This window comes from Kiloniella litopenaei (genome assembly GCF_000982415.1).
Lineage (GTDB): Bacteria > Pseudomonadota > Alphaproteobacteria > Kiloniellales > Kiloniellaceae > Kiloniella > Kiloniella litopenaei.
This window is the reverse complement of sequence record NZ_LANI01000033.1, coordinates 1-54,550: the sequence shown is the minus strand read 5'-3', so window position 1 is coordinate 54,550 and position 54,550 is coordinate 1. Positions and strand designations below refer to the sequence as shown.

Sequence of the window (54,550 nt, the reverse complement as noted above, 5' to 3'; positions counted from 1 at the left end):
CAAAGCCGCTTATCAGCGGCTTTTTTGATTCTTACACCGTCTTTCTGAAACCGAAAAGCTATGTATAGTCGTAAGCTTGTCCAACAATTACTGTATCAATTGTAATGTGAAGTAATTTTGCGTGTCCTGGCTACTTTCATAGATATAGAACTATGATCCGTATTTAGCAGATGATATTTCCTCTATATAGCTTGCTCGTATATTTGCAATGGTTCCGTCTTGTTCCATTTCTTTCAAAATTTCTGTCAATTCCAGAACCAGTTTTTTGTTTTTCTTATGTAAATAATGAAACAAAGGATAGGTTTGTAAGACATGGTAATAAACAGGTTTCTTCATTTCCTTTTCGAAATCCTGTGCAAGCTTGATACTTGTAAGACGTGCCAAAACAATGATGTCACATCTGTCGAGGCCCAAATTATGAAAAAGATGTTCGTTTGTGTTGCTCACATCAACCTGTATCTTCTTGGTCCCAGCTTCGGCAAATTTCACGCCGTTCCGAATACAAACACGATAGGGGGCCAAGCTCTCCCAGTCCTGCAAAGATATTTGTGGATTTGTTGTTATCGCAACGCCTTCCATAATTCCAATCGGAACGGGAAGCATAATAAGGTTCTTGTACTTTAAATGAATATTTTTAATACGGTATAATTCACCGTCAACTCGGCCTGAATTTGCAACAGCTAACGATCTTGCTGCGGGTAAATCTGAGAACTTTACGTTAATATTCAGCCGTCTGTAGGCTTCGCGCATCACACGCTTGCTAATCGTGGCATAAGAGGAATTTTCAATGCCTGTAAAGACAAGCTGTTCTTGCGCAGCAATAGAAAAGGGGCAAAGAAAAAAGAGTATCGCAATAAACCCAAGCAGCCCTTTTTTCATTCCTACTCCTCATCTAAATCAGACGTACAAGCAAGCTACCATAACATATATTGTTATTATCAGAAACACCGGGGCTTTGTATCATGACCAGGTCAGTTTTGGTCAGACAGGGTCTGTTCTCCAATAAAAAAGCACCGTGTTCAAAAATAAACACGGTGCTTTATAAAATAGTCGCCCTAACCCAACGAAGCCAAAGACAGATTAGAGACAAGGTCTCCCAAAGCCTGTGCCTTTGCCAGCACATTGGAATGGGTATCGATTGCACAATACCAATCCGACACCTTGCCGAATGCGCATAGTAAATTGCTATTATCAGGGGTCAGGACAGCAACAACCTGTTCGCCCTCTTGCGTTGCCAGTGGCAAGACCTCGCCAATATGGCCGCTTTCTACATTATCTCTATAGAAAGCCTGAATTAATTCAATATCTTGAGATGATAAACTGTCACCAGAAACCAAAACTTTAGACATACTTTGCCTCTTTCCTCTATTACTACCTGTAATACGAAAAAGATAATGGCACGGGATTTATGACCAAAACCTTTACAAGAGGCAAAATCTGATAATTTTATCTCTTACGACAGGCCATTGAGATGATGTCTCAGGTGATCTTCGATAAAGGTCGCCATAAAGAAATAGCTGTGATCATAACCTTCTTGCATTCTTAATGTCAGTTTTTGGCCTGATGTCTCACAAGCTTTCTTCAATAGTTCTGGTTTTAGTTGTTCCACGAGGAAGGTATCAGCACTTCCCTGATCGACAAGAAGCGTAGCACTTGATGGTGATTTTTTTACAAGTTCGGTCGCATCGTAATTTTCCCAGAGAGCTTTGTCAGAACCGAGATAGCCACTAAATGCTTTCTCTCCCCACGGACAGCTCATCGGCGCACAAATCGGTGCGAAAGCAGAACAGGTTTTAAAGAGATCCGGATTTTTCAGATGAATTGTCAAAGCACCATGTCCGCCCATGGAATGCCCTGTGATCCCCTGTCGGTTCATATCAGCCGCTGAGAAGTTTGCCGAAAGAACATCCTGTAGTTCCCGCGTTATATAGCTATACATATTATAAGAGCCAGCCCAGGGCTCTTCTGTTGCATCCAGATAAAATCCTGCTGCTGATCCGAAATCATAGCTGTCATCTTCACCAGGTATGTTCTGATTACGGGGGGAGGTATCAGGAGCAACAAAAATAAGACCGAGTTCGCTGGCAATTCGTTGAGCACCAGCCTTCACCGTCACATTATCTTCGGTACAGGTCAAACCAGACAGATAGGTTACAACGGGCACTTTGTTTCCATTCAATGCCGCCGGTGGCAAATAGATCGCAAAACGCATTGGCCCGTTACAAACCCTTGACGGATGGCTGTAGACGCGCTGTAGACCACCAAACATCTTGTTTTCGCTGATGAGTTCCAGATCGGTAATGTTAAGCTCTGTCATTGAAAAGAAACCTGATTTTTAAAAGAGTGCTATGAAATTAAAAAAGAAGAGGGGCTCTTTGTAAAAAGAGCCCCTCAAGTGTGCATGTAAATTAATACAGCACGACAGATCTGATTGATTCGCCACTGTGCATGAGATCAAACGCAGAGTTGATATCGTCCAATGGCATTGTATGGGTGATCAGGTCATCAATATTGATCTTGCCATCCATGTACCAGTCAACAATTTGTGGCACATCGGTACGACCACGCGCGCCACCAAAGGCTGTGCCTTTCCATACACGTCCCGTAACCAATTGGAACGGACGGGTAGAGATTTCCTGACCTGCACCGGCAACACCGACAATGACGGAAACACCCCAACCTTTGTGACAGCATTCAAGCGCCTGACGCATGGTGTTTACATTACCGATACATTCAAAAGAATAATCCGCGCCACCATTTGTCAAATCAACAAGAGCTTCGACAATGTCACCATCAATATCTTTAGGATTGACGAAATCGGTCATCCCGAATTTTTCACCCAGTGCCTTGCGATCATCATTAAGGTCAACACCAATGATCTTGTTGGCACCAACCATCCGGGCACCCTGGATAACATTTAAACCAATACCACCAAGACCAAAAACAACAACATTTGATCCCGGTTCAACCTTGGCTGTGTTGATAACAGCACCGACACCGGTCGTAACACCGCAACCGATATAACAAACCTTGTCAAAAGGCGCATCTTCACGAATTTTTGCCAAGGCGATTTCCGGAAGAACACTGTAATTTGCAAAAGTCGAACAGCCCATATAGTGATGCAGCATTTTCCCATCCATGGAAAAACGACTTGTGCCATCAGGCATCAGCCCCTGACCCTGTGTAGAACGGATTGCCTGACAAAGATTGGTCTTTGGATTTAAACAGTAATCACACTCACGACATTCCGGTGTATAGAGTGGGATAACATGATCGCCTTTTTTCAGTGATGTCACACCCGGGCCAACATCAACAACAACCCCGGCACCTTCGTGGCCCAAAATTGTTGGGAAAAGTCCTTCGGGATCGGCCCCGGAAAGAGTGAAATAGTCAGTATGGCAAACACCGGTTGCTTTCATTTCAACCAGAACTTCCCCGTGACGGGGACCTTCCAGTTGAACGGTTTCAATTGTCATGGGCTTGCCAGCACCCCAAGCGACCGCAGCACGAACATCCATAATCTATCACTCCCTGATGAATTAGGTAAATTAAGCTTTTATCTCGGTTTATTCATTAACACGACTGCCATAGATGGCAATAAGGAATTAATCAATATAGAGTATGACGTTATAGTCACAATTATGTCATGTCATTTCCCGACAACATTTGTCGTTCAGACACTATATAAAAATTTGTGAATATGACGTACTGATCTAAAGGTATTTTAAACAAGGTATTGGTATGCGCCTCAGGAGCCTGTTAATGAACTTTATTATTTTTGCAGCGACCTTCTACACACTGGTACTGGTTGGAATGTATTTGTTGCAAACAAAGCTGGTTTATCCAGGATCGGAAATACGCGCAAAACCAGAATTGTACGGCGGGGCAGGGGTACAGGAAATTACCCTGACTTCATCTGATGGCATAGAATTAACCCATTGGTATCAACCAGCCACAAAACCCGATTATCCAGTGATTGTTGCCTTCCATGGTAACGCAGGGCATACAGGCGACAGATTGGCAAAGCTCTCTTATTTGACGGAACTTGGGTACGGCTTGTTTCAAGTAGAATACCGGGGATACGCCGGCCATGCCGGAACCCCTTCGGAGCAAGCTTTTAAAAGCGACGGTATGGATGTGATGAATTGGTTAAAGGGCCAAGGCTATACCGACGAACAACTAATAATGTACGGAGAATCTTTGGGAACAGGAATGGCCGTATGGCTTGCCTCTAAGCATGAAGTCAAGGCTGTTATACTGGAAGCTCCCTATAGTTCTATTGCCGATGTGGCCCAATCAAAATACTGGTTTTTACCCGCAAGATTTCTCTTGAAAGACAAATGGCAATCCCACGAAGCAATTAAAAATGTCAAAGCGCCCGTTTTTATTTTCCATGGTGAAAAAGACGGTGTTATTCCTGTTCAATTTTCACGCAAACTTTTAGATGCAATTCAGAGTGAAAAACAGGCCGCATTCTTTGAAAAGGGGTTCCATATGGACCTTTATGATCATGGTGCAGCAAAAGACGTTATGGCTTTCCTGGATAAATACGTAATGCCCCCAGAGAACCAGAAAGCTAAGAACCAGAAAGCAGATAACAAAATGGAAACGCAATAATAAGAAAACAATACTAGGCTTCTTTGCTTACGACTTCGTCAAACCGTGTAAAAAAGTCATCTGCAAGTTTTTGTGCTGTTTTCGTGACTAACTTGGAAGCCATCTCTGCAATTGTTCCCTGCATATCTCCACTGGCATGAAACTCCAACAGGGTTTTATTATTTTCTTGCGCATGAAGCGTGACATCAGCCCGCCCCTTGGCCAATCCAGCCAGTTTACCTTTTCCTTCTGCCGTCATGACATACGAGTTGGGCGCATTAATATCTGATAGTGAAATCAGGCTTTCAAGGCGGGGCTTGATAAAACCCAGCTTAAAAGAAAACACGGCTGTGAATTCTGTATCGGTATGCCGAATGGCTTCATCGCAACGCGGGATAGCCTGCTTTAAGACTTGGGGATCATTCATTGCCGTCCACACCTTGTCTTTTGGTGCGTTAATTATGTAGCGGCCAGTCATTTCCATGAATTTATCATCCCTGAAGATACAGATTAGGAAGGTTCATAAAAAAGGAGAGCAGTTACGCTCTCCTTTCTACATGCTACTTCTGAGCGCCGTATACAAGATCCGGCAAGAAAGTAGAGATGATAGGTACATAGGTAATCAATATCAGGAAGACCAGCAAAATCATCAACCAAGGCAGGGCTGCCTTTACGACCTTGAGAATTGGCATTCCCGTGATACCCGCCGTCACAAAAAGGTTGAGGCCAACGGGTGGCGTAATCATACCGATTTCCATATTAACAACCATAATGATCCCCAGATGAATAGGATCAATACCAAGCTGCATGGCAATCGGGAACAAGATAGGGGCCATAATCAACAAGATAGCTGATGGCTCCATAAAGTTCCCGGCAATAAGCAAAAGAATATTCACAACAATCAGGAACATCCATGGCTCTAGGCCAGCTTCGAGAATCGCATTGGTAATGGTTTGAGGAATACGCTCGGTTGTCAGCACATGAGCAAACAGCATTGCGTTGGCCACAATGAATAGCAACATGATTGTTACTTTAGATGCTTCCAGAATTGTCTTGCGAACATCTGCGTCAAACACACTTTTGGGAATAGCGATCAAATAATCACTCACGCCGAGATCAGAAGCATCACGCCCTTTAAGCGGTCCCATATCGCGATAGACAAAAACCGCGATTACGAAGGCATAGACAGAGGCAACAGCCGCCGCTTCGGTCGGGGTGAAGATACCTCCGTAGATACCGCCCATAATAATCACGATAAGCATCAATCCCCAAATCGCATCCCCAAAGGCAGCAAAGACTTCTGCACCAGATGCTTTTGGAAGACGTGGGAGCTTCTTGACCCGGGCTGCCACGTAAATGCCAATCATCAGCATTAAGCCAGCAATCAACCCGGGAATAACACCAGCCATGAACATGCGCCCAACAGATACATCAGTTGCAGCAGCATAAACCACCATCACAATAGAGGGGGGGATCAGGATACCAAGAGTGCCTGCATTACAGATAACACCCGCAGCAAATTCTTTCGAGTACCCGGCCTTTTGCATACCCGCAATCACAATAGAACCGATAGCAACAACAGTAGCCGGAGAAGAACCTGAAACAGCAGCAAACAACATACAGGCCAAGACCGACGCCATTGCCATACCACCTTGCAGGTGCCCCACACAGTCCATCGCAAAACGGATCAATCGACGGGCCACACCCCCGGTTGAAAGAAAGGCCGATGACAGAATAAAGAAAGGTATCGCCAAGAAGGTGTAATGTTCCATGGTCTCAAAGAACTTGAGCGAGATGGAACCAAGGGAGTCATTCGAGAAGAAAATGATTGTCGTCAGACTTGCCAACCCAAGAGAAAATGCAATAGGTGTCCCCACCAAAAGCAAAAGGAACAACAGCGTAAAGAGAACAAGAATAGCCATTATTTCTGTTCCTCATTCTTATCTTCGTCCATAAACTGTTCTATTGCATCCTTACTTTCATCCCCAAGAATAGAAAAATCATCTTTCGCGGTGAGGATCGCCCAAAAAGCCTGAAGCAGGCGAAAGATCGCAAGCCCCATTCCAATGACCAAAATAGATAGGAAAAGCCATTTTTGAATTGGCATATCATGGGTTTCAATACCAACTCTTTTTAACTTGCCAACATAGATCCATCCCCCATAGAACATAATACCTGCGTAAATGACGGATGCCGTTACGGCTAACAAGCCAAAAATCCGTTGAATTGGGGTCTTGAATAACTTTACGAAGGCATCGACACCAATATGGATATGGGTTTTCACACCATACGAAATACCAAAGATAACAAGCCATGCGAATAAATAGGTTGTTAGCTCCAACGCCCACAAAGCCCCACTGTTAAAAACATATCGGGCTACGACTTGCGAAAAGGTGACCAGAACCATCGCTGCCATAAGTAGGGAGATAAAGCTTTCCTCAATTTGCGTAATAAATTTGCTCATGGGATTTTGCTTCCAGATAATAAAAGGGGCTTAACTGATGCCAGTAAGCCCCTATATTTGAGAAATCAAACGATTTTCAGATCAAACTTGGATTAGTTTGAAGCAAGGGCAGCATCGATCATATCTTGACCGATATCACCAGAAAACTCTTCCCAGACAGGAGCCAGTTTCTTACGCCATTCAGCTTTCTGCTCAGCTGTTAGTGTCCGGACAACACCACCAGCATCAATTACTTTTTGTTTATTGGCTTGGTTGATCTCGGCAGAAATAGAATTACGTTCCTGAGATACTTCGGCAAGAATACGCTCTAGATCAGCACGGATATCAGCAGGAAGACCATCCCAAAACTCTGATGAAGTCACAATTAGGTAATCAAGGATACCGTGGTTACTTTCGGTAATTCCGTCCTGAACTTCATAGAATTTTTTGGTATAGATGTTTGACCAAGTATTCTCTTGCCCATCAACAACGCCCTGTTGCAAAGCACCGTATACTTCACTAAAAGCCATTTTCTGTGGGTTTGCGCCAAGTGTTTTAAAGTTCGCAACCAGAACATCAGATGTCTGAACACGGAACTTTAGACCTTCGGCATCTTCAGGCTTGATCAAAGGCTTGTTTGCTGAAATTTGCTTCATGCCATTATGCCAATAGCCAAGGGCACGCAGACCACGATCTTCCATTGCGCCAAGAAGTTCGCGCCCCTTATCACTATTCTGGAAGCGATCTACAGCCTGAATGTTATCAAACAGGAATGGTAGATCAAAAATACGATATTTCTTTGTATATTTTTCAAACTTTGAAAGTGAAGGTGCAGCCATTTGCAAATCACCAAGTAGTAGCGCTTCCAAAGCTTTATCATCGTTATAAAGTGTCGAATTTGGATAAACCTGTACTTCCACTTTACCGGCAAGCTCTTCATTAACCCGCTTGGCAAAAAGTGCCGCAGCTTCCCCTTTTGGATGACCTGTTTCTTTTGTTACGTGACTTAACTTAATGATGATAGGTTCTGCCTGTGCAGCAAAAGCCGTCAAAGCAACACCTGCAGCTGCCATAAGAAGAGTAAGTTTACGCATGAGTATCCTCCCATAGGATAAAATTATTATTTTTATACACTGAAACTACAAAGAACTTTGTAGATAACGATCACTTCATTACCGGTAAGTATATCAGCAAAGTATATGCCAGTTTAATATTTTTGTAACCAATTGATATATATTAAATAATTTTAATGCGTATAAAAAGGCTAGCAAATACCCGCCGAGCAACAAATAATACATCGGCAAAAATCCGCCGACCAATTATGTTTTAGCGGCATGAGCTCAAAGCCTACTCATGATCGCTTCGTTTCAAATTATATTTAGCCATTTTTTCATTCAGGGTACGTCTGGGAATAGAAAGCTCCTCAATCACCGCTGATACATTTCCTTTATGTCGTCCCAAAGAAGCAAAAATAACATTGCGCTCAAACAGGCGAACTTGCTCTGTAAGGGGTAGAGATGTCTTTGTCTGACTTTCCTTTTCGCTATTTAAAATGATTGAAAGCTTTTCTTCTGGTGGCCGTGTAGAAAGGGCGTAACGTTCCGCTGCATTTCGCAATTCGCGAACGTTCCCTGGCCAATTGTGGGCCATAAGACTTGCTATTCCCTCCGGACCTGGCATTTCAATTTCACGTCCAAATGTTTCAGCAGCACGTTTTGCCAGAAGCCTGAATAAAATAGGCAAATCATCCTTGCGCGCCCGAAGAGGCGGGATCGCCATTACAAAAGTCGCGATACGATAGTAAAGGTCTTCACGTAAACGACCAGAGGCGATTGCTTCTTCCGGTGGCTCCTGAAGGGCCGCGATTAACCGAAACTGAACTGGCTTTGCAACATTCCCACCCAAGGGTGTAACTTTACGTTCCTCTAATGCTCTTAATAATTTTGCCTGTAAGTCCATAGGCATGGAAGATAATTCATCAAGAAACAACGTACCGCCATTTGCCGCTTCCAATTTCCCCATTCGTCTGGATTGTGCCCCGGTAAAAGCCCCTTTTTCATGGCCAAAAAACTCGCTTTCGGCCATTTGTTCGGGAATGGCAGCACAGTTAACAGCAACAAAATTTCCGCTTGGGTTTTCACCAAATTCATGAAGGCAACTGGCAACAACCTCTTTACCACTGCCAGTTTCTCCCTGAATAAGGATAGATGCACTTGTCGGTGCAATGTCAATAATATCCCGTTTAAGAGCTCGCATGATTGGATTGGCCCCGACCAGGCGTGCATCCAAGCCCTCAGCCGCCACAAGATCGCGTTTTAGCGCGCGGTTATCCAGTACCAGAGCACGCTTTTCCAAGGCCCTTCTGACAATGTCCAATAGATGTTCAGGTTCAAATGGCTTTTCAATAAAATCATACGCGCCATTCCTCATGGCCTCTACAGCCATAGAAACATCCCCGTGTCCTGTCACCAGAACCACAGGAATATTTGCATCAATATTTTTTACCTCCCGTAGCAAGGAAAGACCATCCATTCCCGGCATCTTAACATCAGAAATTACAATCCCCTGATAATGCCAATTTAAGTTTTCGAGGGCAGATCGTGCATCTTGGAAATCTTCAATTTCAGAGTGGCCAGCTAATTCAAGCCATTGTTTCGTCGATACTCTTATTGCTCTTTCATCATCAATCAGCATGACTGGCCCATCAATGATGGCTTGATCGTTTTGCTCTTCAACTTGTGCCATTTATAAGATCTACTTTTCAATAAAACGGGGGAAAGACAGAACAAAACATGCTCCACCCTCTGCACGATTAGACGCCTGTATCTCGCCCTTTAAGTCTTTTATAATGCCATAGGTAATCGACAGGCCAAGCCCCAGGCTTTCTTTATTCGATTTTGTCGTAAAAAAAGGATCATAAAGTTTGCTTAGAACATGTTCTTCAAATCCTGTACCCGTATCTGAAACAACCACTTTTACATAATCCCCGATAATAGAGGCATCAACACTTATAACTTTCTTGCCCTCAATAGCTTGCATTGCATCAATGGCATTTCTATACAGATTAACAAAGACTTGTTCTAACCTTATCTCATCACCAGAAATCAACATTCTTTCCGCAGCAGTACTGATCAAGACCTGAATACCCTCAGTCTTCAAAACAGGTTGCACCAAATGAGATGCCTTTCTTATTGCTTTTTCGATATCAACTGATTGTACTTTTAAAGAAGATTTGCGAGCGAAATTTTTTAATTGGCCTGTAATCATTCCCATTTTTTCAGTCAAAGACGAGATTTCTGTTAACGATCGATCCAAACCCTGATCATCATTCTTATTAAGGAATGTGCCACAATTTAAAACATTATCCTGTATCGCAGCAATCGGTTGATTTATTTCATAGGTAATTGCAGCTGACATTTGCCCTAATGCAGCCAGTTTTCCTGCCTGTACCAACCCATCTTGAGCAGCCCTTAGTTCTTTTTCAGTTCTTCTTCTTTCTTCAATTTCCATTTCAAGCTGACGGTTCATAACTTCCATTTTTTCAGCTTCCAAAGCCCTGCGGGTGGATAAAACTTTCTGACCTCGTTCTCTTATAAACAGAGCAAGAACAAGTAATGAAATGATCACACCAATACCAATAGCAATTATTGTTCTTTGATTTTCAGTAACCGGACTGATTGAGACAAGATAGTGAATTTTCCAATTCGTGTTTTCAATATCCTGAATAGTTTCCAGATATTTTTTACCTTCAATCTCCGTTGCAATATCCCCAACTAAACTCGATTTACTCGTATCAAGGATTTCAAAGGTTGAATCTCCGTACTGTTTAATACGTCTCAGCTTTTCTATCTGATCATCAGGAATATGGCGTAAGCTTTTGTATAACCAATCTTTTTTACTAGCCAAAAAAATGATTCCGTTTTCATCGGTAATCAAGAGATTCTCACCACCATCATTCCATTGTTGTTGTAAAGGGGTCAGGTTAACTTTTACAACTGTCACCCCGATAATACTGTTATCTTCGTATACGGGATGAGACATAAAAAAACCGGGAATACCGGATATTGTACCGATTGCAAAAAAACGGCCTTCACGACCTTCTATGGCATCCTGAAAGTATGGCCTAAAGGAATAATTATGTCCGACAAAACTGGTTTTATCCTGCCAATTTGATGACGCCAGTGTATTTCCCTGTTTGTCCATAATATACAGAACATTGGCCTCAGCTTTATTATTCGTTTCCGCAAGATATCTACTAACTTTGTTTGCAAAGAAAGTATCACTCGAAAAGGTCGTCAAAAGATCTTTTACATCTTCATTTCCCGACAACACAAAGGGAAGGTATCTATATTTATCTAATTCCCCCAGAAGGTTAGACTCATAAAGGCTTAATCGTTCCTTGGAAGTGCCGCGAAGCTCCAAAACTGTCGACGCCCCCAGCCAATAGCTTGCCAAACCAACGGCTAAACCACTACTGGAAAGAACAAAGATCCACCCCCAGAAAACTTGCCGGGAAAATTTATAAGCAAACGAAAACATAGACCTTATCTGACTTTTTGAATGGGTCACGGTTACTTCTTGTATAAAAGTATTGTAAGAAACCATCTTACTTGCGCCATTCGGTAAATTAAAAGCTATATATCTGCGAATGCAAAGTATTAAGAAGTAAGACACTTCCAGACGGCACATTTTCAACACATTTGTTTACCAAATTAGCTACACGACTTCCCGGCCTCTTATCTTTATAAGCAATTCCTATCTATTAAATCTGATGGGTGGGTTATGACAAAAATAAAACAGCAATTCGTGATCATTACAGCAGCAACACTATTTCTAGGTGCTTGTAGTGGTCTATCAAATACACAACAACGGGTTCTAAGCGGTGGTGCCATTGGTACTGGTGTTGGCGTCGTTGGAACTGCTGTCACTGGTGGTTGTGTAACCTGTGGCGCTGTCATTGGCGGGGCTGTTGGGGCAGGGGCCGGATACCTGGTGGATCAACACGAAAAGGGAAAATTACCTTAAAGAATAAAGTTGTGTCGCTCATTTTCAAAAAGAGTGTTAACCCATTCCCATACGGCACGAACCCTTGAATGTTCCAGTGCTTCGCTGTGCGCCACAAGCCAGTAATCACGTTGCTGGCTTGTGATTTCGTCCGATACACGAACTAATCCCGGCTGGTCCCTGGCATAGCCACTTGTCCATAAAATTAAACCTGCCCCGGCCAGAGCCAGATCCATCATCACATGAAAAGATGCACATTTATATGCAATTCGAGATGCTGGAATTTTCTGTTTGTACCATTCGCTAGCTTGTTTAGAAGAACATCCATCAACAGGAATAATCCAATCACATCGCTGATATCTGTCCTTGGTTAATGCTGCCGGGTTTTTGCTAAGATATTGGTGGCTTGCAAATACCGCAGCCTGTGTTCGAAACGCAAGTTTTGTTCTTAAGTCGCCCTGTTGAGGTAACTCCGTCCTCAAAGCAATATCAGCCTCTCGCCTTGATAAATTCACGAACTGGTTTGATGTCGCTATTTCCAGTTTGATATCAGGATATAATTTCTGTAGAGGCAGTAAACGTTTTCCAAAATAACGACTTGTTATTTCAGGCAAAGCGAGCCTGACAACACCAGAGACCTCGTCTTGATCCTGTTCTTCTATTGCACGACAAGCTCGTACCATTGCCTCGATATGGGGCAATAGTTCAAGCCCTTGTTCTGTAATCTGATACCCTTTGGCGCCTCGATCAAAAAGTCTCTTGTTGAGGGCCTTTTCCAAATTATCAATATGGCGACCAACAGTTGGTTGACTAAGCCCCAATTGCCGCCCAGCAGCAGAGAGAGACCCCTTTTGAACAACTGCAGCAAATACCTTTAAATCATTCCAGTACATTTTAATCTATTCATTTTTGTATATACAGTTACATAATTAGTCAATTTTATGAAAAGAAATAATAAAGTCAAATACGAGAGATACATTACAAGAACAGTACGGAGATGTTACAGATGTTATCTCGTATCAAAGCGCTATTCACACCTTCAAGAACCAGCACATTACCAATTGGAAATGCCAGAATATTAAAAGATATTGGTCTAAGTGAAGATCAATTGCCAGTATCCGATTATATGGAATTTGATAGGGAAAGAGATCTTAGTCAAAAAAACCAACCGAGATGCTGGTATTAGAAAAGGCGTAAGAAACTAAAATATTTTACGGGATAACCTTTTCATTTATTGACCACGGGCTCTTGTTGTGCGACAGCCTTTTAAAGGACAAAATTGACTTCCGGTAATATTTCATGGCCTTGACATCACACACCTTTTCTACGGACAACCACGGTTGGGCTGAACTTCTTCCGCAAAGAAAACCGTCAAAATCATTACATGGCACACACCGTGTTCCTTGGGTTGTAATTGGTGCCGGAGTAACGGGGTTATCTGCGGCAAGAAGGTTAGCCGAACACAACCCGGATGATCATATTCTTTTGCTTGATGCAAGACGGTTGGGGCAGGGGGCTTCTGGTCGAAATTCAGGTTATGCTGTTGCCATTAGTCAATTTTCAGGCGAATTCGATCCCGAACAGGAAAAAAACTATCGCCGGGTTGAAAGAATTAATGCCCAAGGGCTTAATCTTTTACGTCAACAGGTCAATGACCATAAGATAAATTGTCATTGGCATGAACAAGGTTATTACCACACAGCAGCAGATACAAAATCACTACAAGAGTACGAAAATTTTAAAGATCACCTGAACAGACTGGGGTATGATCATACGCTGCTTGGCAAAGATGAACTGACTGAAAGGCTCGGCACTTCGCTTTATCAAGCGGGCATTCACATACCCCAAGGTGTTTTACTGCAACCAGCCGCTCTTGTTTATGGTCTTGGGGATACTTTACCAGCAAATGTTACACTCCACGAGAACACCCCTGTATTGAAAATCAATCACGGAGAACCTTGCGTCCTAGAGCTTACAGATGGACAAATCACTGCTGACAACGTTATTGTCGCGACAAATTACGAGGCACCTAAACTCGGTTTCATCAAACGCTACATTATGGGAAGCACCCTATCCGGCAGCTTCACACGCCAACTAACTAAAGACGAACTTGAAAGCTTGGGCTCGTTAAAGGAGTGGGGTGTTCTTTCTCTACACAGCGGAGGCGCGACCGTTCGCTTGACGAATGACAAGCGTATATCCCTAAGAAACACGGCTGAATATCATGGTGCCGTTTTAATGTCAGATGCGTTTCTAGCCAAACGACGCGAAATCCACCGTTCAGCTTTTGACAAACGTTTTCCTCAACTTGCACAGGTTCCTTTTGAGTTTTCCTGGTCAGGTGTAGAAGGAATAAGTCAGAACTTTACAAATTTCTTTGGTCGCCAAACTTCAAATATTTTCTTGGCTGGTGGGTATAATGGTTCTGGCGTAAGTAGAGGAACTGCCTTTGGTGCAGCCTTGGCCGACTATGCCTGTAACATGCCCTCTGATCTGGTAAGTGACTGTTTGGCCTCTGCCCCTGCGAAATGGATACCGCCACGGCCTTTCCTTGATATCGGCGCTTTCTTCAAAGTAAAATCCCGCTTTATCGGCGTTGGCTTAGACAGATAATTGTGTCTGAATTTCAGAACTGACCCCTGACACGAGGTATTAATTCTATAGCAATTCGAGCTATAGTAATTCGTAATCAACTCTGAATGTATTCGAATGATGACTATTTTATTCTGAAATAAATTTGCTTTGCACTTCAACTTCCTGTTGGCGCATTAGTGCCCAAGCCATTTTCATATGATCTAACATAATTGAACGCGCCTGATCTGCATCACCATCACGCAATGCTGTTATAAGCCTTTCTTGATGATCGCGTCCTTGTTTCCAAAGTTCTACATTTGGTGGCGAGTAAAGCCGACGATATACGGTTAAATCTGAAAGAAGATTAACCATGAAATCAATAGCAAAACCAAGTAAAGGATTTTTAGCCTGCTCAGCAAGAATGGCATGAAACCGAAGAGAAGCGATATGCTGTTCCCGCTCTTCTTCAATTGTCGATGCTGGTGACGAATATTCAGAGATATTATCTTCTAAAAGCGACAAAACATCTTCTGGCATATTGCCAGCCAAAGAAGCAACTAACTCTGGCTCTAATGTAACTCGTAGCTGATAGATATCGTCTATCGTAAGTCCTTTAAAATAAAAATAATTTCCTAAAAGTGCTTTTGCACGCTGTCTGCTAACCTCGTGAACAAAAGTTCCTCCGCCCGGGCCGGTTCGAGTTTTAACCAAGCCTTGCGCCTCTAAAACACGCATCGCTTCTCGGATAGTGCCTTTTGACATGCCAAAAAGCTTAATAAGTTCAGCTTCACCAAGCAAACGGTCACCCGCTTGCAACCCCTGTTCTACCACCCAGTCTTTTATTGCCTCGGCAACCTGAACAGGTCTGCTAAGTTTGGGTTCATTCTTCGAGCGGATGGTGGCAGGCGGCAAGTTGGTCTTCTCCCATATTATTTAAATCCGGCACATCTGTGCGGCACAAATCAGTTGCTCTGGGGCAACGCCCGGCAAAAGCACAACCCGACGGCGGATTAAGCGGATCGGGTAGCTCTGCCCCTTTCTGCTCTGGCGCGGTAAGGGGACGCCCAACAACAGGTGCGCTTTCCGCCAGCAATTTTGTATAGGGATGGCGAGGGGTTGTAAAGATGCTCTCGGCCTTGCCAATTTCAACGACAGCACCAAAATAGAGCACAACAATCCGATCACTAACGGCTTCGACAACAGCCAAATCATGCGTGATAAACAGGTAGGTTAATCCGAATTGTCTTTTTAGATCGTTTAGCAAGTTCAAAACCTGTGCCTGAACAGACACATCAAGGGCGGAAACAGGCTCATCCAGAATAATGATCCGCGGGTTCGCGGCCAAAGCACGCGCAATACCAATCCTTTGAGCTTGCCCACCTGAAAATTCGTGCGGATAGCGATCAAGAAATTCTTCTCTTAAATTAACAGAAGCAAAAATCTCTGCAATTCGGTCATCACGCTCTTTTTTAGGCATTTTATGAAGCCTCTTGAGCGGCGCTTCCATCACCTGTCTAATCGTTTTTCTTGGGTTAAGAGAACTATTAGGATCCTGAAAAACATACTGGATCAATTTGCCAAATTCTGCCGGATCAGCATTATTCAATGCCTGCCCTTCGATTTCAATCTTTCCTTCTGTTGGCTCTAGCAATCCAACAAGCATCCGCGCCAATGTGGATTTTCCACAGCCAGATTCACCAACGACCCCCAATGTTTCACCGGGCTCAACAATAAAATTCGTGGGGCGAACAGCATGTACTTTCGCAGGTGGTGGACCGAACAGTGATTTACCTTGCAAGAAAGTCTTTGAAAGATTGGTAACTTTAAGGGCAGACATCTAGATAACCTCCTCGGGGTAGAGGCAACGCACAGCGCGTGGGGCTGCGCCCTCAAGCTCAATATTTTTTGCCCGGCATTCTGTAGCGGCCTTGTCACAGCGCGGCGCAAATGCACAGCCCGGCGGTAAATCATCTACAACAGGGGGCAAACCCGGAATAGCTGCCATTTCCCTTCGTCCGCCCCCCAATTCCGGTACGCATGCTATTAAGCGTTTTGTATATGGATGTGCCGGGGTATCAAGAACTTCAGCTGTTGGGCCTTCCTCTACAATCCGTCCAGCATACATTACAGCTATCCGATCACAGAGCTGGGCTACAACACCAAAATCGTGCGTAATAAAGATAATAGCCAATCCACGTTCACGTCTAAGATCATCCAGCAGAGACAATATCTGCGCCTGTACAGTTACATCCAGAGCTGTTGTCGGTTCATCAGCAATTATAACGTCTGGCTCATTCGCAAGTGCCATGGCTATACCAACACGTTGGCGCATACCACCTGACATTTCATGTGGATAATTATCAATACGGGATTCAGCATTAGGAATCCTCACGTCCTTGAGAAGCTGTATAGCACGCTCACGACTTTTGTTATTCCCTATCTTGTGGTGGGATTTAATCGCTTCGACCAATTGCTGCCCGATCGTATAGAGTGGATGCAAAGTGGAAAGCGGGTCCTGAAAAATATAGGCAACTCTGTCGCCACGTTTCTGACGCAAACTTTCATAATCCGCATCAATCAGATCTTCCCCTTGAAAACGAACAGCCCCCCCCGTAATAACCCCGGGTGGAGAGGCCACCAACCCCATAACACTCAACGCCGTGACGGATTTTCCTGAACCAGATTCTCCGATAACACCCAAACATTCCCCCGGTTTAACGGCAAGGCTAACACCGCCAACGGCACGGTAAATGCGTTTCCCTATATGAAACTGGGTTTCAAGCTCTTGAATAGCCAATAAATCATCCGTCGGCTCTGGAATATTACCCTGTCTCTGTACAAGTGTTGTTGCCAATGGACGCGACAATGCTCCGGAGCGAAGGCGAGGGTCCAAAGCATCCCGGACACCATCACCAAGCAAGTTGATCGACATAACAATCAGAAAAATCATGATACCCGGAATAATAGAGGTATGCGGATGGGATATCAGGGCCGAACGGGCTTCGCCCAGCATTGAACCAAGATCAGCCTGGGGCGGTTGCGATCCAAGCCCCAGAAAGGAAAGGCCCGCGGTTTCCAAGATCATCCAGCCCACTGTTGTTGACATGGCAATAATGATCACAGGCAGAACATTGGGTAAAAGTTCAGTAAGAATTATTCGGGTATGCCCCATACCAGCCAAACGTGCAGCATCAATAAATTCACGCCCGGCAAGGCCAACGGTTATTCCCCTGATATTACGGGCAAAGAACGGTACATTGACAGCAGCAACGGCGATAAGCGCATTCATTAGTCCCGGACCAAGAGCCGCAACAATGGCAAGAGCCAGCAGGATATAAGGAAACGCCATAAGCATATCCACACCCCGCATGATAATATTATCGGTACGTCCCCCAAAATAACCAGCAATAATCCCTATTGCAGAGCCAAGAGTTGCTGCGATAAGAGCAGCTGAAACACCGACAGCAAGGGACAACCTTGTTCCGTGTAACAAACGACTGAGAAGATCTCTGCCCAAATGATCGGTTCCAACCAAATGACCATCGGATAAAGGCTTTTGAAAACGATCCGCTGTTGCCGTGATATCCGGGTTTTGCAAGGGCAGGAAAGGTATGATCAAGACAAGAATAATAATCGCCGTCAGGACAATGCCCCCCACCGCTGCAAGCCGGTTGCGAAACAAGAGTTTCAAAAAAGTCATCATGTTTTTATCCTTGGATCCAGCAGGCTTTGCGCCACATCCACAGCAATGTTAAAAAGAACATAGCAGGCTGCAACAATTACAACGCCGCCCTGAACCAGTAACAAATCACGCTTAAGGATTGCATCCACCAGCATTCGACCAACCCCAGGCCACTGAAAGACAATTTCGATATAAACGGCGCCAGACAATACAAAACCTGCCTGAATACCCAAGATCGGAATGATATTTACCATTGCAGCCCGCAAAGCATGGCCTGCGATCACACGCCTTTCGGGCACCCCTTTGGCCCGGGCTGTGCGTATATAATCTTGCCTAAGAACTTCGAGCATTGCGGATCTGGATAACCGCGCGATAACGCCTGTGGCAACAGCAGCCAAAGCGAGAGCAGGCATGATAAGATGGCTAATCAGATCGGGAAGGTCCCCGCCACCATAAATTGCAAACATACCCGAAACAGGCAGCCACCGCAGATTAACGGCGAAAAGAAGAATCATCATCATCCCGAGAAAAAAGGATGGTATTGAGATGCCAATCAGTACGATAAAGGTAATTATTTTATCAGCAACACCATACTGACGGGCCGCCGATACAACGCCAGCAAGAATACCTAGAATTGAGCACAAAACAAATGCCGTCCCGGCAAGGATCAAAGTTGCATTAAAGCGTTCAAATATTTCATCAATTACAGGACGATTGAGTGAATAAGAACGCCCAAAATCACCTGTAAGCATATTAAAAAGCCAAATAAAATAACGATTAACCAACGGCTTATCGAGGCCCAAATCGCTATTGATTTTTGCCACATTTTCCGGTGTTGCATAGGCACCCAGAATTGCCGTCGCTGGATCCCCTGGAATCAGGGACATGATCAGAAAAACAATAATTGTTATTCCAAGTAAAACAGGAATAGCCGATATTAACCGCTTCAGGATATAGCTGCCCATTTTCCACTCCCGTCCCTGGAAAGGGGTATTTTGTTCGTAATGCTGCGTTTAAATACCCTCGGATAAAGTTATCCGAGGGTATTGGTTTTAAGGAAAACCTTGAAGGTTATTTTTTAACAACGCCCTGCAAATGAAGCAGGAACGAAGGTTCCAGGCCAAAGTTCTTTACCCGGTCGCTGGTAACAGCATTCTGTTTCCAGTTCGCAACAAACACCCAAGGGGCATCTTCTTGAACAATTGTCTGCATCTCGCGATATAGACGGGCACGCTCTTCAAGGTCAGTCGCAGTACGAGCAGATTCAAGCAGTTCATCGACCTTCTCATTTGCGTAATACCCCGAATTAAAACCACCTTCTGAAGGCCAGGCTTTTGAGCGAAGGGCAAGATAGGGAAGAGTATCCGGATCATTAGTCATCCAGGCCATTTCTGCCATATCTGCCTTTCCTTCAAGACCGGGATTTACTTCACCCAAGAAGGTGTTCCATTCATAGGTTTCAATTTTCACATCAAACCCCACAGCTTCAAGATCAGCCTGGATTGCGGTTCCCATTGGAACTGGCTCCAGCATGCCTGAACCACCTTCGGTAACATAAAAGGTCAATTCGGCACCTTCGACACCAGCTTCGGCAATCAGCGCCTTGGCTTTTTCAGGGTCATAAGGGTAGGGATCCAATGCTTCATTATACGCCCATGCGAAGGCAGGGGGGGTAGGTCCTGCAGCTACAGTTGCCGTTCCTTCAAGCACATCATTAACAATGGCTTCTTTATTAATTGCATAGTTGGCAGCCTGCCGAACTTTTTTATCTGCAAAGGGGCCTTCCTTTGCGTTAAGGATCAAAAACCAGACGTGCGGTCCAGCTTGCTCAGTCACCGTAAAGTTATCTCCTGCAAATTGTCCCAAAGATGTTGGCGGAACTTCAACCATCAAATCGATGCCCCCGGCCAACATTTCGGCCACACGGGTATTTGCATCTGTAATCGGTCGAAAAACAACAGCATCAGAGCCTGCTTTTTCTCCCCAGTATTCGTTATTGCGTTCAACAACAACGGCCTCATTAGAACGCCATTCCGCAAATTTGAAAGGGCCGGTTCCCACAGGACTACGACCAAATTCCTTTTTTTGCGCCTTTACAGCAGCAGGGGAAACAATAAGACCCGTCGGATAAGCCAAATTAGACAAGAATGGAGCATAAGGAGCATTTAATTTGAACTTAACTGTCATTTCATCAACAACATCTGTTGATTCAACGGCGCCAAAAAAGAACGCAAGCGGGAAAGGTCCGGTGTCATGATAAGGATGCTTTTCATCCAGCATTCTATCAAAGTTAAACTTCACAGCTTCGGCATTGAATGGCGTGCCATCATGAAAAGTAACGCCTTCACGTAAAGTAAAAGTGTATTCGGTACCGTCATCACTAATCGTCCATTTGGTTGCCAGTGAAGGTTCCACTTCCAACGTACCAGATTTATATCTGGTCAAACCCTCGTACAAATTAACAAGAATTCTAAAATCATTCACTGCAGTCACTGCTGCAGGGTCAAGAGATTTTGGCTCGGCAATTTGGCCAACAATTAATACGCCGGGTGGCGTTTCAGCAACTGCAGAGGAAGTGACAGAACCAAAAACAAGCATCGTGCTTGCGGCGGCTGCCAAAAATCCCCGGCGAGTCCAGGTCGTAAACGTCATTGTATTTCTCCCTGTTGGGTTCATTTCCCTGTTGTTATGACGCTCATTATTTATCATGATAAATTGCACTGGTCAATTTATCATGATAAATAACATAATGAAGCAAGATACTTTACGATCTATGATTGATGGAATGACATGACCTTTTCAATACTCGCACTCGATCCTGAAACAGGGGCAATTGGCGGTGCAGCAGCTACGGGTTCACTATGTGTCGGTGGGTGGGTTTTACGCGGTGATTTACATGCTGGAATGTCGGCAAGCCAAGGTGCTGCACCATCCACATTTTGGGGGGAAGATGTTCTTATTGAAATGCTCCGTGGCACTGGCGCAACACAAGCTGTCAAACAAATAACGTCAACAGATTCAGGACGCGATTATCGACAATTGACTGCACTTGATCTATCGGGGCAAACAGGCGCTTTTACTGGTGATTTAAACGAACAGGGAAAAGGGAGCCTTGTGTTTGGAAATGGTATTGTATCCGGCAACATGTTGGCCAATATTAACGTCCTTGACGCAATGGCACTAAGTTTTGAGCAATCAGATAAACCATTTGATCAGCGTTTACTAAATACCTTACACGCAGCAGTGAAAGAGGGGGGAGACTATCGCGGGCTTTTATCTGCCGCTTTACTGGTTCTGCACCCCAATAATCCTCCCTTAACATTACGTATAGATTATCACCCGAATGATCCTGTTACCGCCTTGATAGAGCTACACAAAAAAGCAACAACAGGAGACTATGCAAACTGGGCAAAACAAGTACCCATACTAAATGACAAGGAACGTACTCTTGATTGATTGGGGCCGTCGTGCCGAAAAGCTATTAAAAGAATTATCAACATATACAGAAAAAGGTCCCGGGGTGACCCGTCTTCCTTTCTCGCCTGAACACAAACAGGCACTGGCGCTTTTGCAAAAGGTTATGTTGAATGCAGGTTTGTCGGTATCTCTTGATAATGCAGGCACGTTAATTGGAAGATTAGAGGGACCACCAGATTCAAAAACATTTATGATGGGATCGCATCAAGATTCTGTCCGCCAAGGTGGGGGGTATGATGGAATTATGGGGGTTATATTACCCATCATGGCCCTGGAAAAGCTCAAAGAAGAAAGTTACAAGCTCCCCTTCAGCGTAGAAATTCTTGCCTTTGCTGATGAAGAAGGAGTTCGGTTTCCAACAGCCCTGATCGGTTCAAGAGCATTAGCAGGCACTTATGATTCATCCGTTTTATCAATGGTGGATTCCGATGGAATATCTTTAAAACAAGCTCTGACACAATTTGGCCTCCGGCCAGATCAGATTAGCCATATCAAACGCTCCCCCAATGACATAATTGGTTTTTTGGAAACCCATATAGAGCAGGGCCCAATTCTGGAAGAATCAGATGAAGCCGTCGGTGTCGTTACAGCTATTTGCGGTATTGAACGGCATCAAATCGTTATAAAGGGAGAAACCGGACACGCAGGAACCTTGCCTATGTCTGGTCGTCGAGATGCCTTGGTCGGAGCAGCATCAATAATTACCGAAGTCAATAGGATGGGACAGGAAGAAACAGATTTACGTTCCACTGTGGGTTCACTCTCTCTCGAACCGAATGTGGTTAATGCTGTACCGCGTGAAGTCCGTATGACCGCTGAATTTAGATCGCCAAATGACGACAAGCGACAAAGTGCAGGAGAACACCTGCATGATTTTGCCAAGAAAATTGCTGCCGGAACAGGTTTGAACATTTCTTGTTCATTAACCTACGAACAGATGGCACAACCATGTGATAAAACCATGTCAGTCATCCTTGAAAAATCAATTCTTTCTTTTGGCGGGCGGGCAATATCTTTGCCTTCGGGAGCAACACACGATGCTTCGGCAATAGCAGATTTATGCCCCATATCCATGCTTTTTGTGCGCTGCCGCGATGGCGTCAGTCACAAACCAGAAGAGTTTGCTTCGTCAGATGATATGGGCATGGCGATATCTGTTCTTGCGACTTTCCTGAAGCAGGTTCAAAATCTTTCTTAACATACACTTCAATATCTCGATCCTTGCGAGATTAACAATTATACCCGTGTATTCATTTTGAATTTCTGTTCAAAAAAATCGATCCAGGCTCTGGCTTTTTTAGTCAGGCCTTTTCGGCTGGGATAAAGAATATAATAGCTGATAACCTTACTCTGCCAATCAGGTAAAACCTGTACAAGACGGCCATTCTGAATAGCGTCACGGATAATATATTCAGGCATAAGTGAAATCCCGCAACCATCTTCGACCATAGAACGCAATGCTGTGAAATCATTAACGGTATCATTTGGCATGACATCCACAGAACGCAATTCACCCGATTTGTTCTCAAAAATAAATTGTTTCAGGTCAAAACTGTCGCTCATCATCAATAGTTTATGACGAGACAGTTCTTCCAAAGAGCTGAGAGAACCATACTTTTCCAAATAATCGGGTGCTGCACATAGCTTGGCCCTCGCTTGACCGATGCGTTTTGTCATCAAGCTTGAATCCTCTTGCTCGCCAACCCGGATCACCAAATCATAACCTTCTGTAATCAAATCAACGTGACGATTACTTAGATCAAGGTTAATTTTTATATCAGGATATAGTTTTGCAAATTCACCAAGATATGGCGCAACAAGATACTGCCCAATCGCAAAAGAAACACTTACTCTCAGATTTCCCCGGGGTGTTTCCCGCATATTATTCATGCTCTCGACAGCACTTTCAGATTCCTCGACGATACGCCGACAGTGATGCAGAAAAATAGTCCCCATTTCAGTGAGTTGAATGGCACGGGTTGTACGTTCAATTAATCGAACACCCAAATCATTTTCCAAGGTCGATATACGGCGACTAACGCGTGATTTGGGTATGTTCAATATACGGGCTGCAGCAGAGATACCTTCCAGTTCAGCAACTTTTGCAAACAATACCATATCGTTCAAATTAATCACGTTAGAGCCCCTCATTATCACCATTGTCCTATTTATAGAACAATATATCTCAAATTCAAGGCTAAAAAACTTATTTTAGAACACATATTTTTTGAACAGAACCGAATAACCCAAGTAACAAGAGTAGGACGTTACAATGAAAATACTCGCATTTGCAGCCAGTAGCAGTAGAAAATCAATTAATAAGACACTCGTTACCTACGCAGGAGAGCAACTGAAAGAGTTACGAGACGATGTAACCGTCGAAGTTATTGATATTAATGATTACGAACTGCCCTTGTTCAGCACGGATAGAGAAGAAGAACTTGGTCAACCACAGCTTGCGCATGATTTTTATAACAAGATCAAAGAGTCAGACGGCCTGATTATCTCTTTTGCTGAACATAACGGTTCCTATACAGCCGCATACAAGAACCTGTTTGATTGGGCTTCAAGGATAGACGTTAAGGTTTTTCAAAACAAACCGTCATTATTTCTATCAACGTCAACCGGACAAGGCGGAGCGGGCAGTGTTCTAAAGTCAGCAGAAACATCTGCACCTTTCTTTGGCGCAGATTTAAAAGCGGCTCTTTCAATTCCAAGTTTTGAAGATAATTTTGACAGAACCAACAATCAGCTTACAAATGTTGAGCTAAAACAAAAGTTAAATGATGCACTCTTTAAACTTGCTCTTTAAACAAGATCTCTTAATGAACATCAGCAATTGAGACACATATAAAAAAATAGTGAGCCGGATATTCATCAACGGCTCACTATTTGAATAATGGCGGAAGGACAGGGATTCGAACCCTGGAAGGGCTTGCACCCTTGCTGGTTTTCAAGACCAGTGCATTCAACCGCTCTGCCATCCTTCCATATTACCGATCAGAGAATTAAAATCTGCATTCTTGTTCGGACGGGCTTTGAAATATCTCCATTTGAACGTAGTGTCAAATGCTTAGAGCAGAAAAAATGACATTTTTTGTTTTTTCTTTTAAAAATGAAAAAAGGAGCCACACAGCTCCTTCACATTTCTCAGCACAAAACATATGCAATTATCGGTTAATCACCTGTTCTTTTAATCATTTCTATGATTTCGACACACAATCGGTCTTCTTTGATCATAACTTCGCCGCGTGCAATCATTTGATCATTGATAGAGATATCAATTGTATCCCCAATATATTTATCCAGCTCAACGACCGCGCCACGCCCCATCTTCAACAGTTGACTTACGGGCATCTGTGCAGTTCCCAGTATCGCGGATACCTCTAAACCGACCCCATGAACCGCAGGAATGTTTTCATCTATTTCAGATGAATCCACCGCTGGACTTTCCGGTTCGTCCGGAGGAGAATCGAACATGTCATCAACATCATCGTTGTTCATAACTTCTTCATCAGACATGAAGTGACCTTTTTATATAATTTACCTGCAACTTAGATTTGCTCTTAATAAGAATACGCTGGCTCGTGTATCTTAGCTATCAAAATAATTAGCAATAAGAATTCGTGTCTCGGGGGCCATTTCCACAAAAACACCAGCAAGTGTTTCTTTGTCAGGTTCAATTCTGACAATAATAGATTTACAGTTAAATTCGAGCTTACCGCCATCAAGTTCCAGAGAAAAGAAGATATCGATATGATCTCCGCGTAATAATGGTCCATCATAACCTGTGACCGCAAACCCACTAGAGCTCCAGTTATCCAAGGAATATCCAACATCGTGGATGGTAACCGTCCCCACGGCTCCAAATTCACGTCCCTCACGACGCACTTCTTTCTTGCCAAAAAGCTTATCTAACAAATTTTTGATCATGCCCAAGCGAGATCCTTAAATAAATCAATAATATAATTAACCCGTAAGATCTCATAAAAATCAAAACAAGATGTTAACCCTACGTTTTCTTTTAACAGTTATATTGATTTTTATAAATTAAAAATGCCTGATTAAGTAATGTAAAGTAGCGGTATGCCGGGAAAAGCAAAAAAACTGTTCGTAACAGCAATCTTTTCGATAGCCTTTGTTCAACCTATTTACAGTAGTGTTGCACAGAATGGTTACCTGACCCCGAATAATATTACACGTAAACCTCTGCTTAAGCCTGGATTGCCAAGCCAGCAGTTAAAAAAAGAACGCTATTTGGGCAGCAGGTTAATATACAGCACCAAAGATCCTCTATCAGAAATATTCACAAAGGATCCTGGCTTGAGTAAAGCTTGTCGACGAGGCCGCTTTAAACAGGTCAAATCAATGCAATATATAGCTGTCGTTGATGGTAGAAAATACGGAGCAGCTTTATACCAAAGCAACATGCTCCATGATCCTAAAAAGCTAGCAGAGAAGAATAGAATTTATCTGTTCAAAGGTCAGGGGACGTCCAATTGCCGTGTCTTTCACAAACAAATATAACCCCCAAATAAATCCCAAAACAAATATTGAGAGAAATATAATTGTAAACAAGGTGGCCTTCATCGCGATATTTCGGATAATGTTCTCTTAAATTTATTTGAGACTATCTTTCGCGATTCGGAGCTTATCTTGTTTTTTTCATTGCGCAGAACCAGTAAATTACAGACAAATGATAAATCAAAAAAAAATGGTAAAATTAGTCCACAAATTAAGTTCTGTAGTTACCTTTTTTCAGCAGTAATTTCTACTTCATTCATAATCTCGTCAGTACATGCCCAGACTGCCGAAGGCACACCGGAACAGGCCGTATCACAAATACCTTTTGAACAGTGGCTTAACGAATTCAAAATTGAAGCAAGAAGCAAAGGAATCTCAGAACAAACCCTGACCCGAAGCTTTAAAAATATTCAACCGATCCCCAAGATTATTGAATATGACCGCAGACAACCTGAATTTACCCGCACTTTCTGGAGCTATCTTGATCGGGCTGTAAACAGCCAACGTATCAAAAAAGCACAACAACTTCAGCAAACTCATAAAGAATTACTGGATAACATCAGCAAGAAATATGGTGTTCAAAGCCGGTTCCTGCTCGCGTTCTGGGGACTGGAAAGTAATTTTGGCCAACACACGGGTGGATTTTCGGTCATTGCTGCAGATGCAACACTAGCCTACGACACCCGACGCAGTGATTTCTTCAGAACCCAGCTCCTTGAAGCCTTACGTATTATAGATGATGGTCATATCACACCGGAAAAAATGCAGGGGTCGTGGGCAGGGGCCATGGGGCACCTTCAATTTATTCCCTCAACGTACAACCTTTATGCCGTTGATGAAAATGGTGATGGCCGCAAGGATATCTGGCACAGCCTTCCAGATGTTTTTGGATCAGCAGCCAACTATCTGGGGCAAATTGGTTGGGATGACGAATATACCTGGGGCAGAGAAGTTCAGCTTCCACAGGATTTCGACTGGGATTTGGTCGGGCTTGATACCAGGAAAACCCTGATCGAGTGGCAACAGGCCGGGGTTAGAAAAATAACCGGCAATAAGTTACCTGCGCTTGATCTGGAAGCATCCTTAATCCTTCCCTCTGGACATAAAGGGCCAGCATTTCTGGTTTACAATAACTTCCGTAAAATCCTGAACTGGAACAGATCCATTCTTTATGCCCTTGCGGTCGGCCATCTATCAGATCGCATTGCTGGGAAATCTCCGCTCATGTCACCACGCCCGGTAAATGAACGTCCCTTGCATCGAACGGAAATTGAAGAAATCCAAACTCTTCTTGCAAACCTTGGCTACGATGTAGGCAAAGCCGATGGAATAATCGGCAGGAAAACACGTGAGGGCATCCGTAACTTTCAAAAGAAAGTCGGCTTACCCGGCGATGGATACCCCGATGAAGCACTTCTTTTGAAGTTAAGAAAATCCTGAAACGATTAAAATAAGATGAAACCCAAAGCGTTGAATAAATTAATCACAGGGATCACACTAGATAAGATTGATAAGACTTCGATAGAAGCATACAATCTTTTTCAGTATTTGTATGGGGGTCTTAATGAGTTTGAATAAATTTCCAAAAATTGCAGCATGTCTTACTGTAATCGGCCTGGGCTTAAGCGGGTGTGCAGAAATAGAACTTGCTTCCCATGCCACCAAAACAATCACACGTAGTGATACCCCAAAAACTATTGGCCGTTATAAAGTGGGATCCCCCTATCAGGTCAAAAAAATTTGGTACTATCCGGCTGTAGATTACGGTTACAGCGAAACGGGAATAGCATCTTGGTATGGCCCCGGTTTTGATGGCAAACAAACTGCGAATGGCGAAATTTACGATCAATATGCGCTTACCGCAGCTCATAGAACACTCCCCATGCCATCACTTGTTCGCGTTACAAATCTTGGAAACGGACGTTCTATTAAGTTACGCATTAATGATCGTGGACCGTTCTCGAACAACCGCATTATTGATGTCTCTCGCCGTGCAGCACAGCTTTTGGGTTTCGAACTTCAAGGGACAGCAAAAGTAAAAGTTGAGATACTAGAGGAAGAGAGTAGGCAACTGGCTGCTCAGGCACAGGGGAAAGACTATACGCCACAGGTCGCTTCAAACGAAAACACAACACTCGCGGCCCCGACAGAGACTGTAACAGCGGAACCGCTGGATGCGCCAGCGACGTCTTCTGCGGCAACGGAACCCTCACAACCAATTCAGACAGCAAAGGTTGAACCTGTTGCAAATTTTACCGATGGCGTCGTGTCCCAGACGCCTGTTGCACCAACTAGTATCTATGTACAGGCTGGCTCTTTTTTACAGGTTCATAATGCAAACCGACTTCGTGCTCGTTTATCCCCGCTTGGGACAGCTCAGGTAGCCGATGCAGCTGTAGGGGAACGAACCTTTTATCGCGTACGACTTGGCCCGTTAACCAACGTTCAAGAAGCTGATGAACTCTTAAAAATACTTCACGACAATGGTTATAATGATGCACGTGTTGTGGTTGATTGACTTTACAGCCGTATCTATTGGCAGAATGACATACTTTCTCCACAAAGCCCCAGTACTCATCTAACTAAGCGTAACAGTTTACATAAATAGAAAACTCTAAGACACTCAGGTCAGATCATTGCAAAACAAAATGAATTCAAAAATTGGATCTTCTCTAAAATCAATTTTATTTGGTGGCGCATGCCTCATGGCGATTACTCAATCCGCGTTTGCTATTGAGACATCCGCACGAGAAGCCTACCTGATCGACTATACGACAAAAACGGTCCTGATTAACAAAGACGCCGAAGTGTCTATGCCTCCGGCTTCCATGAGTAAGATCATGACGGCATATATGGTGTTTGAACGCCTAAAGGATGGTCGACTTTCACTGGATGATAAATTGCCTGTCAGCGAAAAAGCCTGGCGCAAAGGTGGATCAAAAATGTTTGTCGAAGTCGGCAAAGAAGTTTCTATTCATGACTTGTTGCGCGGCATTATTGTTCAATCAGGAAATGATGCCTGTATTGTAGTCGCAGAAGGTCTCGGCGGTTCCGAAGAAAACTTCGCGCTGGAGATGACGGCAAAGGCGCGCGAGCTTGGCATGGAAAACAGTACCTTTGCCAATGCAACAGGATGGCCCGATCCAGGGCAAAGAATGACGGCAAAAGATCTGGCAATCCTGGCTGATCGTATTATCACAGACTTCCCTGAATTTTATGATGTCTATTCAGAAAAATCCTTTACCTGGTCCGGTATTACACAAGGCAACAGAAACCCGTTACTCTATAAAAACCTTGGGGCCGACGGCCTTAAAACCGGTCACACAGAAGAGGCCGGCTATGGTTTGACTGCATCCGCCAAGCAAGGTGATCGCCGTATTATTATGGTTTTGAATGGTATGGGAAGCGCCAAGGAACGTGCAGAAGAGTCTGCACGGCTGGTTTCCTGGGCCTTTAGGGAGTTTGATAATTTTGAACTCTTCAAAGCTGGTGAAACAGTAGATACAGCCGATGTCTGGCTCGGCACAGAAAAGACCATTGATCTGGTTCCCGAAGAGGATCTTCTCTTAACTCTACCGCGAAACGCAAAAAATAAAATGACGGCCACAGTCAATTATGTTGGTCCGATCCAGACCCCTATCGAAAAAGGGGAAAGACTTGGAACATTGACGATCGAGGCACCGGATATTGATACAGTTGAAATTCCGCTTGTTGCCGCAAATTCAGTAGAGAGAGAAGGCGGCTTTAGTCGTATTGTTTCTGCCCTCAATTATCTGATTTTTGGAAAATCATAACCCCCATGCCCAAAGGTTTTTTTATATCCCTTGAAGGTGGAGAAGGGGCAGGGAAAAGCACGCAAATCAAACGCTTATCCCAACGTCTTGATATATACGGTTACAAAAACACCTGTACCAGAGAACCCGGAGGAACGCCGGGTGCCGAACTTATTCGTGACTTGCTGGTTCGTGGTGATGCATCGCGGTGGACACCAAAAACAGAAGCTCTTTTAATGTTTGCGGCCCGACAGGAACATGTTGAAAAGGTGATTAAGCCTGCCCTTGAAAAAGGGGAATGGGTAATCTGTGACCGTTTTGCAGATTCCTCTGTCGCCTATCAAGGGATAGGGCACGGCTTGGGAGCAAAAAAAGTTACCGATCTTCACGATTGGGTTTTGGGCGATTTTCAACCTGATCTGACATTGATACTGGATCTGCCTGTTTCTGTTGGTCTTGGCCGCACACGCGGGCATGATCTCGGCGAAAATCGCTTTGAGGGAATGGAAACATCTTTTCACGAGCGTATGCGTGAAGGATTTTTGTCAATTGCAAAAGAAGCCCCTGATCGCTGCGTCGTCATAGATGCCACACAATCACTGGATGACGTAGAAAGATCCATATGGGAAGCTGTCACCAATAAATTTACCGGATCTTTTGATGGCTAAAGCAACCCGGAAGAAAGCACAACCAGAACCCGACCTCATTGATCATCCCAGATTAACGCAAAACCTGGTTGGTCACACAAATGCTGAAGAAACTCTTCTAAGGGGATTTAATTCCGGTAAACTTCCGCATGCATGGATGCTGACAGGTCCCAAAGGTATTGGCAAAGCAACACTCGCTTATCGTTTTGCCCGCTTCTTGATGAATCAAATCAACGAAGGTGAAGGCAGCAGCCTGTTTGGGGATAGCACTCCACCAACAACACTGGATATTGGTATTGATAATCCTGTCGCAAAAAGAATTGCGGCCGGGGCCCATGGTGATCTCGTCACACTGGAATTAAGTCCGGATGAAAAGGGCAAGATGCGAACGACAATCCCAGTCGATGAGGTTCGCAAAATTGTTAATTTTTCACACAAGACATCAATCGAAGGTGGCTGGCGTATTGTCATTGTAGATGCTGTTGAAGAAATGAATACCAATGCAGCAAATGCACTTCTCAAGGTTCTGGAAGAACCGCCGGAAAAAACTGTACTGTTGCTCATATCCCATCTTCCCGGACAAATTCTACAAACGATCCATTCCAGGTGCTGTCATCTTCCGCTTACGGCGTTGAACGAAGATACAGTTATAACGTTACTCAAAAACAAAGTTCCTGAACTATCGGACGGTGACGTCACCCAGCTCGCCAAACTGTCAGAAGGCTCGATCGGAAAAGCACTGGATCTCTGGAAAAGTGGCGGCCTTGACCTTTACAGAGAAATGATCTCGTTGCTTTCTACCTTACCAAATTTGGATATGGTAAAGCTCTATTCCTTTGCGGATAAACTTTCCAGCTCTGATCCGCTCGCGTTCAAAACGGGTATGGAACTTTATCTTTGGTGGCTTGCACGTTTAACCAAGACAGCTGGGCAAGGTATACTGCCAGACTTGGTTATTCCCGAAGAACAAACACTAATCTCTGCATTAATTGAACGACATGGTCTTGCGCAATGGCTCGGCCTGTGGGAGAAGTGCTCGAAGAATTATGCCCGTGCTACCCGTGCTAATCTGGATAAAAAGCAGGTCGTTGTGACAACCTTAACGGAACTCCAATCCCTGGCCTCCTGATTGACACAGGGTATCCCGGCAGTGCTTGTTGATCAGGAGTTTCCTATGACTGGATCAGAAAACGGATCCTATTATATCACGACGCCCATATATTATGTGAATGATAAACCACATATCGGGCATGCCTATACCACACTGGCCTGCGATGTACTTGCGCGCTTTAAGCGGCTGGATGGCTATGATGTAAAGTTTCTGACCGGGACAGATGAACATGGTCAGAAAGTCGAAACTTCTGCTGAAAAATCAGGAATTGACCCGCAAACCTTTACGGATCAAGTATCTCAGAATTTCAGGGATCTAACACAAGCCTGCAACTTTTCAAATGATGACTTTATCAGAACAACTGAAGATCGTCATAAAAAGGCATGCCAAAATTTATGGCGAGTGCTGGAAGATAAAGGCTTTATCTATTTGGGAAGCTACGCGGGATGGTACGCCGTTCGCGATGAGGCTTTCTATACAGAGACAGAACTCACAAAAAATGCAGACGGTAAGCGTATTGCACCAACAGGCGCAGAAGTCGAATGGGTGGAAGAGCCGTCTTATTTTTTCAAGCTCTCTGCTTTTGAAGATAAATTACTTGCTCTCTACGAAAACGATCCATCTTTTGTCGGGCCTGACAGCCGTCGTAATGAAGTGATCAGCTTTGTCAAAGGAGGCTTGAGGGATCTGTCAGTCAGCCGTACAACATTCAAGTGGGGTGTTCAGGTTCCCGGTAACAATGATCACATTATGTATGTGTGGCTGGATGCACTAACAAATTATCTAACCGCAGTAGGTTACCCGGATGAAAGTGCAACAGAATATCAGAGCTTCTGGCCTGCGGATCTTCATATGGTCGGTAAAGATATCTTGCGTTTTCATGCAGTATATTGGCCTGCTTTCCTTATGGCAGCTGACTTGCCTTTGCCAAAACGCATTTTTGCGCACGGATGGTGGACAAACGAAGGCCAAAAAATATCCAAGTCAATCGGGAATGTGATTGATCCGAATGCTCTGATAGAAGAATACGGCCTTGATCAGGTTCGTTATTTCATGATGCGTGAGGTTCCCTTTGGGAAAGACGGAGACTATTCAAAACAGGCGATGATTTCCAGAATGAACGGGGATTTGGCCAATGACATTGGAAATCTAGCCCAACGCGTTCTTTCCATGGTTTTCAAAAACTGCGAAGGCAAGATCCCTGAACACGGCGATTTCACAGATGCCGACAGGGAGCTTCTCGATAGTGTAGCCGCTCTGCATGACAAGCTCAGAAGTGATTTTGACAAACAGAGCTTTCACCGTGGTCTGGAAGCCGTTTGGAACGTTATTTCTGCGGCGAATAAATATGTTGATGAACAAGCGCCCTGGACATTAAAGAAAACGGATCTCGCCCGTATGGGAACTGTTTTGTATGTCCTGGCTGAAACTATTCGCCAGATAGCAATTCTTCTTCAGCCCGTTATGCCTGAATCGATGGAAAAGATGCTAAATCAGCTGAGCTTACCAGCAGATACACGGACTTTCGTTGATCTGAAGACACCACTCAAGAGCGGTGTAGAAATTGAAAAACCGCAAGGTGTATTCCCGCGTTATGTCGAGGAAGAGGGGGCATAATGATTGTCGACTCTCATTGTCATCTTGATTACTTTCTAAAAGATGGTGATCTGGAAGATGCCTTAACACGCGCCCGAGACGTCGGCATTGGTTGCATGGTTACCATTGGGACCAAGCTATCGACTTTCGATACTGTTTTGGGCATTGCAAAAGCCAACGATGACATCTATTGCACCGTCGGCATCCACCCCCATGAAGCAGGAACAGAGGGCTTATCATCCCCGGATGTCCTTATTGAAAAAGCCAGAGATCCAAAAGTGATTGGTTTGGGGGAAAGTGGTCTTGATTACTATTACGACCATGCCCCCAGAGAGCGTCAGCAAGAAAGTTTCCGCGCACATATCGAAGCAGCACGGGAAACAGGTCTTCCACTTGTTGTTCATACCCGTGATGCAGATGACGATACTGTGGCCATCATGCGTGATGAATTCAACAAAGGGGCGTATCCGGCGTTAATTCATTGTTTTACGGCTGGTCCTGAGTTGGCAAAAGCCTCCTTGGATATGGGCTTTTACATTTCTCTATCCGGTATCATTACCTATAAATCCGCCGAAGACATTCGCACAACAATTTCCGATGCACCTTTGGATCGCTTGCTGATTGAAACCGACAGTCCTTATTTGGCCCCGGTTCCAATGCGGGGCAAAAAGAATGAACCGTCTTTTGTTCGCCATACAGCAGAAGCGCTCGCAAATGTAAAAAAAGTAAGCTTGCAGGAAATTCATACTGCAACGACCGATAATTTTTATCGTCTCTTTACAAAAGCTCAAAGACCTACGGCAGCATAATCATGAAAATTACGATGCTAGGATGTGGTGGTTCCGGAGGAGTTCCGATTTGCTCGGGTACTCCCGGGGGTAATTGGGGAAACTGCAACCCCGAAAACCCGAAAAACCGACGCCGTAGAGTTTCTATCCTTGTCGAGCATGAAGACACCACAATTTTGGTTGATACTGGTCCTGACCTGAGGGTTCAACTTTTAGACGCAGGGGTAGAATATATTGATGCCGTTCTCTATACGCATGAACATGCTGATCATATTCATGGTCTAGACGAACTACGGTACCTCGCTTACAAGGCCGGGGGACCTATCGAAGCGTATATGGATGAGGAAGATCGCGAAATAATTACGAACCGTTTTGCCTATGCCTTTACATCATCCTGCAACCCGGAAAGTACCTATACCCCCATGATGGACGACAAAACCATCGATGGTCCTTTTCAGGTTGGATCTATAGAAATTACACCGTTTTATCAAAATCACGGTACAGCAACTTCTCTCGGGTTTCGCTTTGGTGACTTCGCTTATTCGACAGATGTTTTTGATCTTGATGAGCGGGCCTTTGAAATATTGGCAGGCGTAAGATACTGGATCGTTGATTGTTTACGGTATGAACCCCACCCATCTCATGCACACTTTGAAAAAACCCTTAGCTGGGTAGAACGCCTGAAACCTGAAAGAACAATCCTGACCCACATGAACCAACAAGTGGACTATGATGATCTCAAATCAAAATGTCCCGAAGGTGTAGAACCAGGGTATGATGGATTGACTTTTGAAGTTAAATAACAAGCACATAGAAAAGGCGGTAAAAATTTAATTACCGCCTTTTTACTTAATATCTATTCGTCAAACCAAAACCCATCGGGCTTATAAACACCCAATAGAGCACCCGGTTCCCAATTATAGAAACCATTTTCCGGGACGTTCATTAATTTGTTCGACAAGGCAATCGGTTGAGGAATTTCAGCCACTAATCCTATTGTATAAGTTTCCTCTGCATTGATCTCTAAAATACGTTCCCAAATATCTTTCTTCTCTGCCGTGGACTGTGCCCGGAACCAGAGAATGTAAAGATTGTTAAGCTCTTGTGCTTGAATGATATCAACTTCTTCTCCTGCATTGCCTTTCGTTTCGACATACTGTCCCCACTTTGGCCACTGAAAAGATTGTTGTTGTCGCGGCACCAACTCTGCAGGCGACGAATGCGGAGATAACATACCGTTTAGATTGCCATACCAAAGCGACATATTGGTTTCCCCAGAAAAAATTCTATTCCGAAGAACTTCTCTCTGGGAAGGTTTGGGATAGAGTTTAATCCCAATTTTTAACCAGGAATCTGCGATCAGTTCAAGAATATCGGTTTCTTCGCTACTTTCACCGGCCGTTTCAATAATAATCTTCATCGGCCGACCATCGCTCAATAGACGAAGGCCATCTTCATCTCTCTGCGTCAGGCCAATTTCATCCAAAAGCGCATTGGCTTTTTTCAGATCAAATTCAGTCCATTTCTTGAAGTACTCTTCTTTATACAGACTACTACTCTGTAAAACGGTGTTATTTCCTTCAAGTCCAAGCCCGTAATAAAGAACCTGATTTAATTCATATCGGTTTGTCGCAAGGGATAGAGCATGACGGAATCTCTTATCACGGTTCAGTTTTCGCCATTCCGGGTCTTTTGCATTCAAGTTTGGATAGAGCGCAAATTGTGATCCACGCACAGTCTTCCAAAGACGAACAGAATACCCGTTTTGATCGTCATTCCCTTTTAGAAATGTATAGTCAGAAAAATTTAACCCTCTGGATTGCAGATCAGAATCTCCGGACCCGACCTTTGCAGGGATTAATCCTCCCCCGGCAACAGATAAGATCAATTCGTCTGCATAAGGAAGCTGGTGACCGAATTCATCAACCCTGTGGTAAAAGGGATTTCTTTTACCAACAAAACGGGTTGAAGGCGGCTTAACCGTGTTCACCCAGGGCTGCAAGGTTGGCAGTTTCGGGTTGGTAAACTTGTATTGCCTTGCCATACGATTGTGTAACTGTACCCAGTTACGTGCACCTGATTTTGTGACACGTTGCTCCAGTTCATCAGCATCGACATATTTAGCATGAAATTGCTTCATATAATGCGATGGCTGGAAAATATAGAGCGGACGCGTCGCAGCCAAACTGGGGAGGAAAAAAGGGTTTGGCACAGACCAACTATAGCGAACAGTTAACTCGTCAATAATTTCAACCGTTGGCAGTTCTCCATCAACCAATAACTCGGCAGGGGGCCCAAAGGGTCTTAAATTACTATCATTGGCGACATCGTCCCAAAAGTACTTAAAGTCAGCTGATGTAAAGGGGTGACCATCAGACCATCTATGTCCCTTGCGTAAAGTCAGTGTAAAAATACGACCTTCTTGAACTTCCAGTTTATCCAAAATGTCCGTGGTAAAACTAAGGTCTGGTGTATAGCCAATAAGACGGGCATATCCATAAACGGAAAACAGCCGAACATCTTTGGACTTTGCGATTAAGCTTCGGATTGAGCCGCCATATTTTCCGGCTTGCCAGTGGTGACTTTGTTTCACAACAAATGGTGTTTCGGGTACACGTTTTGCGATGGCGGGCATTTCACCATTAATAACCCTTCCTTCAAAAACGGGGACTTCCCGAAGTAATTCTGGTTTAAAATCAAAATCAGGAGAGAGATAGGTTTCAGCAAAGCCAGAGGATATTCCGGTCACGATACTTAACAGTGCCAAAGATCGGACTGACGTTTTTAAAAGTTTTCCAGCGATTATGTTCATTTTTCTCTCAACAATACCGAAACCCAAGATCTCTATCTTACCTAAAGATTTTATCGGAGGTCATCAATTATCCGGTAAATAGGATCCAAGCTGCTGGCGCCTAGCTTTTCAGATCTATCCGGGGACCATCCTTCAAACTCGTTTGGTGCATCTGCCGTATCCTTGAACGGCATTTCCAGTGTCATTGACAAACAATCATGTGTTTCAGCCGTGTTGTTACTACAGATTGTAAGGTTGGCTTTGCCTGGTTCGTTCTGCGGATACCCATGAGTCATTTGAAAATCGGGGTTGGCTTCCATGTAATAACTTTGGAAACGATCCAGCAAATTCAACAATCGATCATCAAAGGATGGAATACCATGAGTTCCTGCAATGAAATTATGTGGAATAGCTTCATCACCGTGAATATCAAACATAAGATCCACCCCGGTTTCCATCATTTTTTGACGGACATAATAAACCTCGGGGCTTTTTTCTAACGAAGGAGCCTGCCATTCACGATTCAGATTGGACCCAACTGCATTAACCCGAAGGTTCCCCCGTCTACTGCCATCGGGGTTCATATTGGGAACCACATAAAATACAGCTTTTTTTAACAACTCACGTGCGATGGCATCATTTTCATCCAGCAGACGTCCCAAAAAACCCTCCATCCAGAATTCCGTCATGCTTTCACCAGGATGCTGACGCCCTATAACCCAGCATGATTTTTTGTTCTTGTCCGCTTCGCCAATTGTTAAAAGATCAATATCCTGGCCGTCAATCGTCTGTCCCAAAACATCAAGATTAACACCTTGGCCATGCTGGGCTTCAGCAATAAGATCTGCGTGACGTTCCATAGAGTAGGGGGCAAAATAAGCGAAATAGACAGAGTTATACCCCGGTGTAAATTCAATCGTTAACGTTTCGCCATCATACGAGGTAGTGGGCACGCGGAACCAGGTTTCGCGATCATAAGAAGCAACAGCCTGATAATCTTCCCATCCACCAGGATAGGCCGCACCACCGGCGTTCAGAATTTTAAGCGTACAAGCCTGATCTTGTGCACCGCTAAGACGAAAGTAAAACCACTGATAAAAATGGGAGTTCGTGTCTGCTTCAATCTCTAACTGAATATCAGAAGGATTATCAGAAGATAGACAACGAATGTTACCTGCATCAAAGTTGCTTGAAATACGGATCATTAGAATATTACTCGCTAAATTACGCTTATAGATTTGATCATCAGAATACCTGATCAGAAACAAGCAGCAAGCTTTGTGTCATTCTAGCCAAGAAATCTTTTCCCAATGAAGAATTGAGAAAAAGCCAGCGTAACAAAAATTTATTTTCTTTATTTCTGACCTTATTAACGTACCTATAGATAAAGAACCTATTACCGAGTTACAGATCTGAAATAGATACAAAAACAAGAGTTTTTGAACTATTTTTTTTGCTTTGGAGTTCTTGAAAATGACTATCTTCAATCCAATATACCTGTGGCAAAATTGCGCACCGGATTGAAATTTGTTTCAACAACAGGTAGTGTAGCAATCCAAACTACAGAGAAAGGTAGTTGTATCATGCGTAAAAAGCCCACCTATTTACCAGTGATACTCAAGTCTTCTGGTTGGGTGTTAAGCCGAATTGGAACACTGCTGGCTACGATTTTTGCTGCTAGTGCATTTGCAACACTTCTTCCCATTCTTGGAAGAAATAGTCAGTTATTACTGGAACCACTTATAATGTCAGCCCTGATTGCTGCTACGATAGCGGTCGGTGGTTTTTTAATCGTCAAGTGGACTGAACACAAGTTTGGCGATCCTCTCAAGGATTTTCCAGCAACACTGTGAACAAGTGTTACTCACAAATAATTTATGACTTTAGCAACAGGAAGTAACATATTGTTACTTCCTGTTTTTTTACAATTTACGAAATCTAATCTCAATGAAATACCATACCCAGAAAATACTCTTTTAGATGCCATGATTTCCTATAGGTAATGGCCTAAACAGGTGCTCTGAATTAAAAGCTATAGAGTTGACAATGCTTGGACTGGCAACCTAACATCCAATCTATAATCTATAACGGATAGGCCGCCGCTTTATCCAACTTCATAAACAAACATCTAATAGGAAGTTCTGATGAAACACCTAAAAAAAATCAGTCTTGCTGTCATCACCTCTATGGCCATAGCAATGCCGTCAATGGCAGAGACACGCATTACATATAAATCAGCGAAAACAACATCTTCCTATTATCAGATGGCTGTTCAAATAGCCGAAGCAATGAAATCTGGTTCATCTGGCGACATTATCGTTACCGTTGAGGAAAGCCAGGGATCTGTCCAAAACGTAATGGAAGTGCGGGCCAGAGGAGGGGACTACGTCTTTACCACGCCTCCCGCGCTGGTACGTCTGGCCAAGGCCGGAAAGGCAATGTTTGAAGGCAAGGGCGACCCAAAATTCAACGAAATCAGAGCTTTATTCCCTATTCCTTCACTAACAATGCACTTTGTTGTATCCGAGAACAGCGGGATTAAAGATTTTGCAGGTTTGGAAGGAAAGAAAATCCTCTTGGGTAAAGGATCATTTGGCGCCAAAGAAGGGGCAAAGTATCTGAAATTATTCGGCTTGGAAGGCAAAGTAGATCTGGCGAATGTAGAATTGTCAAACGCAGTTCCGGCCCTGAAGAATGGTCAAATTGATGGCTTTGTAACCGCAGGGTCCTATCCTGCGCCAAACGTAATTGAAGCAGCGGCCTCTACTGGTGTAAAGGTGTTATCCCTAACCTCAGATCAAATCAAAGCTTCCAAACGCAAAGAGCTGACGATTCCTGCGGGCACCTACAGTGGGCAAGATGCCGATATCACAACAACCTCACTGCCTGTTGTCGCCTATACGACAACGGCTATGGACGAAGATACGGCTTATCAGCTCACCAAAACCTATTGGGAGCAAAAAGAGACAATGGGTCAGGCTGCAGCATGGTGGAATGGCGTTACCAACGACTTGCTGTCGAATATTGAAGGAAAAATTCATCCCGGTGCTATTCGGTATTACACCGAAAAAGGGATTACCCTAAACAAGGCACAACAATAATCTGAGTTTATTTTAACCCTGCAAAAATCCCGATTGTCCCGATTGTATTGACCAATCGGGATTTTTGTTATTTATACGCACAAGTTCCTCTGACCCTGTAATATTATGCCTAATCAATCATCCAATTTCGTTCGTTTAGTATGCTTTGGCTTTGCGGTCTTGCTTGTTGTGTTTCACATTGGTTTGATTTTTTCAGGCCTGGTTCCCAATCTTGTTAGCCGCCCCCTGCATCTTGCTCTCATTCTTCCTTGGGTTTTGATAATTGGGTGCCAAGACAATATCATATCAAGAGGCTCTGGGATTTTACTTGCCACGGCTGGTATCGGGGCTGCCTTTTGGATAGCAATTAACCACGACATGCTTGGGGAGCAGTATGGATTTCTGGAAAATAACCTTCAAATAGCCATTGCTGTCATCCTTCTTGTCGTCGTACTGGAATCGGCAAGACGCGCTATTGGTTGGCCTTTACCTATTGTAGCGGCACTTGCGCTTCTCTATGGATTATTGGGTCAGTATATCCCTGGCGAATTTGGCCATGCAGGCACCCCACTCAAAAGTTTCCTTGGCACGCTAACCATCGCCGAAGGAGGAATATGGGGAAGCTTGACAGGGGTTTCCGTCAGTGTTGTTTCTATTTTTGTTATCTTTGGCGCAGTTTTAAATTCAGGCGAAGCAGGCCAAGGCTTTATGAATGTTGCAGCTGCGGCTGCTGGCAGATTAAAGGGTGGAGCAGCAAAGGTTTCCGTAATTTCCTCGGCTTTGTTTGGCTCTATATCCGGTTCTGCCTCAGCAAACGTTGCGTCAACGGGCGCAATAACCTTGCCAGCTATGACACGCCTTGGTTATCCCAAACGTCTTGCCGCAGCGGTTGAGGCTGTCGCATCTTCCGGCGGGCAGATCATGCCACCTTTAATGGGGGCAGGGGCCTTTGTTATGGTGGAGCTTACCGGTATTCCCTATACCAGCATCATGAGTGCCGCAATATTGCCCGCCATCCTCTTCTTTCTGGCAGTCTGGGTTGGTATCAACGCCTACGCGCGCAATCAAAACCTCAGGGGAATAGAAGACAAAGACCAGCCAGAAACCAAAGAGGTCCTCATAACGTCTGCCTTCTTTCTGGTGCCTTTTAGTATTCTTCTCATAGGTATGTTTTATGTTGGATACACACCTCAATACGCCGCATGTATGGCTATTATCGCTGGTTTCTTTTTATTATTTTTCACCAAAAATCTAAAGTTAAACTTCAAAGAAGCCATTTATCGAATTGAAAATGCTGTTATTAATTCAGCCAAACAGGTGTCAATGATTGCTTCAATCATCCTCTGTGCTTCAATTATAATTGGTGTGCTTTCCATCACTGGTTTGGGTGTCAAAATCACCTCTCTTATTTTATCAGGATCGGGGGGATTGCTGTGGCCTTCGCTCTTTCTCACAGCTTTGGCCTGCCTAATCCTGGGCATGGAAGTGCCAACCACCGCAGCCTATGTGATATGTATCTCCGTAGCAGGTCCGGCGCTCACACAGCTTGGTCTCGCCCCCCTTCAGGCACATCTGTTTGTTTTCTGGTTTGCACTGCTTTCGACAATTACCCCGCCAGTCTGTGGCGCTGTCTTTATCGCCGCAGGCATGATCGGGGAAAACTGGCTTAAAGTTGCTCTAACAGCTATGGCTCTGGGCGTTGGCCTCTATATTATCCCACTGGGCATGATCGCAAACCCGGATATCCTCAGCCTTTCCGAAACACCCCTTATGGCTCTGGTTGCCTTTATACAGATTGCACTTGGGCTGACCTGCATTTCTTACGGCCTTATTGCAGTAAAATCTGTTATCAGAAAATTAGGCCTTATCTTATCAGGCATCCTGGTGATCTTTATACCTAACATACTTTAAAGCTGATAAAACATCGCAAATCCTTATGTGATTTAGACTGGATATTAACAGGAATCTCTTTTCAGTAATTTATCATTATTGACAGGATCAAGTGTGCTGAAGTACTGGTAACTTCTTATTCTACAGGAGTTACGGTTTATGGATTGGGAAAAAGTATTTGCCACGCGGTCTTCGCGGATGAAGGCATCCGAAATTCGAGAGCTACTCAAGCTTTTGGACCAACCGGATATTATATCCTTTGCTGGCGGCATTCCTGATCCAGCGCTTTTTCCGACACAGGAATTCCAGCAAGCCTTTGCCAATACTCTTACAGGGGATAAACAGACAACTGCATTACAGTATTCCGTCAGTGAAGGCTATGTCCCGCTGCGCCAATGGATTGCCAAACAGATGGAAGGCCTTGGTATTCCCTGTAGCATTGAAAACATTCTGATCACATCCGGATCACAACAGGCACTGGATTATCTGGGCAAATTATTACTCTCACCAAATGATACAGCGCTTGTAACCTGGCCAACCTATATGGGGGCGCTCGGGGCTTTTAATGCTTATGAACCTAACTATGATCGCCTGATTGCAAATGGCAATCGTTCAGCTAAAGAGTATCAGGAAACCGCTGCAGAAAAGAACAGCGAAGTAAAGTTCGCCTATATGTCTGTGGATTTTGCAAATCCAACCGGGGAAACGTTGGACCGTGCCGGTCGTGAAAAACTGCTGGATCTGGCAGAAGAGCTAGATATTCCCGTTATTGAAGACGCCGCCTATCAATCACTCCGCTATGATGGCGAAGCAATCCCGCCAATTTTGGCCCTCGATATTCAGCGCAAGGGTCACATTGATGAAACCCGGACGCTCTATTGCGGCAGCTTCTCGAAAACACTGGCTCCCGGTTTGAGGGTAGGGTGGGTCTGTGCGGCTCAGTCCGTTATCAGCAAACTGGTTTTAATGAAACAGGCCGCAGATCTGCATAGCTCAACCATTAACCAGATCGCCATTCACGAAGTTGCGTCCAAAGGTTTTGATAAACAGGTTGCTAAAATCTTCACCGCCTATTCAACCAGACGTGACTGTATGCTTGCGGCACTGGAAGAACATATGCCAGAGGGCGTGAGCTGGACAAAACCCGAAGGCGGTATGTTTATCTGGCTAACGCTCCCCAAACATCTGGACGGCGCCGAATTGTTAGCAAAATCAATTGAAAATCAAAGGGTTGCTTTTGTTCCCGGACACGCTTTTTATGCCGATGGATCAAACCGAAACACAATGCGCTTAAGTTTCTCACAAGCTAACGAAGAAACTATTCACGAAGGTATCCGGAGATTAGGTCTGTTATTAAAATCTGCCTGATAATTAAGGTCGGAAGCGAAAACACAGCAAGGTGAGCTTAATAACTCACCTTGTAAATGCGTGTATATGGATATAATTTTAAAACAGATTGAGGATATTTTCAGGAAATATAATCGCCCTCAAATTTTTCCAGATTATCGTCAATCTGATACCAATCAGGTTTTGATTCGGTATGAATATGAACAGTAGGCCGAATACCGGGATCATCGTCTAAGGCAGACGCTGCGACAACGTAAATATCACCAACAACCAAATCCCCCAGGGACGTTCCGCAATCCTTGCAAAAACATCGTTCCAGTTTCCATTCGGCTCCAGTAGGGGCCTTGGCTATTTTGTCATGACCAGTAGTAATTTTTAAATCGTCAGCTTTACCAATTAGGACGGCAGAAAAAACACCTGCTGCTTTACGACATCTTGAGCAATGACAATAGCTTAACGAAGAAGGCTCACCGGAAATTTCAAATTTTATTGCGCCACAAAGGCAACTACCATTAATCATTAGCTTCTCTTCCCATGTAAAAATATAGCAAATACAACAAACAAGAACATATCATGAACATTTGATATGTAAAGAGTCACGAAATCCCTTTTATTATCCAATCATCGCGTCCTGAACCCCGAACCATGCCCTTGCAAGTAAGTAATTAATTGACAGCACTAATTAACGAGAGCACCTTGTTCCCAACGAACGAGATGACCAGATAGATTTCTATGCTTGATTTCAGACCAATCCTGACCACGTTGGGTGTTTTACTGTGCAGTCTTTCAGCATTAATGTTAATTCCGGCAGTAGTCGATATTTCAAAACAAAACCCTGATTGGATTATTTTCTCGATTTGTGCAAGCTTTACAATGGCTTGCGGAGGCACACTTTATCTAAGCAATCGTACCAATAAAATTTACGAAATAAATTTAAGGCAAGCTTATTTACTGACTCTTTTATGCTGGATTATTGTACCTGCATTTTCTGCAATTCCCTTAATTGGCCTCAAGATAAGTTATACAGATGCTTTTTTTGAGACGATGTCAGCAATGACGACCACGGGATCTACTGTTTTAACTAATCTGGATACTTTACCCCCGGGTATCCTTATGTGGCGATCTCTATTACAGTGGATTGGTGGTATTGGCATTATCGCCATGGCGATTTTTATTCTACCATTTATAAGAAGTGGCGGGATGCAACTTTTTGCAACGGAAAGCTCTGATAATTCAGTGAAAGTATTACCAAGAGCTTACCTTCTTGCAGCTTGGTTACTCAGTATATACATCTCCTTGACGATTATATGCATGGTATTGTTTTATTGGTCAGGCATGACAATCTTTGATGCTGTCAATCATGCCATGACAACGATATCCACGGGTGGATTTTCAACTCATGACACATCTTTTGGCTATTTTAAAAACGCCACGACCCAATGGATATGCATTCTATTCATGATACTGGGTGCTCTACCTTTTACACTTTATATTCAATCCCTAAGAAAAGGCAGCAAACCACTTCTGAGTGATCCTCAGGTAAAAGGATTTCTTTTGGTTGTGACGTCAATATCAGTTGCTTTGGCCATATGGCTTAAATCATCCCAACACATTAATTTTTTTGACGCTTTAACTTTAAGTACTTTTAATGTCGTATCAATAGTAACAACAACAGGTTACGCCAGCGATAACTATTTAACCTGGGGTGCTGCCGCAGGAAGTATTTTCCTTGTTATAACATTAGTAGGGGGCTGCACAGGATCAACCAGTGGTGCCATCAAGATATATCGATTTCAAATATTATGGCTTATCGTCAAGAACCATACACATAGCTTGATCAGTCCTAACCGAATTTTATCTCCGACCTACAATGGGCGAAATATAACTGAAGATGTCCAACGTTCTGTTCTCGCTTTTTTAGCCGTATTCTTTACAACAACATTTATTGCAACGGTAATTTTAGGCGTTGTTGGATTGGATCCTTTAACATCCTTCACAGCCAGTGTCACAGCGATCACAAATGTTGGTCCAGGCTTGGGAACAATAATCGGTCCTGATGGAAACTTTGCCAGCCTCCCGGATATTGCGAAATGGGTTCTATCAATTGTAATGCTGATAGGACGTTTGGAGATATTTACAGTACTGGTCGTTCTTATGCCATCATTTTGGGTATAAATCTTGTAAATCTAATATACTAACCTTCGTCCCAGACACCACATAGATTTTCTAACTCCTTAATAAAACGAAGGTCAGTAGCATATTCGCATAATTTATATTATGGAAAATGTTGCATAAATAATTATAAATAATATGATCTGAGATGCTTTAATCTGTTGGGAAATATTTATTGTACAAAGCTTCATAGGCTTCGGTCGCTTTAAATTCCAGCATCTTCTCGGCAAAAAAGACACTGATATTATCCTTCTCGGCCTTTTTGGAAAAACCAATATACATTGGGCGTTCCAGCACTGGTGGATCGATGATCGTAAATTTGTCCAGAATATCTGTATCTTTATAGGCAGAATAAAAATCGCTGAGATAGACAATACCCAGATCACCGCGACCATTAAGCAGTAGATCTTTTAATCCATTGAGTGTCGGCGCTGCATACTTTTTGAGGTAATCAGCATTGTCAAATTCATATCCGTAAGAAAAACCCGCCTGGGTCACAATGCGGTAATCCCTGAGTAATTCGAGATTACCTGTAAAAGCTATTTCATTTTCCCGTGATTTAGGAACCACATAAACAATTTTAGCTATGTGAAGTATGTTACCAAACAAATAGCGCGTATCTTTTTCACGTTCAGCCGTCCACCCGTAATAGGTAAAGGCATCGATTTTTCCGGTTCTCAGCATTTGCTGGGCGCGCTTAAAGGGATAACGTTCGAAAGTTATTATCAAATTATTTTTTTGGGCAACAGCCTGAATGAGTTCAATATGAAAGCCTGTTAACTCTCCGTTTTCAATGAACTCATAGGGCGGATAATCTTCGGCACCAATAGCAAAAACGTAGTTTCCGGACAGTGAAAACCGTTCCTCTGCAGTCACGATCCTTGCAAAAGCACTACAAAACCAAACAATACAGAAGATACCGGGCAATAGACTTCTTATACGACAAACTCCACTGATAAGACGTTTTTTAAATAATATCCGGCAACATAGACATATACACATGTTACGCGAGAGATATTAATGAATTTTTATCGAAAGCGACAAATACTATAACTAAATCAGATTAGTTATGCGTAAGTCCGCTATATAAAATCTAAGAGCTTGCGGTTTCTATCAACTGCGTCAATTTCCCACGTTTATTTAGACCTACTGTAAAAGGTAAAGTGCTACTACTTTCTTCCCCCTCCCCAAGCAAAGGTTTTATTATGAAAGTAATTATTGCCGGTTCACGCACCATTAATGATTATGATGCTCTTGAAAGCTTTGTGGAAAGTGTCAATTGGCCCATTGACGAGGTCGTATCCGGTGGCTGTCGCGGGGTCGATACCTTGGGCGAGCAATGGGCAGAACAAAACGATATCCCTAAAAAAGTACTTCATGCCGACTGGGTAAAATATGGCCGGGAAGCCGGAGAACTTAGAAACCGGCAAATGGCAAACTATGCCGACGGACTGATACTTTTGTGGGATGGTAAAAGCCCCGGTGCGAGCTGTATGCTCAGAGAATCAGCCAAAGCCGGCATAAAAATCCACCACCAGATATATGGCTTTGACTGGCAAGAGATGGAACAGGCTGAAAAAGCCATTCTGGATTACTATTGGTCAGGTAAAGGCCGCCTGATTTTTCAACATAACCATTGGGAATGGGAATCTGTTGATGCTGAAGCTCCTGCAATTCCACAAGAAGCCATTAATGGCCTAATAGAACAAGGCTTTCTAGAGGAAGACACCATTACAGTGTTGAAGCCAGTTCGGGAAGATTACCATAGCAAATTTGCTTAAAACCCTGATCGACCGTGTCGCACACCTTATCGGGAACGAAGAATAAGCTTATCGCCACGAAACTCAAAACTGGGGAACCGCTCTAAAAACGCCATACCAAGCAGAGATATGGACATTGGTGCCTGGTTAATAGAAACCCGCACGTCCTGAAACTCTCGCTCGCCCAATGTCATTCGAGAAACCCGGGTCGAGGCCCCTCTCCCGGTGCCGTTTGCTGTCTCAAAAATCCGATTAAAAGTCAGTTTGTCAAAATCAAATCCCAACTGTTGTGCATCCGCTGGACTTAAAACAATTGAACTAGCACCTGTATCAACAAGAAACTTAACACGCTCATTATTAACAGAGACTTCTATATAAAAATGCCCATCACTGGCACGGGTAAATTCAAGATCTCCAACATGGTTCGTATAAGCTTGACCGGGAACAAGATTGTTGGACACTCGGTTCCATACATTTTCGAAAATGTCGCGATAGCTATAGCCCACAAAGAGAACAGCAAAAATGACGGCCCACAGCCCGATATCGCGCAAATATTTTGGTAAATCAGATTTCCTAAGGCGTCCAACACCAAGTATGGAAGACATAATCATCAGTAAAATGGCAAGACTTCGCACGAAATCTATCTGATCATCGTCATTACTAAGGGATCCGGGAAAGCGATCTGCCAGAAAAAATATCCCCAAACCCGTCAGCACGATGAGAATGATAAAGAGCCAAAAGCCAGAAATCCCCCCTCTCGGTGGTTTGCCCCCTTCCCCATTATTTGCATTTTTTTCAAACGGGTCAGGTTTTCGTTCAACCATGTCTCTTTTCGCCCTGTATCAATCTATACTTAAAGCTTAGCATTACACACATAGGTATTTTCACAAATACATTAAAGTCTTTCTTTAAGCATTTGATGTAAGAAGTTTTATTCCCAACGCCCCCATCAAACCACCTGCGATACGATCGATCCAGCTTTTTGATTTAAGATATACTTGGCGTGACGCTTTGGCTGAAAGAGCACAGGCCACCAGCGCATACCATCCCGTCTCGACAATAAGCAAAGACGGCAATAAAACCGCGGAAAACCAAGAAGAGGTGTCGGCCGGCATGAACACAGCAAACACCCCGCTATAGATAAGGGCCGCTTTCGGATTGCTGATCTGGGTCATAAAGGCAGTATAAAAGGAACGCGTAAGACTTTGGCCAGTTTGTGGTTTGGCTATCCCCTCTTCCTCGGGAATTAATTTATTTTTGGCTCCTCGCCAAATTTTTACGCCGAGATAAAGCAGGTAAATCCCACCAAAGATTTTAAAGGTAACATACAACCAAACAACCTGCATGAAAACGAGATGCAATCCAAGAAGAGCCAGGCTGGCAAAAACAAGAGCCCCAAGCCCCATTCCAATAGACGCTGCTATTCCATGAGAGCGTGAATTTACCAAAGAGATCTGGGCCACAACAATAAAGCTTGGTCCAGGTGTCATTGCCCCAATAATGACAACACCGACAATACTCGCGATGGCTAGTAATTCATCCATAGGATCCCCTCCGGAAATATCAAATCCGACTTATCTTTTAACTCAAACACCCTGTTTTATTGAATAGATATTTTACATTTTTTCTCATAGAAAAAGGGACAGCCACAAAGCTGTCCCTAAGTTATATATACGCTGGCTTTTAGTGTTTTTAAATTGCCAGATATTCCTGTCGAAGTTCTTCGTTGTCCAGAACCTCTTGGGCTGTACCATCAAACACAACCTGTCCCATATCCAAAATAATAGCACGATCAGCCAGATGTAGTGCTGCGATCGCATTCTGCTCCACGATAATTGTCGTAATACCGTGTGTTTTGATTTCCTGCAAAATTGATTCAATTTCATGAACAATCACAGGGGCAAGTCCCTCATATGGCTCGTCAAGCAACAACAGTTTTACATCCCGAGCAAGCGCCCGCGCGACAGCAAGCATCTGTTGCTCTCCACCGGACATTGTAATCCCCTCTTGATCGCGGCGCTCTGCTAAACGAGGAAAATGCTGATAAAGTCGCTCTATCGACCAACCAATAGGTTCTGCAATTTGCGCAAGTTCAAGATTTTCCTGGACGGTAAGCCCCGGGATAATGCGACGATCTTCAGGTACAAGTGCAACACCATTTTGAGCCGCTTCAAAATCCTTCATCCGGTGCAATGGCTTATGGTCAAGCCACACTTCCCCTTGTGTCAGAACGGGATCAACAGCCCGTGCAATCGCCCGAAGAGTGGATGTTTTACCCGCACCATTTCGACCTAACAGGGCGAGGATTTCACCTTCACGAATATCAAAGCTTACGCCCTGAACAATATAACTTTCACCATAATAAGCGTGAAGATCATGTGCCGAAAAATAGGCCGGAGCCGTTCCTTCACTTTTAATCGGTTGCATACGGCTCATAAATGCGCCCCCCCAAGATAAGCTTCTTGAACACGAGGATCTCCCTTAATACCCTCTGGTGTTCCTTCAGCAATAACAGTTCCCTGTGCCATGACACTCACCTTGTCAGCGAGGGAAAAGACCACGTGCATATCGTGTTCGATAATCACTTTGGTGATTCCTCTTTCTCCAATACGTTTGAGAAGATCAATTGTATTATTTGTATCAGCGCGTGACATACCGGCCGTAGGCTCATCCAGCAAAAGTAACTTAGGGTTTTGGACCAGACACATTGCAAGTTCCAATCGGCGCTTGTCACCACGAGAAAGGCTACCAGCATGCATATTGCGTTTATCGATCAAGCCTACATCTTCGAGCATATGTTCTGCACGCCCGATGGTTTCACTGTCCTGATCTGCACGCTTCCAACCATTAAACTTGAAGGCTCCATCCCGAGAAGCCAAAGTTGGAATGACCACGTTATCCAACAAAGTCAGGTCACCAAAGATTTCTGGCGTCTGAAAAACACGGGAAACACCAGCTTGATTAATTTCGTGTGGTTTAATCCCCAATAGTGAGTTTCCATTGAAACTTACGCTACCACTATCTGGAATGAGCAACCCAACCAAACAGTTTAGAAAGGTCGATTTTCCGGCTCCGTTTGGACCAATGATGGCATGCACAGAGCCTTCCTCTACGTCCAGTTCTACTTTATTGAGGGCCTTCAGGCCACCAAAGCTCTTGTTCACATCGCGAACTTCAAGAATACCCATAATATTATCTCTCTATTCACCAGGTTGAACATGAGTAGAGCCAACAGGATCGGCTGTACCATTGTTTTTATTGTTACGGTTTCGTATCCGCTGATAAATACGGCTGAAACCTTCGACCATACCACCCGGCAGGAAGATCACAATTAACATAAAGAGCATACCCAGTGTCAGATGCCAGCCTTCGCCAACAAATAGGCTCAGCACAGCAACAACACCGTCTTGAAGGAATTCAGGCAGAAAGCTGAAAATACCATGCAGAACGTTTTCGTTAATTGCTGAAAAGATGTTTTCAAAATATTTGATCACACCAGCACCGATAACAGGACCGATCAGCGTACCTACACCACCCAAGATGGTCATAAGCACCACCTCACCAGAGGCAGTCCATTGCATGCGTTCAGCACCTGCAAGCGGATCTGTTACAGCCATAAGAGACCCGGCAAGACCCGCATACATACCAGAAATAACAAAGGCAGTAAGCGTATAAGGACGCATATTCAGGCCAGTATAGCTCATACGGTTAGAGTTCGATTTCACCGCTTTTAGCATCATGCCAAAAGGAGAACGGAAAATCCGCATTGAGATATAAAATCCTATGATCATCAGAACGGCACAGAAGTAAAAGCCGGGATAACCACTCATCTCCATACCAAAGAAGTTGGTCGGCGGAATACCTTGTGTTGCAGCAACACCAACCAGGTTGTCGAGTGAACGAGGATCGTCCAGAGCCAACTGTAGGCCCGTTTCACCATTGGTAATCGGGGTCAGAACGGAATAAGCCAGATTGTAGGACATTTGGGCAAAAGCAAGTGTCAGGATAGAGAAATAAATTCCTGAACGACGCAAGCTGATGTAACCAATAACCACTGCAAACAATCCAGAGGTAATCACTCCAAAAATGATCGCCGGGACCACACTCATACTTAGCAACTTGAAGGACCAAACCGCAGTGTAAGAACCCACGCCCAAGAAAGCGGCGTGTCCAAACGAGAGATAGCCCGTTAAGCCAAAGAGAATGTTAAAACCAATTGCAAAAATACCAAAGATTGCAAAACGTTGTAGCAAATCCGGATAGCTTGCCCCAATAGGTGCTAACCAAATTGGCATAGTGAGAACTGCGAGGGTAAAAATACCCATAAGCAATAAATCTTTACGAGGCGTAGCAGTAATCATTGTATTAGGACTCCATCACGCCTTTGCGCCCCATCAATCCTCTTGGACGAACCAGAAGAATGACAACCGCAACAAGGAATATTATTATTTGATCAATACCAGGAAGAATTTCTTTCACTTCGTTCATAGAAGCAAATGATTGTAAAATCCCCAACAGGAAGCCAGCTGTTACGGCACCTCCAAGAGATCCCATGCCACCAACAACAACAACAACAAAGGAAAGTACAAGAAAATCCATACCAAGATGATAGTCGGGTGGGACAATCGGGGTGTACATTACACCCGCCAAGCCAGACACAACAGCCGCAATACCAAAGACAATTGTGAATCTGCGTTCAATATTGATCCCTAATAAACCAACAGTTTCACGGTCCTGCATTCCGGCTCGTACGACCATGCCAAAGGTTGTAAATTGCAAGAAACAGAACACTGCAGCAATAACGATTCCAGCAAATAAAAGATACGTCAAACGCCACCAAGGATAGATGACAGAATCTCCTAACCCCAACATAGCCCCTATATCGGCAGAGCCGGTAAGTAATTCTGGTGGTGGCATTGGAACAGGGTTGGCGCCAAAAAAGGCTTTAACAATTTCCTGCAGAACAATAGCCAAACCAAAGGTGACCAGGATTTGTTCTGCATGGGTGCGTTTATAGAAAAATCTGATTAATCCACGCTCCATAGCCAAACCAACCAAAAGCATCACTGGTATCGCGAGTAGAATTGACAAAGGAACTGCGTAGTCAATCAGTAACGTTCCCGTTTCTCCGAACCAAAGCTCTAGGTATGGCACTTCTTTATAGGCATCAAAGAAGGTAATACTTTCATCTTTGACCTGTTTGGATATGGTCAGAATTTTTTTAAGAGTTACGGCGCAAAATGCCCCAAGCATAAACAATGCACCATGTGCAAAGTTTACCACCCCGAGTGTGCCGAAAATCAGTGTTAATCCCAAGGCAATAAGAGCATAAGACCCGCCCTTATCCAAGCCATTCAGGACTTGCAATATAAATGCATCCATCGTTCTATTTTCGCTGCTGTTTTTTCTCTTTTAAAACATAAATTTTTTAAAGAGTTACGCGTTCCGACACTTAATCAGAACCGACATAAATTACAATTCTGGCCGCTCATAAGAGCGGCCAGATTTAATACCAAGGGATTAGACCTCGTAAGGGCCGAGTTCGCCACCAAAGATGGAGGCATCATACTCAACCTGAGAACGTGGAACCTCTTTAACGATTTCAAGCAGATCAAATTGTGTCGATGGGTTCGCATTACCACGCACAACCAGAACATCTTTGAAGCACTGGTGATCTTCTCCGCGATAAAGAGTTGGACCATTCCCCATGCCGTCAAACTCAAAATCTTCAAGTGATTTAATAACTTCTGGCGGATAGAATGTTCCAGCCATCTCACAGGCATTTGCATAAAGCAGGGTCTGCACATAACACGTATGAGCAGCCTGCGAAGGCGGGAAACCGTATTCTTGACCAAAGGACTTAACAAAAGCCTGAGACCCTGCGTCCTGCAATGTCCAGTTCCAGTTTGTAGAACCCAGAATACCTTTGATATTTTCACCAGCACCCTGCGCCATCAAGCGAGAGAATAGTGGAACGATAATTTCAAAGTTCTTACCATTTACCTGCTTGTCACGCAGACCGAACTGAACCGCCTGTGTCAAGGAGTTGACCATATCCTTACCATAGTGGTTCAGGATAAGAACATCAGCACCACTGTTCAGAACTGGTGTGATATACTGAGAGAAATCACCTGCTCCCACTGGCGTTTTCACTGTGTTTACAGTTTCCCAGCCAAGACCCTCGGTTGTGTTCTTAATTGATTCTTCCTGACTCCAGCCCCAAGTATAATCAGCTGTCAGGTGATAGGCACGGCGCTCTGTTCCCATTTCTTCCTTCAACACAGGGCCAAGTGCGGCACCAGACATATATGCATTAAAGAAGTGACGGAAACCGTAACGACGGCGATCTTTACCGGTTGTATCATTTGAATGGGTTAACCCACACATAAAGATAACACCCATTTCCTGAGCTAGAGATTGCACAGCAATAGCCACACCAGAAGATGACCCACCAGAGAACATGGTCACGCCTTCTTTTTCAATCATACGCTTGGCAGAAGCACGTGCTGCATCAGACTTTGTCTGTGTATCTCCGGTAACGTACTCAACTTTCTTACCAAGAATACCATTCCCCTTAAGAGAGCTTGGCTTCATAGTATTAAGCATTCCGCCGTCACCTTCACCATTGAGGTGTTTTACGGCCAGCTGATAAGCACGGAGTTCATCAGCACCTTCGTCGGCATAAGCCCCTGTTTGCGGAACGTTAAAGCCAAGCTTTACAAAAGATTGGTTACCTGGATCGTTCCGGAAATCAGCAGCATAAGCGCCTTTTACGAAAGAATAGGGTGAACCTCCGCTAAAAACAGCAGCACCTGCACCTGCAGCTGCTGCACTGGTTAATAGCTTTCGACGTGAAAGTTTAAATTTGTTTGTTGTATTCGTCATGACAGTATTCGTCTCCCAAGAAGTATACTCATGCTGTTCATTTGTGCTGGATCGCACCGATTTGTTTTTCGGCCAGTTAATTTTATTTCGCCGTTATGCTCAAAATCATCCTCTTGTTTCCCAACAACAACAATAGGGCGCAGTAAAGTATCTCAAGTTGTTGTTATTTTTTTTACTAATATAGATTAGAGTTTGTAAATTATGATAACACCAAAAAGCCCGCAGTGAATTCTTCACTGCGGGCTTTATAGGTCTTGAGTTTGTTTGAAATGGTTATTCGTTCACAGATCTCAGACGTCCGAGGAATTCGTGAACCTTGTTCTCTAGCTGCTGTGCTTCTTCTGCCAGACCTGCTGCAGAGTTCTGAACCTGCTCAGCCGCATTACCCGTTGTATTCGCAGCTTCACGAA

At 43.9% G+C, this 54,550-nt stretch carries 51 protein-coding genes and 1 tRNA gene; 21 read left to right on the top strand and 31 right to left on the bottom strand.

Annotated features, from left to right (window positions below):
- Nucleotides 1–150 precede the first annotated feature (150 nt).
- From WH95_RS18915 to WH95_RS18900, 4 genes are all read right to left on the bottom strand, one after another.
- Nucleotides 151–879, bottom strand: coding sequence for a substrate-binding periplasmic protein (locus WH95_RS18915; protein WP_046509964.1), 729 nt, complete (start codon nucleotides 877–879; stop codon nucleotides 151–153).
- A 176-nt stretch (nucleotides 880–1,055) separates the two neighbouring features.
- Complete coding sequence (locus WH95_RS18910) at nucleotides 1,056–1,349, bottom strand: hypothetical protein (RefSeq protein WP_046509963.1); 294 nt, start codon at nucleotides 1,347–1,349, stop codon at nucleotides 1,056–1,058.
- 104 nt (nucleotides 1,350–1,453) lie between these two features.
- Complete coding sequence (gene fghA, locus WH95_RS18905; protein WP_046509962.1) at nucleotides 1,454–2,317, bottom strand: S-formylglutathione hydrolase; 864 nt, start codon at nucleotides 2,315–2,317, stop codon at nucleotides 1,454–1,456.
- 91 nt (nucleotides 2,318–2,408) lie between these two features.
- Nucleotides 2,409–3,518 (bottom strand): S-(hydroxymethyl)glutathione dehydrogenase/class III alcohol dehydrogenase, encoded by a 1,110-nt coding sequence (locus tag WH95_RS18900; protein ID WP_046509961.1) that lies wholly within the window; start codon nucleotides 3,516–3,518, stop codon nucleotides 2,409–2,411.
- A 244-nt stretch (nucleotides 3,519–3,762) separates the two neighbouring features.
- On the opposite strand from WH95_RS18900, the gene WH95_RS18895 reads away from it, so the two are divergent.
- Nucleotides 3,763–4,617, top strand: a complete 855-nt coding sequence (locus WH95_RS18895) for an alpha/beta hydrolase (RefSeq protein WP_052742157.1) — start codon at nucleotides 3,763–3,765, stop codon at nucleotides 4,615–4,617.
- A gap of 13 nt (nucleotides 4,618–4,630) precedes the next feature.
- Here the strand turns inward: WH95_RS18895 and WH95_RS18890 are convergent, their stop codons facing one another.
- The 6 genes from WH95_RS18890 to WH95_RS18865 form a co-directional block, all read right to left on the bottom strand.
- Complete coding sequence (locus WH95_RS18890) at nucleotides 4,631–5,080, bottom strand: CoxG family protein (RefSeq protein ID WP_046509960.1); 450 nt, start codon at nucleotides 5,078–5,080, stop codon at nucleotides 4,631–4,633.
- 76 nt (nucleotides 5,081–5,156) lie between these two features.
- Nucleotides 5,157–6,518, bottom strand: a complete 1,362-nt coding sequence (locus WH95_RS18885; protein WP_046509958.1) for a TRAP transporter large permease — start codon at nucleotides 6,516–6,518, stop codon at nucleotides 5,157–5,159.
- Entirely contained in the window at nucleotides 6,518–7,060 is a 543-nt protein-coding gene (locus tag WH95_RS18880) for a TRAP transporter small permease (protein WP_046509957.1), read from the bottom strand. Before WH95_RS18880 ends, WH95_RS18885 begins: the two co-directional genes overlap by 1 nt.
- Before the next feature lie 92 nt (nucleotides 7,061–7,152).
- Nucleotides 7,153–8,133, bottom strand: coding sequence for a TRAP transporter substrate-binding protein (locus WH95_RS18875; RefSeq protein ID WP_046509956.1), 981 nt, complete (start codon nucleotides 8,131–8,133; stop codon nucleotides 7,153–7,155).
- A 253-nt stretch (nucleotides 8,134–8,386) separates the two neighbouring features.
- Complete coding sequence (locus WH95_RS18870; protein WP_046509955.1) at nucleotides 8,387–9,784, bottom strand: sigma-54-dependent transcriptional regulator; 1,398 nt, start codon at nucleotides 9,782–9,784, stop codon at nucleotides 8,387–8,389.
- A gap of 9 nt (nucleotides 9,785–9,793) precedes the next feature.
- The gene (locus tag WH95_RS18865; protein WP_046509954.1) at nucleotides 9,794–11,578 is read right to left on the bottom strand and encodes a sensor histidine kinase; all 1,785 of its coding nucleotides are present in this window, start codon (nucleotides 11,576–11,578) and stop codon (nucleotides 9,794–9,796) included.
- Nucleotides 11,579–11,821: 243 nt separating this feature from the next.
- On the opposite strand from WH95_RS18865, the gene WH95_RS18860 reads away from it, so the two are divergent.
- On the top strand, nucleotides 11,822–12,064 hold the full coding sequence (locus tag WH95_RS18860) for a hypothetical protein (RefSeq protein WP_046509953.1): 243 nt from the start codon (nucleotides 11,822–11,824) through the stop codon (nucleotides 12,062–12,064).
- Here the strand turns inward: WH95_RS18860 and WH95_RS18855 are convergent.
- A complete protein-coding gene (locus tag WH95_RS18855) occupies nucleotides 12,061–12,936 on the bottom strand; it encodes a LysR family transcriptional regulator (protein WP_046509952.1) in 876 nt (291 codons plus the stop codon). The two genes, WH95_RS18860 and WH95_RS18855, sit on opposite strands and share 4 nt — an antisense overlap.
- A gap of 406 nt (nucleotides 12,937–13,342) precedes the next feature.
- Here WH95_RS18855 and WH95_RS18850 point away from each other — a divergent pair, with 406 nt between their 5' ends.
- A complete protein-coding gene (locus WH95_RS18850; RefSeq protein WP_046509951.1) occupies nucleotides 13,343–14,656 on the top strand; it encodes an NAD(P)/FAD-dependent oxidoreductase in 1,314 nt (437 codons plus the stop codon).
- Nucleotides 14,657–14,764: 108 nt separating this feature from the next.
- Here the strand turns inward: WH95_RS18850 and WH95_RS18845 are convergent, their stop codons facing one another.
- From WH95_RS18845 to WH95_RS18825, 5 genes are all read right to left on the bottom strand, one after another.
- A complete protein-coding gene (locus WH95_RS18845; RefSeq protein WP_046509950.1) occupies nucleotides 14,765–15,529 on the bottom strand; it encodes a FadR/GntR family transcriptional regulator in 765 nt (254 codons plus the stop codon).
- Nucleotides 15,498–16,454 carry an ABC transporter ATP-binding protein gene (locus tag WH95_RS18840; RefSeq protein ID WP_046509948.1) on the bottom strand — a complete coding sequence of 319 codons (957 nt, stop codon included), beginning with the start codon at nucleotides 16,452–16,454 and terminating at the stop codon, nucleotides 15,498–15,500. Before WH95_RS18840 ends, WH95_RS18845 begins: the two co-directional genes overlap by 32 nt.
- Complete coding sequence (locus WH95_RS18835) at nucleotides 16,455–18,320, bottom strand: dipeptide/oligopeptide/nickel ABC transporter permease/ATP-binding protein (RefSeq protein ID WP_204247839.1); 1,866 nt, start codon at nucleotides 18,318–18,320, stop codon at nucleotides 16,455–16,457. It abuts the gene before it with no gap.
- Nucleotides 18,317–19,264, bottom strand: coding sequence for an ABC transporter permease (locus tag WH95_RS18830; RefSeq protein ID WP_046509946.1), 948 nt, complete (start codon nucleotides 19,262–19,264; stop codon nucleotides 18,317–18,319). The genes WH95_RS18835 and WH95_RS18830 overlap by 4 nt, the downstream gene beginning before the upstream one ends.
- A 106-nt stretch (nucleotides 19,265–19,370) precedes the next feature.
- Nucleotides 19,371–20,951, bottom strand: a complete 1,581-nt coding sequence (locus WH95_RS18825; protein ID WP_046509945.1) for an ABC transporter substrate-binding protein — start codon at nucleotides 20,949–20,951, stop codon at nucleotides 19,371–19,373.
- A gap of 138 nt (nucleotides 20,952–21,089) precedes the next feature.
- Here WH95_RS18825 and WH95_RS18820 point away from each other — a divergent pair, with 138 nt between their 5' ends.
- Both WH95_RS18820 and WH95_RS18815 read left to right on the top strand, forming a co-directional pair.
- Entirely contained in the window at nucleotides 21,090–21,755 is a 666-nt protein-coding gene (locus WH95_RS18820) for a DUF1028 domain-containing protein (RefSeq protein ID WP_046509943.1), read from the top strand.
- A complete protein-coding gene (locus tag WH95_RS18815; protein ID WP_046509942.1) occupies nucleotides 21,730–22,974 on the top strand; it encodes a M20 family metallo-hydrolase in 1,245 nt (414 codons plus the stop codon). The genes WH95_RS18820 and WH95_RS18815 overlap by 26 nt, the downstream gene beginning before the upstream one ends.
- Before the next feature lie 38 nt (nucleotides 22,975–23,012).
- Here the strand turns inward: WH95_RS18815 and WH95_RS18810 are convergent, their stop codons facing one another.
- Nucleotides 23,013–23,912: a LysR family transcriptional regulator gene (locus WH95_RS18810; protein WP_046509941.1), complete on the bottom strand. Its 900-nt coding sequence runs from the start codon at nucleotides 23,910–23,912 to the stop codon at nucleotides 23,013–23,015.
- Between the two features lie 136 nt (nucleotides 23,913–24,048).
- Between WH95_RS18810 and WH95_RS18805 the strand changes: the two genes are divergently transcribed.
- The gene (locus tag WH95_RS18805; RefSeq protein WP_046509940.1) at nucleotides 24,049–24,588 is read left to right on the top strand and encodes an NADPH-dependent FMN reductase; all 540 of its coding nucleotides are present in this window, start codon (nucleotides 24,049–24,051) and stop codon (nucleotides 24,586–24,588) included.
- A gap of 88 nt (nucleotides 24,589–24,676) precedes the next feature.
- On the opposite strand, the gene WH95_RS18800 is transcribed toward WH95_RS18805, so the two are convergent.
- From WH95_RS18800 to WH95_RS18790, 3 genes are all read right to left on the bottom strand, one after another.
- Nucleotides 24,677–24,766 (bottom strand) — tRNA-Ser (locus WH95_RS18800).
- Between the two features lie 187 nt (nucleotides 24,767–24,953).
- On the bottom strand, nucleotides 24,954–25,298 hold the full coding sequence (locus WH95_RS18795; RefSeq protein WP_046509939.1) for a FliM/FliN family flagellar motor switch protein: 345 nt from the start codon (nucleotides 25,296–25,298) through the stop codon (nucleotides 24,954–24,956).
- 72 nt (nucleotides 25,299–25,370) lie between these two features.
- Nucleotides 25,371–25,709, bottom strand: coding sequence for a PilZ domain-containing protein (locus WH95_RS18790; RefSeq protein WP_046509938.1), 339 nt, complete (start codon nucleotides 25,707–25,709; stop codon nucleotides 25,371–25,373).
- A gap of 153 nt (nucleotides 25,710–25,862) precedes the next feature.
- On the opposite strand from WH95_RS18790, the gene WH95_RS18785 reads away from it, so the two are divergent.
- From WH95_RS18785 to WH95_RS18745, 9 genes are all read left to right on the top strand, one after another.
- Nucleotides 25,863–26,303, top strand: coding sequence for a hypothetical protein (locus WH95_RS18785; protein WP_046509937.1), 441 nt, complete (start codon nucleotides 25,863–25,865; stop codon nucleotides 26,301–26,303).
- Nucleotides 26,304–26,432: 129 nt separating this feature from the next.
- Nucleotides 26,433–27,740: a lytic murein transglycosylase gene (locus tag WH95_RS18780; protein WP_218044532.1), complete on the top strand. Its 1,308-nt coding sequence runs from the start codon at nucleotides 26,433–26,435 to the stop codon at nucleotides 27,738–27,740.
- A gap of 124 nt (nucleotides 27,741–27,864) precedes the next feature.
- Nucleotides 27,865–28,818, top strand: coding sequence for a septal ring lytic transglycosylase RlpA family protein (locus tag WH95_RS18775; RefSeq protein ID WP_052742156.1), 954 nt, complete (start codon nucleotides 27,865–27,867; stop codon nucleotides 28,816–28,818).
- A 187-nt stretch (nucleotides 28,819–29,005) separates the two neighbouring features.
- On the top strand, nucleotides 29,006–30,094 hold the full coding sequence (locus WH95_RS18770) for a D-alanyl-D-alanine carboxypeptidase family protein (protein ID WP_218044531.1): 1,089 nt from the start codon (nucleotides 29,006–29,008) through the stop codon (nucleotides 30,092–30,094).
- 5 nt (nucleotides 30,095–30,099) lie between these two features.
- Nucleotides 30,100–30,741: a dTMP kinase gene (gene tmk, locus WH95_RS18765; RefSeq protein ID WP_046509935.1), complete on the top strand. Its 642-nt coding sequence runs from the start codon at nucleotides 30,100–30,102 to the stop codon at nucleotides 30,739–30,741.
- Nucleotides 30,734–31,849 (top strand): DNA polymerase III subunit delta', encoded by a 1,116-nt coding sequence (locus WH95_RS18760; RefSeq protein ID WP_046509934.1) that lies wholly within the window; start codon nucleotides 30,734–30,736, stop codon nucleotides 31,847–31,849. Before tmk ends, WH95_RS18760 begins: the two co-directional genes overlap by 8 nt.
- Nucleotides 31,850–31,894: 45 nt before the next feature.
- Complete coding sequence (metG, locus tag WH95_RS18755) at nucleotides 31,895–33,448, top strand: methionine--tRNA ligase (protein ID WP_046509968.1); 1,554 nt, start codon at nucleotides 31,895–31,897, stop codon at nucleotides 33,446–33,448.
- The gene (locus WH95_RS18750) at nucleotides 33,448–34,236 is read left to right on the top strand and encodes a TatD family hydrolase (RefSeq protein WP_046509933.1); all 789 of its coding nucleotides are present in this window, start codon (nucleotides 33,448–33,450) and stop codon (nucleotides 34,234–34,236) included. Before metG ends, WH95_RS18750 begins: the two co-directional genes overlap by 1 nt.
- Nucleotides 34,237–34,238: 2 nt before the next feature.
- Nucleotides 34,239–35,018, top strand: coding sequence for an MBL fold metallo-hydrolase (locus WH95_RS18745; RefSeq protein ID WP_046509932.1), 780 nt, complete (start codon nucleotides 34,239–34,241; stop codon nucleotides 35,016–35,018).
- Nucleotides 35,019–35,071: 53 nt separating this feature from the next.
- Here WH95_RS18745 and WH95_RS18740 read toward each other — a convergent pair whose 3' ends face one another.
- Together WH95_RS18740 and WH95_RS18735 are read right to left on the bottom strand one after the other, a co-directional pair.
- Nucleotides 35,072–37,027 carry an ABC transporter substrate-binding protein gene (locus tag WH95_RS18740; protein WP_046509931.1) on the bottom strand — a complete coding sequence of 652 codons (1,956 nt, stop codon included), beginning with the start codon at nucleotides 37,025–37,027 and terminating at the stop codon, nucleotides 35,072–35,074.
- 50 nt (nucleotides 37,028–37,077) lie between these two features.
- Nucleotides 37,078–38,211 (bottom strand): M14 family metallopeptidase, encoded by a 1,134-nt coding sequence (locus tag WH95_RS18735; protein WP_204247838.1) that lies wholly within the window; start codon nucleotides 38,209–38,211, stop codon nucleotides 37,078–37,080.
- 234 nt (nucleotides 38,212–38,445) lie between these two features.
- Here WH95_RS18735 and WH95_RS18730 point away from each other — a divergent pair, with 234 nt between their 5' ends.
- The 4 genes from WH95_RS18730 (at nucleotide 38,446) to WH95_RS18715 (ending at nucleotide 43,344) form a co-directional block, all read left to right on the top strand.
- Nucleotides 38,446–38,859: a hypothetical protein gene (locus WH95_RS18730; protein ID WP_046509930.1), complete on the top strand. Its 414-nt coding sequence runs from the start codon at nucleotides 38,446–38,448 to the stop codon at nucleotides 38,857–38,859.
- A gap of 291 nt (nucleotides 38,860–39,150) precedes the next feature.
- On the top strand, nucleotides 39,151–40,107 hold the full coding sequence (locus WH95_RS18725; RefSeq protein WP_046509929.1) for a TAXI family TRAP transporter solute-binding subunit: 957 nt from the start codon (nucleotides 39,151–39,153) through the stop codon (nucleotides 40,105–40,107).
- 105 nt (nucleotides 40,108–40,212) lie between these two features.
- On the top strand, nucleotides 40,213–41,997 hold the full coding sequence (locus WH95_RS18720; protein WP_046509928.1) for a TRAP transporter permease: 1,785 nt from the start codon (nucleotides 40,213–40,215) through the stop codon (nucleotides 41,995–41,997).
- A 138-nt stretch (nucleotides 41,998–42,135) separates the two neighbouring features.
- Entirely contained in the window at nucleotides 42,136–43,344 is a 1,209-nt protein-coding gene (locus WH95_RS18715) for an aminotransferase-like domain-containing protein (protein ID WP_046509927.1), read from the top strand.
- Between the two features lie 100 nt (nucleotides 43,345–43,444).
- Here the strand turns inward: WH95_RS18715 and WH95_RS18710 are convergent, their stop codons facing one another.
- On the bottom strand, nucleotides 43,445–43,843 hold the full coding sequence (locus WH95_RS18710; protein WP_046509925.1) for a GFA family protein: 399 nt from the start codon (nucleotides 43,841–43,843) through the stop codon (nucleotides 43,445–43,447).
- 212 nt (nucleotides 43,844–44,055) lie between these two features.
- On the opposite strand from WH95_RS18710, the gene WH95_RS18705 reads away from it, so the two are divergent.
- Nucleotides 44,056–45,498 carry a TrkH family potassium uptake protein gene (locus WH95_RS18705; protein ID WP_046509924.1) on the top strand — a complete coding sequence of 481 codons (1,443 nt, stop codon included), beginning with the start codon at nucleotides 44,056–44,058 and terminating at the stop codon, nucleotides 45,496–45,498.
- Nucleotides 45,499–45,648: 150 nt separating this feature from the next.
- On the opposite strand, the gene WH95_RS18700 is transcribed toward WH95_RS18705, so the two are convergent.
- Nucleotides 45,649–46,371: a substrate-binding periplasmic protein gene (locus tag WH95_RS18700; RefSeq protein ID WP_157846021.1), complete on the bottom strand. Its 723-nt coding sequence runs from the start codon at nucleotides 46,369–46,371 to the stop codon at nucleotides 45,649–45,651.
- Between the two features lie 329 nt (nucleotides 46,372–46,700).
- Between WH95_RS18700 and WH95_RS20825 the strand changes: the two genes are divergently transcribed.
- Nucleotides 46,701–47,276, top strand: a complete 576-nt coding sequence (locus tag WH95_RS20825; RefSeq protein ID WP_052742155.1) for a DUF2493 domain-containing protein — start codon at nucleotides 46,701–46,703, stop codon at nucleotides 47,274–47,276.
- A gap of 26 nt (nucleotides 47,277–47,302) precedes the next feature.
- Here WH95_RS20825 and WH95_RS18690 read toward each other — a convergent pair whose 3' ends face one another.
- The 7 genes from WH95_RS18690 to WH95_RS18660 all read right to left on the bottom strand — a co-directional run bounded on the left by WH95_RS18690 (nucleotide 47,303) and on the right by WH95_RS18660 (nucleotide 54,140).
- On the bottom strand, nucleotides 47,303–48,079 hold the full coding sequence (locus WH95_RS18690) for a retropepsin-like aspartic protease family protein (RefSeq protein ID WP_052742154.1): 777 nt from the start codon (nucleotides 48,077–48,079) through the stop codon (nucleotides 47,303–47,305).
- 84 nt (nucleotides 48,080–48,163) lie between these two features.
- Nucleotides 48,164–48,799 carry a LysE family translocator gene (locus WH95_RS18685; RefSeq protein WP_046509921.1) on the bottom strand — a complete coding sequence of 212 codons (636 nt, stop codon included), beginning with the start codon at nucleotides 48,797–48,799 and terminating at the stop codon, nucleotides 48,164–48,166.
- Nucleotides 48,800–48,947: 148 nt separating this feature from the next.
- Entirely contained in the window at nucleotides 48,948–49,691 is a 744-nt protein-coding gene (locus WH95_RS18680; protein WP_046509919.1) for an ABC transporter ATP-binding protein, read from the bottom strand.
- Nucleotides 49,688–50,443, bottom strand: a complete 756-nt coding sequence (locus tag WH95_RS18675) for an ABC transporter ATP-binding protein (RefSeq protein WP_046509918.1) — start codon at nucleotides 50,441–50,443, stop codon at nucleotides 49,688–49,690. Before WH95_RS18675 ends, WH95_RS18680 begins: the two co-directional genes overlap by 4 nt.
- 12 nt (nucleotides 50,444–50,455) lie before the next feature.
- Nucleotides 50,456–51,616, bottom strand: coding sequence for a branched-chain amino acid ABC transporter permease (locus WH95_RS18670; RefSeq protein ID WP_046509917.1), 1,161 nt, complete (start codon nucleotides 51,614–51,616; stop codon nucleotides 50,456–50,458).
- A gap of 4 nt (nucleotides 51,617–51,620) precedes the next feature.
- Complete coding sequence (locus WH95_RS18665; protein WP_046509916.1) at nucleotides 51,621–52,637, bottom strand: branched-chain amino acid ABC transporter permease; 1,017 nt, start codon at nucleotides 52,635–52,637, stop codon at nucleotides 51,621–51,623.
- 138 nt (nucleotides 52,638–52,775) lie between these two features.
- Nucleotides 52,776–54,140 (bottom strand): substrate-binding protein, encoded by a 1,365-nt coding sequence (locus tag WH95_RS18660; RefSeq protein WP_046509915.1) that lies wholly within the window; start codon nucleotides 54,138–54,140, stop codon nucleotides 52,776–52,778.
- Between the last annotated feature and the right edge of the window lie 410 nt (nucleotides 54,141–54,550).

What these genes read in the sequence shown, in the direction of transcription:
- WH95_RS18915 (WP_046509964.1), bottom strand. Translation starts at nt 879, where the DNA reads ATGAAAAAAGGGCTGCTTGGGTTTATTGCGATACTCTTTTTTCTTTGC.
- WH95_RS18910 (WP_046509963.1), bottom strand. Translation starts at nt 1,349, where the DNA reads ATGTCTAAAGTTTTGGTTTCTGGTGACAGTTTATCATCTCAAGATATT.
- fghA (WP_046509962.1), bottom strand. Translation starts at nt 2,317, where the DNA reads ATGACAGAGCTTAACATTACCGATCTGGAACTCATCAGCGAAAACAAG.
- WH95_RS18900 (WP_046509961.1), bottom strand. Translation starts at nt 3,518, where the DNA reads ATGGATGTTCGTGCTGCGGTCGCTTGGGGTGCTGGCAAGCCCATGACA.
- WH95_RS18895 (WP_052742157.1), top strand. Translation starts at nt 3,763, where the DNA reads ATGAACTTTATTATTTTTGCAGCGACCTTCTACACACTGGTACTGGTT.
- WH95_RS18890 (WP_046509960.1), bottom strand. Translation starts at nt 5,080, where the DNA reads ATGGAAATGACTGGCCGCTACATAATTAACGCACCAAAAGACAAGGTG.
- WH95_RS18885 (WP_046509958.1), bottom strand. Translation starts at nt 6,518, where the DNA reads ATGGCTATTCTTGTTCTCTTTACGCTGTTGTTCCTTTTGCTTTTGGTG.
- WH95_RS18880 (WP_046509957.1), bottom strand. Translation starts at nt 7,060, where the DNA reads ATGAGCAAATTTATTACGCAAATTGAGGAAAGCTTTATCTCCCTACTT.
- WH95_RS18875 (WP_046509956.1), bottom strand. Translation starts at nt 8,133, where the DNA reads ATGCGTAAACTTACTCTTCTTATGGCAGCTGCAGGTGTTGCTTTGACG.
- WH95_RS18870 (WP_046509955.1), bottom strand. Translation starts at nt 9,784, where the DNA reads ATGGCACAAGTTGAAGAGCAAAACGATCAAGCCATCATTGATGGGCCA.
- WH95_RS18865 (WP_046509954.1), bottom strand. Translation starts at nt 11,578, where the DNA reads ATGTTTTCGTTTGCTTATAAATTTTCCCGGCAAGTTTTCTGGGGGTGG.
- WH95_RS18860 (WP_046509953.1), top strand. Translation starts at nt 11,822, where the DNA reads ATGACAAAAATAAAACAGCAATTCGTGATCATTACAGCAGCAACACTA.
- WH95_RS18855 (WP_046509952.1), bottom strand. Translation starts at nt 12,936, where the DNA reads ATGTACTGGAATGATTTAAAGGTATTTGCTGCAGTTGTTCAAAAGGGG.
- WH95_RS18850 (WP_046509951.1), top strand. Translation starts at nt 13,343, where the DNA reads ATGGCCTTGACATCACACACCTTTTCTACGGACAACCACGGTTGGGCT.
- WH95_RS18840 (WP_046509948.1), bottom strand. Translation starts at nt 16,454, where the DNA reads ATGTCTGCCCTTAAAGTTACCAATCTTTCAAAGACTTTCTTGCAAGGT.
- WH95_RS18835 (WP_204247839.1), bottom strand. Translation starts at nt 18,320, where the DNA reads ATGATGACTTTTTTGAAACTCTTGTTTCGCAACCGGCTTGCAGCGGTG.
- WH95_RS18830 (WP_046509946.1), bottom strand. Translation starts at nt 19,264, where the DNA reads ATGGGCAGCTATATCCTGAAGCGGTTAATATCGGCTATTCCTGTTTTA.
- WH95_RS18825 (WP_046509945.1), bottom strand. Translation starts at nt 20,951, where the DNA reads ATGACGTTTACGACCTGGACTCGCCGGGGATTTTTGGCAGCCGCCGCA.
- WH95_RS18820 (WP_046509943.1), top strand. Translation starts at nt 21,090, where the DNA reads ATGACCTTTTCAATACTCGCACTCGATCCTGAAACAGGGGCAATTGGC.
- WH95_RS18815 (WP_046509942.1), top strand. Translation starts at nt 21,730, where the DNA reads ATGACAAGGAACGTACTCTTGATTGATTGGGGCCGTCGTGCCGAAAAG.
- WH95_RS18805 (WP_046509940.1), top strand. Translation starts at nt 24,049, where the DNA reads ATGAAAATACTCGCATTTGCAGCCAGTAGCAGTAGAAAATCAATTAAT.
- WH95_RS18795 (WP_046509939.1), bottom strand. Translation starts at nt 25,298, where the DNA reads ATGTCTGATGAAGAAGTTATGAACAACGATGATGTTGATGACATGTTC.
- WH95_RS18790 (WP_046509938.1), bottom strand. Translation starts at nt 25,709, where the DNA reads ATGATCAAAAATTTGTTAGATAAGCTTTTTGGCAAGAAAGAAGTGCGT.
- WH95_RS18785 (WP_046509937.1), top strand. Translation starts at nt 25,863, where the DNA reads ATGCCGGGAAAAGCAAAAAAACTGTTCGTAACAGCAATCTTTTCGATA.
- WH95_RS18775 (WP_052742156.1), top strand. Translation starts at nt 27,865, where the DNA reads ATGAGTTTGAATAAATTTCCAAAAATTGCAGCATGTCTTACTGTAATC.
- WH95_RS18770 (WP_218044531.1), top strand. Translation starts at nt 29,006, where the DNA reads ATGGCGATTACTCAATCCGCGTTTGCTATTGAGACATCCGCACGAGAA.
- tmk (WP_046509935.1), top strand. Translation starts at nt 30,100, where the DNA reads ATGCCCAAAGGTTTTTTTATATCCCTTGAAGGTGGAGAAGGGGCAGGG.
- WH95_RS18760 (WP_046509934.1), top strand. Translation starts at nt 30,734, where the DNA reads ATGGCTAAAGCAACCCGGAAGAAAGCACAACCAGAACCCGACCTCATT.
- metG (WP_046509968.1), top strand. Translation starts at nt 31,895, where the DNA reads ATGACTGGATCAGAAAACGGATCCTATTATATCACGACGCCCATATAT.
- WH95_RS18750 (WP_046509933.1), top strand. Translation starts at nt 33,448, where the DNA reads ATGATTGTCGACTCTCATTGTCATCTTGATTACTTTCTAAAAGATGGT.
- WH95_RS18745 (WP_046509932.1), top strand. Translation starts at nt 34,239, where the DNA reads ATGAAAATTACGATGCTAGGATGTGGTGGTTCCGGAGGAGTTCCGATT.
- WH95_RS18740 (WP_046509931.1), bottom strand. Translation starts at nt 37,027, where the DNA reads ATGAACATAATCGCTGGAAAACTTTTAAAAACGTCAGTCCGATCTTTG.
- WH95_RS18735 (WP_204247838.1), bottom strand. Translation starts at nt 38,211, where the DNA reads ATGATCCGTATTTCAAGCAACTTTGATGCAGGTAACATTCGTTGTCTA.
- WH95_RS18725 (WP_046509929.1), top strand. Translation starts at nt 39,151, where the DNA reads ATGAAACACCTAAAAAAAATCAGTCTTGCTGTCATCACCTCTATGGCC.
- WH95_RS18720 (WP_046509928.1), top strand. Translation starts at nt 40,213, where the DNA reads ATGCCTAATCAATCATCCAATTTCGTTCGTTTAGTATGCTTTGGCTTT.
- WH95_RS18715 (WP_046509927.1), top strand. Translation starts at nt 42,136, where the DNA reads ATGGATTGGGAAAAAGTATTTGCCACGCGGTCTTCGCGGATGAAGGCA.
- WH95_RS18710 (WP_046509925.1), bottom strand. Translation starts at nt 43,843, where the DNA reads ATGATTAATGGTAGTTGCCTTTGTGGCGCAATAAAATTTGAAATTTCC.
- WH95_RS18705 (WP_046509924.1), top strand. Translation starts at nt 44,056, where the DNA reads ATGCTTGATTTCAGACCAATCCTGACCACGTTGGGTGTTTTACTGTGC.
- WH95_RS20825 (WP_052742155.1), top strand. Translation starts at nt 46,701, where the DNA reads ATGAAAGTAATTATTGCCGGTTCACGCACCATTAATGATTATGATGCT.
- WH95_RS18690 (WP_052742154.1), bottom strand. Translation starts at nt 48,079, where the DNA reads ATGGTTGAACGAAAACCTGACCCGTTTGAAAAAAATGCAAATAATGGG.
- WH95_RS18685 (WP_046509921.1), bottom strand. Translation starts at nt 48,799, where the DNA reads ATGGATGAATTACTAGCCATCGCGAGTATTGTCGGTGTTGTCATTATT.
- WH95_RS18680 (WP_046509919.1), bottom strand. Translation starts at nt 49,691, where the DNA reads ATGAGCCGTATGCAACCGATTAAAAGTGAAGGAACGGCTCCGGCCTAT.
- WH95_RS18675 (WP_046509918.1), bottom strand. Translation starts at nt 50,443, where the DNA reads ATGGGTATTCTTGAAGTTCGCGATGTGAACAAGAGCTTTGGTGGCCTG.
- WH95_RS18670 (WP_046509917.1), bottom strand. Translation starts at nt 51,616, where the DNA reads ATGATTACTGCTACGCCTCGTAAAGATTTATTGCTTATGGGTATTTTT.
- WH95_RS18665 (WP_046509916.1), bottom strand. Translation starts at nt 52,637, where the DNA reads ATGGATGCATTTATATTGCAAGTCCTGAATGGCTTGGATAAGGGCGGG.
- WH95_RS18660 (WP_046509915.1), bottom strand. Translation starts at nt 54,140, where the DNA reads ATGACGAATACAACAAACAAATTTAAACTTTCACGTCGAAAGCTATTA.